Annotated in this window: 50 protein-coding genes (2 of these 50 only partly in view); 24 read left to right on the top strand and 26 right to left on the bottom strand. The window is 63.4% G+C overall.

Translation table 11 applies throughout. The features are described from left to right. A protein-coding gene (locus tag E1B25_RS01015; protein ID WP_132826821.1) for a sarcosine oxidase subunit alpha family protein crosses the window boundary here: on the top strand, positions 1-1855 show its 3' portion. 1157 nt of this gene lie to the left of the window's left edge; 1855 of the gene's 3012 nt are visible here — the last part of the coding sequence; the start codon falls outside the window, past its left edge; it ends in the stop codon at positions 1853-1855. Positions 1856-1871: 16 nt separating this feature from the next. Next, complete coding sequence (locus E1B25_RS01010; protein ID WP_132827230.1) at positions 1872-2438, top strand: sarcosine oxidase subunit gamma; 567 nt, start codon at positions 1872-1874, stop codon at positions 2436-2438. Between the two features lie 36 nt (positions 2439-2474). On the opposite strand, the gene E1B25_RS01005 is transcribed toward E1B25_RS01010, so the two are convergent. Then, on the bottom strand, positions 2475-3239 hold the full coding sequence (locus E1B25_RS01005) for an FkbM family methyltransferase (RefSeq protein ID WP_132826820.1): 765 nt from the start codon (positions 3237-3239) through the stop codon (positions 2475-2477). 125 nt (positions 3240-3364) lie between these two features. On the opposite strand from E1B25_RS01005, the gene E1B25_RS01000 reads away from it, so the two are divergent. Both E1B25_RS01000 and rarD read left to right on the top strand, forming a co-directional pair. Further along, positions 3365-3967, top strand: a complete 603-nt coding sequence (locus E1B25_RS01000; RefSeq protein WP_132826819.1) for a superoxide dismutase — start codon at positions 3365-3367, stop codon at positions 3965-3967. 234 nt (positions 3968-4201) lie between these two features. Continuing rightward, entirely contained in the window at positions 4202-5152 is a 951-nt protein-coding gene (gene rarD, locus E1B25_RS00995) for an EamA family transporter RarD (protein ID WP_132826818.1), read from the top strand. On the opposite strand, the gene E1B25_RS00990 is transcribed toward rarD, so the two are convergent. Continuing rightward, the gene (locus E1B25_RS00990) at positions 5059-5610 is read right to left on the bottom strand and encodes an LOG family protein (RefSeq protein WP_132826817.1); all 552 of its coding nucleotides are present in this window, start codon (positions 5608-5610) and stop codon (positions 5059-5061) included. The genes rarD and E1B25_RS00990 overlap by 94 nt on opposite strands. A gap of 120 nt (positions 5611-5730) precedes the next feature. Here E1B25_RS00990 and E1B25_RS00985 point away from each other — a divergent pair, with 120 nt between their 5' ends. The 3 genes from E1B25_RS00985 to xrtE all read left to right on the top strand — a co-directional run bounded on the left by E1B25_RS00985 (position 5731) and on the right by xrtE (position 11173). Then, positions 5731-7395 carry a LysM peptidoglycan-binding domain-containing protein gene (locus E1B25_RS00985; RefSeq protein ID WP_132826816.1) on the top strand — a complete coding sequence of 555 codons (1665 nt, stop codon included), beginning with the start codon at positions 5731-5733 and terminating at the stop codon, positions 7393-7395. 151 nt (positions 7396-7546) lie between these two features. Then, positions 7547-9355 (top strand): ABCB family ABC transporter ATP-binding protein/permease, encoded by a 1809-nt coding sequence (locus E1B25_RS00980; protein ID WP_132826815.1) that lies wholly within the window; start codon positions 7547-7549, stop codon positions 9353-9355. A gap of 201 nt (positions 9356-9556) precedes the next feature. Beyond that, positions 9557-11173 carry an exosortase E/protease, VPEID-CTERM system gene (gene xrtE, locus E1B25_RS00975; protein WP_132826814.1) on the top strand — a complete coding sequence of 539 codons (1617 nt, stop codon included), beginning with the start codon at positions 9557-9559 and terminating at the stop codon, positions 11171-11173. Positions 11174-11207: 34 nt separating this feature from the next. Here xrtE and E1B25_RS00970 read toward each other — a convergent pair whose 3' ends face one another. The 3 genes from E1B25_RS00970 to E1B25_RS00960 form a co-directional block, all read right to left on the bottom strand. Further along, positions 11208-11441, bottom strand: a complete 234-nt coding sequence (locus E1B25_RS00970; protein WP_245510575.1) for a VPEID-CTERM sorting domain-containing protein — start codon at positions 11439-11441, stop codon at positions 11208-11210. 266 nt (positions 11442-11707) lie between these two features. Next, positions 11708-15532 (bottom strand): efflux RND transporter permease subunit, encoded by a 3825-nt coding sequence (locus E1B25_RS00965; protein WP_132826812.1) that lies wholly within the window; start codon positions 15530-15532, stop codon positions 11708-11710. Next, positions 15529-16821 (bottom strand): efflux RND transporter periplasmic adaptor subunit, encoded by a 1293-nt coding sequence (locus tag E1B25_RS00960; protein ID WP_132826811.1) that lies wholly within the window; start codon positions 16819-16821, stop codon positions 15529-15531. The genes E1B25_RS00965 and E1B25_RS00960 overlap by 4 nt, the downstream gene beginning before the upstream one ends. A gap of 369 nt (positions 16822-17190) precedes the next feature. Between E1B25_RS00960 and E1B25_RS00955 the strand changes: the two genes are divergently transcribed. From E1B25_RS00955 to E1B25_RS00935, 5 genes are all read left to right on the top strand, one after another. Then, complete coding sequence (locus E1B25_RS00955; protein ID WP_132826810.1) at positions 17191-17865, top strand: tetratricopeptide repeat protein; 675 nt, start codon at positions 17191-17193, stop codon at positions 17863-17865. Positions 17866-18008: 143 nt separating this feature from the next. Beyond that, positions 18009-19343 (top strand): PQQ-like beta-propeller repeat protein, encoded by a 1335-nt coding sequence (locus E1B25_RS00950; protein WP_132826809.1) that lies wholly within the window; start codon positions 18009-18011, stop codon positions 19341-19343. 49 nt (positions 19344-19392) lie between these two features. Continuing rightward, positions 19393-20856: a ribosome biogenesis GTPase Der gene (gene der / locus E1B25_RS00945; RefSeq protein ID WP_132826808.1), complete on the top strand. Its 1464-nt coding sequence runs from the start codon at positions 19393-19395 to the stop codon at positions 20854-20856. A gap of 201 nt (positions 20857-21057) precedes the next feature. Further along, the gene (locus E1B25_RS00940) at positions 21058-22149 is read left to right on the top strand and encodes a carboxynorspermidine decarboxylase (RefSeq protein ID WP_132826807.1); all 1092 of its coding nucleotides are present in this window, start codon (positions 21058-21060) and stop codon (positions 22147-22149) included. Between the two features lie 56 nt (positions 22150-22205). After that, complete coding sequence (locus E1B25_RS00935; protein WP_132826806.1) at positions 22206-23441, top strand: saccharopine dehydrogenase family protein; 1236 nt, start codon at positions 22206-22208, stop codon at positions 23439-23441. A 218-nt stretch (positions 23442-23659) separates the two neighbouring features. Here E1B25_RS00935 and E1B25_RS00930 read toward each other — a convergent pair whose 3' ends face one another. Next, entirely contained in the window at positions 23660-24547 is an 888-nt protein-coding gene (locus E1B25_RS00930) for a DUF3800 domain-containing protein (protein ID WP_132826805.1), read from the bottom strand. Positions 24548-24946: 399 nt separating this feature from the next. On the opposite strand from E1B25_RS00930, the gene E1B25_RS00925 reads away from it, so the two are divergent. Next, positions 24947-25939, top strand: coding sequence for a fatty acid desaturase (locus tag E1B25_RS00925; protein WP_132826804.1), 993 nt, complete (start codon positions 24947-24949; stop codon positions 25937-25939). 186 nt (positions 25940-26125) lie between these two features. Further along, a complete protein-coding gene (locus tag E1B25_RS22720) occupies positions 26126-26719 on the top strand; it encodes a helix-hairpin-helix domain-containing protein (protein ID WP_132826803.1) in 594 nt (197 codons plus the stop codon). A gap of 133 nt (positions 26720-26852) precedes the next feature. Here the strand turns inward: E1B25_RS22720 and serS are convergent, their stop codons facing one another. Beyond that, positions 26853-28145, bottom strand: coding sequence for a serine--tRNA ligase (serS, locus tag E1B25_RS00915; protein ID WP_132826802.1), 1293 nt, complete (start codon positions 28143-28145; stop codon positions 26853-26855). A 516-nt stretch (positions 28146-28661) separates the two neighbouring features. Here serS and yajC point away from each other — a divergent pair. From yajC to E1B25_RS00895, 4 genes are read left to right on the top strand one after another with little or no spacing between them, the layout of a single operon-like run. Continuing rightward, positions 28662-28946, top strand: coding sequence for a preprotein translocase subunit YajC (yajC, locus tag E1B25_RS00910; RefSeq protein ID WP_132826801.1), 285 nt, complete (start codon positions 28662-28664; stop codon positions 28944-28946). 34 nt (positions 28947-28980) lie between these two features. Beyond that, a complete protein-coding gene (secD, locus tag E1B25_RS00905; RefSeq protein WP_132826800.1) occupies positions 28981-30642 on the top strand; it encodes a protein translocase subunit SecD in 1662 nt (553 codons plus the stop codon). 1 nt (position 30643) lies between these two features. Continuing rightward, on the top strand, positions 30644-31612 hold the full coding sequence (gene secF / locus E1B25_RS00900) for a protein translocase subunit SecF (protein WP_132826799.1): 969 nt from the start codon (positions 30644-30646) through the stop codon (positions 31610-31612). Positions 31613-31664: 52 nt separating this feature from the next. After that, positions 31665-32018 (top strand): Mth938-like domain-containing protein, encoded by a 354-nt coding sequence (locus tag E1B25_RS00895; RefSeq protein ID WP_132826798.1) that lies wholly within the window; start codon positions 31665-31667, stop codon positions 32016-32018. Between the two features lie 45 nt (positions 32019-32063). Here the strand turns inward: E1B25_RS00895 and E1B25_RS00890 are convergent, their stop codons facing one another. The 19 genes from E1B25_RS00890 to E1B25_RS00800 form a co-directional block, all read right to left on the bottom strand. Beyond that, positions 32064-32336 carry a hypothetical protein gene (locus E1B25_RS00890; RefSeq protein ID WP_132826797.1) on the bottom strand — a complete coding sequence of 91 codons (273 nt, stop codon included), beginning with the start codon at positions 32334-32336 and terminating at the stop codon, positions 32064-32066. A gap of 140 nt (positions 32337-32476) precedes the next feature. Next, positions 32477-33934: an amidophosphoribosyltransferase gene (purF, locus tag E1B25_RS00885; protein ID WP_132827229.1), complete on the bottom strand. Its 1458-nt coding sequence runs from the start codon at positions 33932-33934 to the stop codon at positions 32477-32479. 155 nt (positions 33935-34089) lie between these two features. Beyond that, positions 34090-34677, bottom strand: a complete 588-nt coding sequence (locus tag E1B25_RS00880) for a Hint domain-containing protein (RefSeq protein WP_132826796.1) — start codon at positions 34675-34677, stop codon at positions 34090-34092. Positions 34678-34907: 230 nt separating this feature from the next. Then, a complete protein-coding gene (locus E1B25_RS00875; protein WP_132826795.1) occupies positions 34908-35474 on the bottom strand; it encodes a CvpA family protein in 567 nt (188 codons plus the stop codon). A 26-nt stretch (positions 35475-35500) separates the two neighbouring features. Further along, complete coding sequence (radA, locus tag E1B25_RS00870) at positions 35501-36865, bottom strand: DNA repair protein RadA (RefSeq protein WP_132826794.1); 1365 nt, start codon at positions 36863-36865, stop codon at positions 35501-35503. A gap of 6 nt (positions 36866-36871) precedes the next feature. Then, positions 36872-37336, bottom strand: a complete 465-nt coding sequence (locus E1B25_RS00865; RefSeq protein WP_132826793.1) for a paraquat-inducible protein A — start codon at positions 37334-37336, stop codon at positions 36872-36874. 114 nt (positions 37337-37450) lie between these two features. After that, positions 37451-38197: an ABC transporter ATP-binding protein gene (locus tag E1B25_RS00860; RefSeq protein WP_132826792.1), complete on the bottom strand. Its 747-nt coding sequence runs from the start codon at positions 38195-38197 to the stop codon at positions 37451-37453. After that, the gene (locus E1B25_RS00855; protein ID WP_425358917.1) at positions 38194-38904 is read right to left on the bottom strand and encodes an MlaE family ABC transporter permease; all 711 of its coding nucleotides are present in this window, start codon (positions 38902-38904) and stop codon (positions 38194-38196) included. Before E1B25_RS00855 ends, E1B25_RS00860 begins: the two co-directional genes overlap by 4 nt. Before the next feature lie 71 nt (positions 38905-38975). Next, positions 38976-40013, bottom strand: coding sequence for an alanine racemase (gene alr / locus E1B25_RS00850; protein WP_132826791.1), 1038 nt, complete (start codon positions 40011-40013; stop codon positions 38976-38978). A 129-nt stretch (positions 40014-40142) separates the two neighbouring features. Next, on the bottom strand, positions 40143-40574 hold the full coding sequence (locus E1B25_RS00845) for a nuclear transport factor 2 family protein (protein WP_132826790.1): 432 nt from the start codon (positions 40572-40574) through the stop codon (positions 40143-40145). 3 nt (positions 40575-40577) lie between these two features. Beyond that, positions 40578-42065: a replicative DNA helicase gene (locus E1B25_RS00840; RefSeq protein ID WP_132826789.1), complete on the bottom strand. Its 1488-nt coding sequence runs from the start codon at positions 42063-42065 to the stop codon at positions 40578-40580. 271 nt (positions 42066-42336) lie between these two features. Further along, positions 42337-43014, bottom strand: coding sequence for an orotate phosphoribosyltransferase (locus E1B25_RS00835; protein ID WP_132826788.1), 678 nt, complete (start codon positions 43012-43014; stop codon positions 42337-42339). A 115-nt stretch (positions 43015-43129) separates the two neighbouring features. Further along, positions 43130-44611, bottom strand: a complete 1482-nt coding sequence (locus E1B25_RS00830) for a calcium-binding protein (RefSeq protein ID WP_132826787.1) — start codon at positions 44609-44611, stop codon at positions 43130-43132. 190 nt (positions 44612-44801) lie between these two features. Then, on the bottom strand, positions 44802-45842 hold the full coding sequence (gene pyrC / locus E1B25_RS00825) for a dihydroorotase (RefSeq protein WP_132826786.1): 1041 nt from the start codon (positions 45840-45842) through the stop codon (positions 44802-44804). A gap of 48 nt (positions 45843-45890) precedes the next feature. After that, positions 45891-46880, bottom strand: a complete 990-nt coding sequence (locus E1B25_RS00820) for a phosphoadenosine phosphosulfate reductase (protein ID WP_132826785.1) — start codon at positions 46878-46880, stop codon at positions 45891-45893. Between the two features lie 155 nt (positions 46881-47035). After that, the gene (locus E1B25_RS00815; RefSeq protein WP_132826784.1) at positions 47036-47425 is read right to left on the bottom strand and encodes an MAPEG family protein; all 390 of its coding nucleotides are present in this window, start codon (positions 47423-47425) and stop codon (positions 47036-47038) included. Between the two features lie 144 nt (positions 47426-47569). Beyond that, complete coding sequence (locus E1B25_RS00810) at positions 47570-48631, bottom strand: glycosyltransferase family 2 protein (RefSeq protein ID WP_132826783.1); 1062 nt, start codon at positions 48629-48631, stop codon at positions 47570-47572. A 23-nt stretch (positions 48632-48654) separates the two neighbouring features. Further along, positions 48655-51012 carry a glycosyltransferase family 2 protein gene (locus E1B25_RS00805; protein WP_132826782.1) on the bottom strand — a complete coding sequence of 786 codons (2358 nt, stop codon included), beginning with the start codon at positions 51010-51012 and terminating at the stop codon, positions 48655-48657. Then, positions 51012-52040 carry a glycosyltransferase family 2 protein gene (locus E1B25_RS00800; protein WP_132826781.1) on the bottom strand — a complete coding sequence of 343 codons (1029 nt, stop codon included), beginning with the start codon at positions 52038-52040 and terminating at the stop codon, positions 51012-51014. Before E1B25_RS00800 ends, E1B25_RS00805 begins: the two co-directional genes overlap by 1 nt. A 204-nt stretch (positions 52041-52244) precedes the next feature. Here E1B25_RS00800 and E1B25_RS00795 point away from each other — a divergent pair, with 204 nt between their 5' ends. From E1B25_RS00795 to E1B25_RS00770, 6 genes are all read left to right on the top strand, one after another. Continuing rightward, complete coding sequence (locus E1B25_RS00795) at positions 52245-53153, top strand: AAA family ATPase (protein WP_132826780.1); 909 nt, start codon at positions 52245-52247, stop codon at positions 53151-53153. 87 nt (positions 53154-53240) lie between these two features. Then, positions 53241-54503 carry a vWA domain-containing protein gene (locus E1B25_RS00790; protein WP_132826779.1) on the top strand — a complete coding sequence of 421 codons (1263 nt, stop codon included), beginning with the start codon at positions 53241-53243 and terminating at the stop codon, positions 54501-54503. Positions 54504-54615: 112 nt separating this feature from the next. Then, positions 54616-55167 (top strand): YeeE/YedE thiosulfate transporter family protein, encoded by a 552-nt coding sequence (locus tag E1B25_RS00785; protein ID WP_132826778.1) that lies wholly within the window; start codon positions 54616-54618, stop codon positions 55165-55167. Positions 55168-55170: 3 nt separating this feature from the next. After that, on the top strand, positions 55171-55767 hold the full coding sequence (locus E1B25_RS00780; RefSeq protein ID WP_132826777.1) for a DUF6691 family protein: 597 nt from the start codon (positions 55171-55173) through the stop codon (positions 55765-55767). Positions 55768-55991: 224 nt separating this feature from the next. Continuing rightward, the gene (locus tag E1B25_RS00775) at positions 55992-56966 is read left to right on the top strand and encodes an XdhC family protein (protein WP_132826776.1); all 975 of its coding nucleotides are present in this window, start codon (positions 55992-55994) and stop codon (positions 56964-56966) included. Continuing rightward, on the top strand, positions 56963-57671 hold the 5' portion of the coding sequence (locus E1B25_RS00770; RefSeq protein ID WP_132826775.1) for a molybdopterin-binding protein. It continues 299 nt past the right edge of the window; 709 of the gene's 1008 nt are visible here — the first part of the coding sequence; it begins with the start codon at positions 56963-56965; the stop codon falls past the right edge of the window. The genes E1B25_RS00775 and E1B25_RS00770 overlap by 4 nt, the downstream gene beginning before the upstream one ends.

Here is a 57671-nt window from a genome sequence, read left to right as displayed (position 1 = left end):
GACCAAGGTCGCGATCTGCGCGCAAGAGGGGCAGGGCAACGCACTGGAAGAGATCGCCTGCGACGCACTCGCCATGTCGGGCGGCTGGTCTCCCGTGGTGCATCTGTGGTCCCATTGCGGCGGCAAGCTGACATGGGACGAGGCCGGGGCGATGTTCCGCCCGGACGCGGCGCGCGCGCCCACCGGGGCCGACGGGCAGCCCTTTGTCCTTGCCGCGGGCGCGGCCAATGGCGCGTTGGCGCTGGATGCGGCGCTTGTCGATGCCGATGCCTCGGGCAAATCCGCCGCCAAGGCGGTCGGGTTCAAGGTGAAACGCAGCACGGCACCGCAGGGCAGCACGGCTGAGGAATCGCCGCTTGCCCCGGTCTGGCTGATGCCGCGCAATGCCGGGATCGAGCTGCGGATGAAGGCTTGGCTGGATTACCAGAACGACGTGAAGGTCTCTGACGTGCAACTCGCCGCGCGCGAGGGGTATGAAAGCGTCGAACATACCAAGCGCTATACCACGTTGGGCATGGCGACGGATCAGGGCAAGCTGAGCAATATCAACGGGCTCGCCACCCTTGCCGGGGCTTTGGATGCGGCGATTCCGACGGTTGGCACCACCACCTTCCGCCCGCCCTATACGCCGATCTCCTTCGGGGCGATGGCGGGCGATGCCCGCGACGCGCTGTTTCAGCCGCTGCGCCGCACCCCGATGCAGGACTGGCACGAAACCCATGGCGCTGAGTGGGAGCCGGTCGGCCAGTGGCGTCGCCCCTATGCCTATCCGCAGCCGGGCGAAACCACCCATGACGCGGTGATGCGCGAGGTGACCAACACCCGGCAAGCCGTTGGGCTGCTTGATGCCTCCACGTTGGGCAAGATCATCGTCAAGGGGCCGGACGCGGGCCGTTTCCTCGACATGCTTTACACCAATATGATGAGCACGCTGAAACCGGGCAAATGCCGCTATGGGCTGATGTGTTCGGAAAACGGCTTTCTGATCGACGATGGCGTGGTGGCGCGGATCGACGAGCAGACCTTCCTGTGCCACACCACCACCGGCGGGGCCGAGCATATCCATGCCCATATGGAAGAATGGCTGCAAACCGAATGGTGGGACTGGAAGGTCTATACCGCCAATGTGACCGAGCAGTTCGCGCAGATCGCCGTGGTCGGCCCCAAGGCGCGGCAGGTGCTGGAAGCGCTGGGCGGCATGGACGTGAGCAAAGAGGCGCTGCCGTTCATGACCTGGGCCGATGGTACGCTGGGCGGCATTGCGGCGCGGATCTATCGGATCTCGTTCTCGGGCGAACTCAGCTATGAAATCGCCGTGCGCGCGGGTGAGGGCCGCGCGCTTTGGGACCGGTTGATGCAGGCGGGCGCGGCGTTCGGGGTGATGCCCTATGGCACCGAGGCGCTGCACATCATGCGCGCCGAAAAAGGGTTCATCATGATCGGGGACGAGACCGACGGCACCGTGATCCCGCAGGATCTGGGGCTGAACTGGGCGATCTCGAAGAAGAAAGAGGATTACCTTGGCAAACGGGCGCAGGCGCGCAGCCACATGAGTGACCCGACCCGCTGGAAGCTGGTGGGGCTGGAAACCGAGGACGGCGGCGTGCTGCCCGATGGGGCCTATGCGGTGGCCGAAGGGGTGAATGCCAATGGCCAGCGCAACACCCAAGGCCGGGTCACCTCGACCTATCATTCGCCGACGCTGGGCCGGGGCATCGCCATGGGGCTGGTGCTGCACGGGCCGGACCGCATGGGCGAGATGCTGGAGTTTCCCGGCACCGACGGCAAGATCCACAAGGCCAAGATCGTCGATCCGGTCTTTTACGACAAGGACGGGGAGAAGCAGAATGCCTGAACCCATGAACGCGCCCATCAGCGCCCCCATCAGCGCACTGCCCGGTGCCCGCTTTGACGGGCTGGCCCACATCGAAGAGGCCGGGCTGCAGGGCATGATCACCCTGCGCGGCGATCTCGCCTCCAAGCCGGTCAAGGCCGCCGTCACCGCCGCCACCGGCGCGAAACTGCCCGCTTTGCGTCAGGGAACGCAGGGCAAAAGTGGCATGGCGCTTTGGATGTCGCCGGACGAGCTGTTGTTGCTCTGCCCTTACGGCGAGGTCGGGGCGGTGTTGGACAAGGTGAACGCCGCGCTGGGCGATGCCCCTGCGTTGGCGGTCAACGTCTCGGACGCCCGCGCGCTGTTTTCCGTGTCCGGCCTCGGTGCGCGCGAGGTATTGGGAAAGCTGTGCCCGGTGGATCTTTCGCCCGAGGCCTTTACCCCGGGCATGATCCGGCGCACCCGCATGGCCCAGATCGCCGCCGCGTTCTGGATGGAGCCGGACCAGAGCTTTCGCGTAATCTGTTTCCGCTCGGTCGCCGCCTATGCCTTTGACCTGCTGAAAGACGCAGCAAGGCCGGGGGCATCGGTTGGCGTCTATTGACGCCTTGGCGGGCAGGGCTCGGCGTTTCCTGACGCCTTAACCGGTGAACAGAAAGGTCCGGAACCGCTCTTGCGCGGATTGCGTGGTGAACTCCGCCGCCGTCACAGGCGCGCCGCTTTCGTCTTGGCAATTGGCATAGAAGGACAGCCCCTCGGCCAGATCAGCCATCCGTGCTGCCCGCTCCTCTGCTGCCAGATAGGGAGCATGGGTCGAGAGGTAGAGCGCCGGGCGCTGCGCCTTGAGCCACGGCAGCAGGGCGGGCAACAGGGCGAACTCCGCCCCCTCCACATCCATCTTGACCAGCGAAACGGCGGACAGATCCGCGCTTGCGACAAAGGCGGCCCAATCCAGCGTCACCACGTCACTGCCGCCGGCTGCCTCGGCGTTCAGCAGGCTGGTCATGCTGTCGCCCGGCTCGCCGCCGAAACTGGCCATCCGGGCGATGCCGGTGTGATCTGACAGGGCGACGGGCAGGGCGCTGATATTGCGCAGACCGTTCAGTTCGATGTTCCAGGCCAGATGACGGAACGCGGTGGCGTCGGGCTCGAACGCCCAGACGTGACGCGCCCTTGTCGCGGCATAAAGCACCGTGGGCCCGATCCAGGCCCCGATGTCGATATAATCCTGCTCTGGCCCCAGATAGCTGTCGAGCGTGGCAAAGGTTTCCGGCTCCCATGCGCCCGCCCCGGCGCGGCGCCAGAACTTGCTGTGATAGGGGTCGAGCCGGAACGCCACACCGCCCAGCGACCCGGCATAGTGCCCGCGCGCCCGATAGATCGCCTTGCGTAGTCGCGTCAGCATTTGCCTGTTTTCCTTTTGTTTGCCCGCGTCCCCGGCGGGGGCTTTTGCCCTCATGGCCCTTGACCTGCCTGCGACAGGGACGCATGTACAATGGGGAAACGTAACTCAATCAGCAGGGGTCCAAAATGGCTTTTGAACTACCCGATCTTCCTTATGCACATGACGCGCTGGCATCCAAGGGCATGTCGGCGGAAACGCTGGAATATCACCACGACTTGCACCACAAGGCCTATGTCGACAACGGCAACAAGCTGATTGCCGGGACCGAGTGGGAAAGCAAGTCGCTGGAAGATGTCATCAAGGGCACCTATCAGTCCGGCGCGGTTGCCCAGAACGGCATCTTCAACAACGCCTCGCAGCACTGGAACCACAGCCAGTTCTGGGAAATGATGGGCCCGGGCGGCATCGCCATGCCGGGTGCATTGGAAAAGGCCCTGACCGAATCCTTCGGGTCGGTCGATGAGTTCAAGTCGCAGTTTGCCGCCGCCGGTGCCGGTCAGTTCGGCTCGGGCTGGGCTTGGCTGGTGCAGAACGCCGATGGCGCGCTTGCCGTGACCAAGACCGAGAACGGCGTCAACCCGCTGTGCTTTGGCCAGACCGCGCTGCTGGGCTGCGATGTGTGGGAACATTCCTATTACATCGACTTCCGCAACAAGCGTCCGGCCTACCTCGACAACTTCCTGAACAACCTTGTGAACTGGGAAAACGTCGCCTCGCGCATGAAGTGAGCAGACCGGGAGGCAGGGCTTTAGCCGCCCCGCCTCCGCCCAAGCATCGCGCCCGGCCAATTGGTCGGGCGTTTCTTTTTCATCCGCTCTGATCATGGGTCTGTTCTTGCGTGTCGCCCGTCCGTCCGCCAGTTTACCCGGGCCGATCAAAGGGGCAGTCGCTGGGCTGACTTGCCCGCAGTCAAAGCCTCCGTGCAGAGACGATCCGGCGCGATCTGAACAAAGGCGGGCAGCATGAGCGAGATGCAAAAGGGTATTCTGGCGATGATCGGGGCCTGTACGGTCTGGGGATTGTCGCCGCTGTTTTACAAGCTGCTCTCCCATGTTCCGCCGCTGGAGGTGCTGGCGCATCGCACCCTGTGGTCCTTCGTGTTGTTCGCCGTCATTCTGGCGCTGCGTGGCCGTCTGGGGGATCTGCGCGCGGCGCTGGGCGACGGACGCCGGGTCGCGCTGTTTGCGCTGGCCTCTGCGATGATCTCGATCAACTGGTTCTTTTATATCCTGTCGGTGCAGATCGGGCATACGACCGAGGCATCGCTGGGCTATTACATCTTTCCGCTGGTAGCGGTGCTGGTCGGTCGGTTCGGCTTTGGCGAGCGGCTGGCGCGGGCGCAATGGCTGGCGGTCGGGCTGGCGGCGCTGGCGGTGATGGGGTTGACCTGGGGGCTGGGCGTGGCGCCGTGGATATCGCTGCTGTTGGCCACGACCTTTGGATTATATGGCGCGGTCAAGAAATATCTGCCGGTGGGGCCGATGGTCTCGGTCACGATCGAGATCCTGTTCTTTCTGCCGATTGGTATCACCATGCTGGTGATTCAGCATGGCAGCGGGCAGGGGGCCTTCGGGCGCGAACTCTGGGACAGCGCGTTATTGATCCTGTCGGGCCCGCTGACCGCCCTGCCGTTGATCCTGTTCAGCTTTGCGGCGCGGCGGGTACCGATGGCGACGGTGGGGGTGCTGCAATACCTGAACCCGACGTTGCAGTTTCTATGCGCCGTGCTGGTGTTTGGCGAGCCGTTCACCTTCTGGCACCAGATCGCCTTTGGCATGATCTGGTGCGCGCTGGCGCTGTTCTCGGTCTCGTCGTTGCGTCAGGACAGGGCCTCGCGCAGGGCGTCCATGGCGGCCACCGGCGTGTCGACCCATGTCAGGTACTCGGCCAGCGAGGCATCGGCAAAGCCCTGATCGATCACGTGCTCGATCAGCGCGCGCAGCGGCGTCCAGTAGCCTTCGGCGTTGAGGATCACGATCGGCATGTCATGCAGGCCAAGCTGGCGCCATGTCAGCACCTCGAACAGCTCGTCAAGCGATCCCGCCCCGCCCGGCAGCACCACCACCGCATCGGCGTTCATGAACATCACCTTTTTGCGCTCATGCATGGTCTGGGTCACGATATAGCGCGTCAGGTCGACCTTGCCCACTTCCCAGGCCACCAGATGCTCGGGGATCACGCCGAAGGTGTCGGCGCCCCCGGCCTGTGCGGCGCGCGCGACCTCGCCCATCAGGCCAATATCGCCGGCGCCATAAACCAGCCGCCAGCCCTGATCGGCCAGCGCGGTGCCCAGATCGCGGGCGGCTGTGGCATAGGCGGGCAGGGCGCCCGCGCGTGAGCCACAATAGACACAAACGGATTTGGTGGACATTGGTGCGCCTCTCATACTCTTGTAAATGGGGTAAGTTACGTGTTTTGACCCCTGATAGCCGGATTGATAGGTTGGCTCAACTGCGTGAACGACAGGTTCGCGGATGGGGGAAAGACAGCGATGGCAACTGCATCGGGAAGTGACGGGTTTTCTGGCTGGGTCTGGGGGGGCTTGGCCGGGGCCGTGGTGGCGGTGATCGGCGGTTGGATTTATTTCTCCGGACAGGTTGGCCCGACGGTGAGCCCCACGCCGGATCCCGCGCCACAGCCTGAAATCGCGATCGCTCCTGCCCCTGTGCCAGAGTCGACCCCCGAGGTCGCAAAGCCGAGTACTGAGCCGAGCGCCGAGCCGAGTGCCGAACAGTTGGCCGACAAGGCCGCTTCCGAGACGGCCGATGCCTCTGACCCCGCGTCCACCACGGTGCCGCTTGCCGCGCCCAGCTTTGATCTGGTGCGGGTCGAACCGGACGGCACCACCGTGATCGCTGGCAAGGCCGCACCGGAAAGCACCGTCATCGTGCTGCTCGACGAGGGCGAACTCGACAGGTTCACCGTTGCAGGCGATGGTGCATTCGTCAGTTTCCTGACGCTCCCGCCCAGCGACTCGCCGCGTGTGATGATGCTGCGCGCCGAGTTTGATGGGCAAAGCGTTCTGTCGCAGGATCAGATCATCCTTGCGCCGATGCCGCGTGCCGAATTGACCGCCGGGGCGGAACCCCCCGCGTCAGATACAGGGGCAGTAACAGCGTCAGAAACAAGGTCCTCAACGGAACCGAAATCCGCACCAGCGCCGGAACCGCAGGTCGCTCAAGCGGCTGAAACTGCCGCGACCGCGCGTCAGGTCGAGACCCCTGTCGTGCAAACCGGTGCCGACGTCGCAGGCGCTGCCGCGAACGCGGTTGCCGAGCCTGAACCTGAACAGGCGACCCGTGCCGGAGAGGCAAAGATCCCCACCGCCGAACAGACGGCTGCGGCGACAGCGCCCGCCGAGTCGGGGGCCGCCGGGGCTGACCCGATGGCCGGGGAAACCAGCGAAACCACAGCGGCACCGCAACCAATGGTCACGGCAACCGCCACGGTCCCGACCACTACTACGACCACATCCACGGTTCAGGCTCCGGCAACGGGCGCGGGGTCTGACCCCGCCGCGCCAACCGCCCCCGCAGCGCAGGCGGCGATTTCGGCTACCAGCACCCCCGCCGCCGTATCCCCGGTGCCCGCGCCACAAGCGACCCAGGTCACGGTGTTGCGCGCCGGGGCCGACGGGGTCGAATTGATCCAGTCCGCCACCGCGCCGGAGCCCGAGGTGATGGACCAGATCGCGCTCGACACCATCAGCTATACCGAAGCGGGCGATGTGCTGCTGTCGGGGCGTGCCGGGGTGCTTTCGGTGGTGCGGGTCTATCTCGACAACGAGGTGGTCGCGGATCTTGCCGCCGGGGATGACGGGCGCTGGAAAGGTCAGCTCAAAGATGTTGAACCCGGCGTCTATATCCTGCGCCTTGACGAGGTGAATGCGGCGGGCGAGGTGGTCAGCCGGTTGGAAACCCCGTTCAAGCGCGAACCGCCCGAGGCGCTGCGCCTGCCCGCGCCAGATACGAGCGCCACCAACGGGGCCCCCGCGATCCGGGCCGTGACGGTGCAAAAGGGCGATACGCTTTGGGCGATCTCGCGTGATCGCTATGGCGAGGGGCTGTTGTATGTGCGGGTGTTCGAGGCCAACCGAGACCGCATCCGTGACCCCGACCTGATCTATCCCGGACAGGTGTTCAACATTCCCCGATAGGCGCCCCCCAAGCGGCGCAGGCTTGGCACGCCAAGCGCCGCTTGGGGTGGAGCAGAGGACGTGAACGCGGCGTCCGGGGCGCTTCGCGCCGGACCCCCTCTGGCCATTTCCCTCGGCGCGCCATATGTGGAACGCAGGCAAGGAAAACCCGATGACCCATACCCCCGATACCCCCGTCCGCAGTTCGCGCGCCTCGGGCTGGCGTACCATTCGCAAGGTGGCCCCCTATCTGTGGCCGAGTGAGACCCCTTGGGTCAAACGCCGGGTTGTGCTGGCCATGACCATGTTGGTGCTGTCCAAGCTGATCGCGGTCTATACGCCGGTCCTGTACAAGGGCGCGGTCGACGCGCTGGCCGCCGAGGGCGTGCCGATGCTGGCCTTGGGGGCCGTGGGTCTGACCGTGGCCTATGGCATGGCCCGCTTGATGTCGGTGGGTTTCCAACAGCTGCGCGATGCGCTGTTTGCCCCGGTGGCACAACGGGCGTTGCGGCGGCTGGCGCTTGAGACCTTTGCCCATATCCACCGCCTGTCGCTGCGCTATCACATCTCGCGCAAGACCGGCGGCCTGTCGCGCATCATCGAGCGTGGGGTCAAGGGCGTGGAATTCCTGCTGCGCTTCATGCTGTTCAGCGTCGGGCCGCTGATCCTTGAGCTGTCGCTGGTGGCCATCATCCTGACCGTGCTGTTCGATGCCCGCTATCTGCTGATCGTGGCGGTGACGATCGGGCTGTATGTCTGGTTCACCTTCACCGTCACCGAATGGCGGGTGCAGCTGCGCCGCGAGATGAACCAATCCGACACCGACGCCAACCAAAAGGCGATCGACAGCCTGCTGAACTATGAAACCGTCAAGTATTTCGGCGCGGAAGAGCGCGAGGCGGCCCGCTATGACGTGTCGATGCGCGACTATGAACAGGCGGCGCTCAAGACCGCCTATTCACTGTCGTTCCTGAATTTCGGCCAGTCCCTGCTGATCACGGCGGGGCTGATCGGGGTGATGGTGCTGGCCGCGCTCGGGGTGCAGAACGGCACGCTGACGGTGGGCGATTTCGTCATGGTCAACGCCTATATGATCCAGATCACCATTCCGCTGAACTTTCTCGGCACCGTCTATCGTGAAATCCGCCAGTCGCTGGTCGATATGGGAGAGATGTTCGATCTGCTGGAACAGCCGCAAGAGGTTTGCGACAAGCCCGGTGCGGCCGATCTCAAGATCACCGGCGGGCGGATCGAACTGGACGATGTGCGCTTTGCCTATGATCCCAACCGCCAGATCCTCAAGGGCGTCAGCCTTGAGGTGCCCGCCGGTCAGACCGTGGCCATCGTCGGGGCGACCGGATCGGGTAAATCCACCATCGGGCGGCTGTTGTTCCGGTTCTATGATGTGACCGGCGGCGCGCTGAAGATCGACGGGCAGGATCTGCGCGACGTCACCCAGACCAGCCTGCACAATGCCATCGGCGTGGTGCCTCAGGACACGGTGCTGTTCAACGACACCATCCGCTATAACATCGCCTATGGCCGCGACGGCGCCACCCAGGACGAGATCGAGGAGGCCGCGCGTGCCGCGCAGATCCACGACTTTATCGTCACCCTTCCCGAAGGGTACGAGACCAAGGTGGGCGAGCGCGGGCTAAAGCTGTCGGGCGGCGAGAAACAGCGCGTCGGCATTGCCCGCACCCTGTTGAAGAACCCGCCGATCCTGTTGCTGGACGAGGCGACAAGCGCGCTCGACACCCAGACCGAACAGGAGATCCAGGACGCCTTGGCGCGGGCCGGACAGGGGCGCACGGTGATCACCATCGCGCACCGGCTCTCGACCATTTCCGAGGCCGACCGCATCGTGGTGCTCGACAAGGGGGAGATCGTCGAGCAGGGCACCCATGACGATCTGCTGGCCCGGCACGGTCGCTATGCCACCCTTTGGCGGCGACAGCAGTCGGACACCGATGCCGCCTGACCCGAGCTTCGGCGGCCCCGCGGTTTGGGGCCGCCCGGATGCCCCCCCGTCGATGTGGTGCGCAATCAGGGCGGTTGCCCGAAATCACCAGAGTGTCGCCATGTTTCGGTCCGCTTGGCATGGTGAAACCCAGTGTTAGATTTCGTGTGAGACTCCGTGTGAGATTTCGGGCGGAGCATCAGAAACCGGGCAGGCAGAACCATGAAGAACAGGATGATCTGGGCGTTGGTGCTCGTCGCGGTGGAGGTGATCGCGGTCATCGTCGTGTTTCAGGTCATGGCCGATTTCGAATGCCGCCAGACCGGGCTGGAAGTCGCCTGCCGCGGCCTGCGCAACATGGCGTTGCGCGGGGTCTGCGTGATCGCGGGGCTGGCCCTTGTTCTGGGGCTGCGCGCCGATCTGCGCCGGGCACTGATGGCGCGGGTGACGGACCGCGGGGGCGGGGCGCCGTGGGCGCTTCTGCATGGGCTGGGTCTGGCACTGATCTTTCTGCCCTGGCTCGGCTCTGACGCTGCGGCGCATCGCGAAGGATTCTCCGGTTTTCTGTGGCTGCTGGGCGGCGGTGCCGCGCTGGCGGTGTTGGGCGGGCTGTTCTGGCTGATGGGGCCGCGCGCCTGGGCCAGTTGGCTGCGGCAGGGCGGTTTCACCGTGTTGGCGATGTTGGTGGTGGCCAGCCTGATCCCCGATCTGGCCGAGGCGCTGGGCTTTGCCTGGGCGTTCAGCGCGCTGCAGCTGTCCACCTTTTACGGGGTCGCCATCTTGCTGACGCTGACGGGACAGGACGTGGTGCTGGGCTTTGCCCCGCCCACCATCGGCACCGGACCCTTTCAGGTCGAGGTGGCGGGATCCTGTTCTGGCATCGAAGGCTTCGCGCTGATCGGCGGTTTCATGGTGATCTATGCGCTGTTGATGCGCGGCACGCTGCGCACCGGGCGCTATTGGCTGATCGTGCTGCCGGCGGCGCTGCTGGTGAGTTGGCTGTTCAACCTGTTGCGCATCACCGTGCTGATCCTGATCGGGGCGCATGGCGCGCCGGAACTGGCGGTCAACGGGTTTCACAGCTTTGCCGGTTGGCTGTTCTTCACCCTGCTGGCCTTGGGGGTGTTGGCGGTGGTGCAGGGGCTGCCGGCGTTGCAGCGCACCGATATTGGTACCAAAACCACGGGGTCAGGAAACAGGGCAGGGGCGGCGACCGGCGACGGCACCAGCGCCCCGCCGAGCGAAATTTGGGCGGCGGCGCGGATCGTCCCCTTCATCGTGTTCATGTTCTCGGGATTGGTGGTCAATGCCTTCTGGCAGACCCCGGCGCTGGGGTTTCCAGTGCAGGCGGCGCTGATGGCCGGGGTGCTCTGGCTGTTCCGTGCGCCGCTGCTGGCGCTGACATGGCGGCTTGATCCGGTGGCGCTTGTGGCGGGGCTTTTGGTGGGGATAGGGTGGATCGCCTTCGCGCAGGGGGAAACGGCGCCGCTGGCGGGGCTGGAAACACTGGCGCCGGGTGCCTTTCTGGCATGGGCGGTGATCCGTGTGCTTGGCACCTCGCTCCTGGTGCCTGTGGTCGAGGAGGCGTTCTTTCGTGGCTATCTTCTGGCCCGGCTCGATACCGGCGGGCCGGCGATGCGACTGGCCGCGATCCTTATCTCAAGCCTCGGCTTCGCGCTGTTGCATGGCCGCATTCTCGAAGCGGGTCTGGCCGGGGGTGTCTTTGCCCTGGTGATGCTGCGGCGCGGGCGACTGGCGGACGCCATTCTGGCCCATGCAACAGCAAACGCCGCGGTTGCGGCCGCGGCGTTGCTGACAGGCGACTGGTCGCTGATCTAAGCGTGGCACAGCCCCTTGGAGGGCAGCCGCCGGATCAGCCCCGCTTGTTGCGGATGCGCTTGATTTCCCAGACGAGCGCCAGCGCGGCGCAGACGGCGGCAAGCGCCAGAAGGCCGGTCGACGCGTCGATTTCGGGAACACGTGAGCCGCCACCGCTGCCACCACAGCTCCAGCCCAGCCGGTTTCCCAGCCAACTGCAACTGCGGCTCTGGGCCGACGCCGATACGGCAGGAATTACGAACGCGGCCGCCGATGCGGCAATGGTCATAGCGCGACGAAACATGGTTCAATACCTCCAAGGTGTTAACTGGGGCCACAATCGCATATCGGCGCGTTTATCGCAAAAGTTGAGTTAAAATTGTCTGAAATATGGCGATTTTATGGCGACAGTTGCGGTGAAATTTCGGGATTGTTGCGCGATCTCGAAATGATCCCGCTCCGATTCGCCCAGAACCGGCCCGATTCGCTCCGGTCCGCTCCCCCAAAGCTGCACCGCAACTGTGCTGATTCGGCGCACCCCGGCCAATGCGACCGCTACTCCGCTGCCTTCAGCCGTGCCGCCTTCAGACGGGCCGCCGAGTCCGGCGTGCCGTTGGGTGCGCTGTCGGGGCTGCCGTCATCCCACTGGATCTCGCGCGTTTTGAGCTTGCGAGCAGATCGGTTCAGCCGCATGTCGCGGGCAATCCGGCTCGATCGCCCGGACGTCAGCCGCGCCAGCATCCGACCCGACCAATTCGAATAGGTGGTAATCCAGACCCGCAACGCCAGAAACGAGGGCGTGACCACCAGCGTCAGCACGGTGGCGATGCCCAGACCGAACACCACAGCCGTGGCCAGCTGTTTCCACCACAGCGCGGTGGGGCTGTCGATCGAATAGCCGCCGCCGATGAAATCAAGGCTCAGCCCGAACATCATCGGTGTCAGCCCGGCCATGGTGGTGATGGTGGTCAGCAACACCGGGCGGATGCGCGATTCCGCCGTGCGCACAATCGCCTCGATCGGGGGCATATAGCGGGAATAATCCTGATATGTGTCGATCAACACGATGTTGTTGTTCACCACGATCCCGGCCAGGGCGACGATACCGGTGCCGGTCATGATGATCGAAAACGGCTGTTGCATCACCATCATGCCGATCAGCACGCCGGTGGTGGACAGCACCACCGCGAGCAGCACCAGAACCGAGTTGTAAAAGCTGTTGAACTGCGCCAGCAGGATGATGAACATCAGCCCCAGCGCGGCGAGAAAGGCCTTTGACAGGAACGCCTGGCTTTCCGCCTGTTCTTCCTGATCGCCGGTCCATTCCCAGGTGATATCGGCCGGGAACGGATCGGTCTCAAGCCAGGCGGTCAGGGTTTCAATGCGCTCGTTGGCGTTGATCGGGGCAAAGCGCGCGGTGCCGTCGGAAATCGCCTGTTTCAGCGCCGCAATGCTCTGCCCCTCACTTTGTGTCCCATTCAGCGCGGCCAGCATGAATCGCTCGCCCTTGGCGTTTTCGATGACCGTGCCGCCAATGTTGATGCGTCTTTCCAGACTGTACGCTGTCGCCAGCGTCTGTTCCGCCCCGGTCTCGGGATCGTCCTGGATGATCTTGGACAGGCCGGATTGCACATCGGCCTTCACGTCGAAATAGCGTTGCTGGTTCACCCGGCTGATCGAGGCCAGCTTCGCCACCGGTTCCCGGGTGACAAAGTTGGACAGCGGCACCAGCCCGTCGCCGGTGCGCACCTTGAGCGTGTCCAGCGTGCTCAGAACCCGGTCCTTGCGCGGCAGGCGCACCCGGATCTCGATCTCGTCATCGGAGCTGTCGACCCGCATGGTGTCGAGCAGAATGCCGCGCGTGACCAGTTGCACCATCGCGCCCACAGTGGCGACATCGGCGCCAAAGCGACCGGCCTTTTCCACATCGACGTCGATCTGCCAGTCGATGCCGGGCAGGGGCAGCGAATCTTCGATCTTGATCAGCCCGGGCGTCTGTTCAAACACCTTGCGCGCCTGCAGGACGGTGGCGGCCAGCCGGTCCTTGTCATCGCCCTTCAACCGCAGATGCACCGGCTTGGACGAGGCCGGGCCGCGCCCCAGCGGCACCACCTCGGTTGCGAACCCCGGCAACCTGTTCAGCGCGGCGGTCAGCTGCGCCAACACATAGTCGCCGTTAAAATCGGGCGCTGTCACATGCCGGGTAAAGCGGCCATCGCCCCAGCTTTCCGTGACGGTCGGGCGATCCTCCCACGGGATGATTTCGAACTGGATCTGTCCCACCGTATCGGGCGGAAGCTGCGCACCACCGGTGTTCTGATTCAACCCGCCGTCGCCAGCGAAAGAGAACACGTTGATCACCGCCGGATGGCGCATCACCACCTGTTCTGCCTGGCGCACCATCTCGTCGGTTTCGGTCAGCGAGACATTGCCGCGCGCGCGCACATAGACGGTAGCCTGCTCGGGCTCGGAGGCGACAAAGAATTCCACACCGCGTGAATTGGCCGGGAACAGGATGAACGAGACATAGAAAACGGCGCCGAACACGGCACCGATGGCCACGATGGGCATGATCGGGTTGCCGGCGATGGCATAGATCACCCAGCCGAACAGCGTATGCCTGTTCTGCGCCTTGACCCGTCGCGCCGGGCGTTCGATCCGCGCCGCGCTCAACGTGACCGAGGCGGCAAAGGCGGCCAACAGGAATAGCCCCGCTCCAAGCAGCGACCCGAACGTGGGCGGGATCCCCGTCGCCATCACATCCGGCAGCAAATAGGTGGGGTTCAGCACCTGCATCGCGCCAAGGAACATGGAATACAGCGCCAAAGGCACCAGCGCCGCGCGCAGCACCCAAGGCAGCCGCGCCCGCAACCGGTCAGAGATAGTCGAGAACAGCCGCGAAATCCGCCCCGTCACCCCGCCCATCACCGGCAGATAGACCAGTGCCACCACCAGCGAGGCCGACAGCACAAAGATCAGCGTCACCGGCAACATGCCCATGAACTCGCCCGACACACCGGGCCAGAACAGCATCGGTAGAAAGGCGCAAAGCGTGGTCGCGGTGGACGAAACGATGGGCCAGAACATCCGCTTGGAGGCCTCGACATAGGCATGCATCGGGCCGACCCCGTCACGGATCCGCTTGTCGGCATATTCCACCACCACGATGGCGCCATCCACCAGCATCCCCACCGCGAGGATCAGGCCGAACATCACGATGTTCGAGATGGTCACCTCCAGTGCGGCCAGCAGGGCAAAGCACAACAGGAACGAAGTCGGGATCGAAAAGCCGACCAAAAGCGCCGCGCGGCTCCCCAGCGAGGCCAGCACCACGATCATCACCAGCGCGATCGCGGTCAGCACCGAGCCTTCCAACTGGCTGACCATCGAGCCCACAACCCGGCTCTGATCGTTCGAGGTGCCAAGTTTGACCGCCGCCTGCAATTCCGGGGGCCATTTGGCGCGCGCGCGCGCCAGCGTCTGTTGCACCTGTTCCACCGTGTCGATCAGGTTATAGCCTTTGCGCTTGACCACCTGCAGCGCGACCGTGTTCTCGCCGTTGAACCGGGCGGTGCCCTTGCGGTCCTCGAAGGTATAGTTGATCTGCGCCAACTCCCCCAGCGTGACCACCCGGTCGCCATTGGTCTTGACCGGCAGGGCATAGACATCCTGCGGGCTGTCAAACGAGGCCGGGATCTTGACCGAGAAGGTGCCCTGATCGGTCTCGACCTCGCCCGCCGCGATCAACTGGTTGTTGTTGCGCACCACGTTGATCAGCTCGGCGGCTGTGACGTTATAGGATTCCAGCCGCAGTGGATCGATGATCACCTCCAGCATCTCGTCGCGGTTGCCGGCGATCCCGGCCTCCAGCACCGGGTCCAGCGCCTCAAGATCGTCCTGCAACTGTTTGGCGACGCGGGCCATTGTCCGTTCCGGAACGGCCCCGGTCAGGTTGACGATGACGATGGGGAATTCGGAAAAGTTGATCTCGGTGAGGGTATATTGTTCGGCCCCGTCGGGGAAATTGGCCTGCGCCGCGTTCATCGCGTCGCGCACATCCGCCGTGATCGCGGTCTTGTCCCAGCCGAATTCGAACTCCAGCGCCACCCCGGCATAGCCCTCGGCGGCGGTGGCCGTCATCTTGTCCAGCCCGTCCAGATCGGCCAGCTCGGTTTCCATCGGCTTGACCAGCAGCGTCTCGGAATCCTCGGCCGAGATGCCGGGGAACTGCACCGCGACGAACAGCGCCGGGATCTCGATATCCGGCTCGCCCTCCTTGGGCAGGGTGGTATAGGCATAGCCGCCCACAAGGATGGAAATCACGATAAAGGCCATCACCATCCGCGCCCGGGCGGCGGCCCAATCGACGATGCCGGTCATGGGGTCGGCTCCCGATAGCTTGGTGCCACATGTACGCCCTCGGTGACGAAATCCTGTCCCACGACGATGATGTCGGCGTGTGCGGGCAGCCCGCCCAGCCAGACGCCGTCGATATCGTCGCGCAGCAGCTTGACGGGCAGGAACCGGACGATATCGCCATCACCCACGATCCGCACACCCAGCCGGCCCTCGTTGTTCAGCGTCAGCGCCGATTGCGGCACCTTATGCGCCTGTGCCCCCTCGGCCGAGATCGCGATATCCGCGGTCTGGCCGTCTCGGATGCTCAGCGCGGGATTGGGCACGGTGATTTCCACCTCGAAGGTGCGGGTGGTCGGATCGGCCGAGCGGCTCAGAAAGCTCACGCGCCCGCTCACCTGTTCGCCGGTGGCCAGCCGCGCCCCGGCCGGCGCATCAAGCCGGGCGCGGGCGACCTCGGTTTCGGGGATATAGCCGACCACTTTCAACGGATCGAGCTGGATCACCTCGGCACACAGGTCTCCGGGGCGCAGCAGGCTGCCCAATTCGGCGGCGTCGGTTTCCAGCAGCCCCTTGAACGGCACGGTGATGGTCAGCAACTCAATCTCGCGCTCGGCCCCGGCCACCGTCGCCTGCGCCGCCTCAACCCCTGATCGGGTGGCCTCCAGACCGGCCTGTGTCGAGGCAATGGCAGCCTCGGCGCCACGCACCCCTGCCGCGCGCGCCAACAGCGTGGTTTCCGAGGTATAGCCGCCCTCGTTCAGCTTTTCGGCGGCATTGTAGTTGATCTGCGCCTCCTCCAGTACGGCCTTGGCCTCTTCCAGCCGCGCCTCGGCCTCGGGGCCGCGCGCGCGGGCCTCGGCCAGCGCCGCCTTCGCCTGTGCCAGCAGGGCCGCGCGGGTGCCGGGATCAAGCTTGCATAGCACATCGCCCGGCTCCACAAAGGCGCCTTTGCGCAGCGGTTCGGAAATCACCGCGCCGCTGGTTTCGGCGCGCACCTGCACCTTGCGCATCGCTCGGGTCTGGCCGCGCAGCTTGATCGCGCTGTCGATGGTCTGCGCCTGCGAGCGCAGCACAACGACCCCGATCAGATCGCCCTGCGCCGCGTCTTTCGCTGAAGTGTCCTGCGCCGTGTCCGTCGCATTATCTGGCACGGTTGTGTCGGTTGCGCCCCCCGTTGCCCCCGCCGTCGCATCCGCGCTTTCTCCAGCGGGCGCGCCACGGGAAAAGTCTAGCAGCCTGTCGCGCTCAAACACGGCCAGATATAGCACGGCGGACACCACGACGGCGGTCAGAAAGGGGATAAGGCGCATGTGGGGCTCTCTTTAAAAACAGGTCCGTTCTGTCGTGGGTCTGTAAAGCGCGAACAATTGCGGGCTCCAACGGGCTGAGTCTAGGCTAAACCAAATAGGTCAGTTCGGATTTTTGCCAAACCGTCGCGGATCGGACGCTATTGCCGCTGATCCGGCCCTTGGCTTGTCGCCACATGCGGGGTAATAGGGGGCAAATCGCCCGATTGGGCAGGGTTCCGGTTGCGCCCCGCCGGATCGCGGTGGACAGATCAGGGGCGTGAGACCGGGCACGCCGGACACGCCGGGGCCTACAGAACCGGGCTTATAAAACTGGGCCCACAGAACGGGACCCAACAAACAGGGCCCACAAACAGGGCCGGGGGGCAAGGCATGAGCGACGCCGATAGTTTCATCGATGAAGTCACCGAAGAGGTCCGCCGCGACCGGCTGTTTGCCATATTCCGGCGCTATGGCTGGATCGCGGTTGTGGTGATCCTCGCCGTCGTCGGTGGCGCGGCCTATAACGAATACAGCAAGGCGCAGGAAACCGCGGCGGCCCAGACGCTGGGCGATGAGATGCTGGCGGCGCTGGACCATGACGCCCCCGCCGATCGGGCCGAGGCGCTGGCCGGGATCGAGGTTGACAGCCCCGGCCGCGAAGCGCTGCTGGCTTTCATGACCGCAGCCGCCCGCGCCGATGCCGGCGAGACCGAGGCCGCCGTCGCCGATCTGCAAGACATCACCCGCAACGGCGATCTGCCCGAGATTTACCGTCAGATTGCCGGTTTCAAGGCGCTTGTGCTGCAATCTGACACCCTGTCCGCCGACGACCGCCGGATGCAGTTCGAGGCGCTGGCCCAGCCCGGCGCGCCGCTGCGGCTTCTGGCCGAAGAGCAGATCGCGCTGATTGACGTCGCCGAAGGCGATACCGGTGCCGCGATCGACCGGTTGCAGGCGATCCTTCAAGATGCGGAAACCGATGCCGTCTTGCGACAGCGCGTCAGACAAGTCATCGTGGCGCTTGGCGGAACCCCCGCAGCCACATTGGGCCGCCAGCAGGGCTAGACACCGGGGCAGGGGCCGCGCCCGGGATTTCAGGGGCGGAACCGGCACTGAACGGGTGGGGAACTGCCCGGAATAAACACCGGAACTGAACGGGCGGGGAACCGCCCGGAATAAACACGGACAGGACGACAGGCAGCATTACGATGAACGCAGCGTTTTCCCTTTCGCGCACAGGTCTCGCCCTTCTTGGCGGTGCGGTGCTGTTCTTGGCCGGCTGTTCCGAGCCGGAGATTATCCTCCCCGGCGAGCGTGAGAACATCCGTCCGATCAGTGGTGAGCGCGCAGTCGAGGATTTTTCCGGCAATGTCAGCCGGGCCATCCGGCTGCCACAGCAAACCAGCAATGCCAGTTGGGCGCAGGGGCAGGGCACGCCCAGCACCCGCGTCTCTCACCCGGCGCTCAGCGCCGCGCCGCATCTGGCCTGGTCCACCGCCATCGGCGCGGGCGACAGCCTGCGGCAACGCATCACCGCCGATCCGGTGGTGGCGAATGGGCTGATCTATACGTTGGATGCCGGGGCCCGCGTTTCCGCCGTTTCCCGCACCGGCGCTGTCGTCTGGAGCGCCGATCTTACCCCGCCCGAGGATGACGACACGCAGGCCACGGGCGGCGGCTTGGCCTATAGTGACGGCACGCTTTATATTTCGTCGGGCTATGGGTTGCTGACCGCGCTTGACGCCTCCAGCGGCAAGCAGCGCTGGCAACAACAGCTCGACGCCACCGGCTCGGGCCAGCCCACGGTCTATCAGGGCCTGATCTATCTGGTGGCCGGGGATGATACCGGTTGGGCGGTGCATACCAAGGACGGGCGCATCGCCTGGCAAGCCTCTGCCACCCCCAGCATCACCAATGTTCTGGGCGCACCGGCACCTGCCATTACCCCGGATCTGGCGATTTTCGCCTTCGGCTCGGGCGACCTGATGGCCAGCTTCCGTCGTGGCGGGCTGCGGCGCTGGTACGCCTCGGTCGCAGGACGGCGCAAGGGCCGCGCACAGGCGCTGATCATGGATGTCACCGGAAGCCCGGTTGTGGTTGGCAACCGGGTCTATGCCGGCAACCACGCTGGCCGTACCGTGGCCTATGAGCTGGATACCGGCGACCGAATCTGGACCGCGCAGGAAGGCGCGTTGGGGCCGGTGCAACCGGCGGGCGACAGCGTCTTTGCGGTCACCGATCGCAACCAGCTGGTGCGGCTCGACAGCCGGGACGGCAGCACCGTCTGGGCGGTCAACCTGTCCGATTACCTGAAAGACAGCTCAAAGAAACGTGGTGCGGTCTATGCCAACTATGGCCCGATTCTGGCCGGCGGGCGGATCGTGGTGGCCTCCAACGATGGCTACCTGCGGTTCTTTGATCCCACGGATGGCAGCCTTGCTGCCTCGGCCCAAGTGCCCGGCGGGGCCACCACCGCGCCGGTTGTGGCGGGCAATACCCTTTACGTTGTCAGCGCCACCGGTGAACTGCACGCTTTCCGTTGACGCATAGATAGGGTAAAGGGCTCTTCTGAGTTTTCGAAAGTCCTGACGCATGTCCTTTACCTTCGCTATCGTGGGCCGCCCCAATGTCGGCAAGTCCACCCTGTTCAACCGCCTCGTCGGCAAGCGTCTTGCGCTGGTCGACGACCAACCGGGCGTGACGCGTGACTTGCGCGAAGGCGAGGCGCGGCTGGGCGATCTGCGCTTTACCGTGATCGACACCGCCGGGCTTGAAGATGCCACCGACGACAGCCTTCAGGGCCGGATGCGGCGGCTGACCGAACGCGCGGTGGATATGGCCGATGTCTGCCTGTTCATGATCGACGCCCGTACCGGCGTCACCCCAATCGACCAGATGTTCGCCGAAATCCTGCGCAAGCGGAACGCGCATGTGCTGCTGGCCGCCAACAAATCCGAAGGCTCCGCCGCCGATGCCGGCGTGATCGAGGCCTATGGCCTTGGCTTGGGCGAACCGATCCGCATGTCCGCCGAACATGGCGAGGGGCTGAACGATCTCTATTCTCAACTGATGCCGCTGGCCGATGAATTCGCCAAACGCGGGCAGGACGATACCCCCGAAACCGAAGTCGATCTCGACGAGGACGAAGATTTCGACGACGAGGACGGGGCCTCCCGCACCCCGGTTCCCACACTCGCCAAACCGCTGCAGATCGCCGTTGTGGGCCGCCCCAACGCTGGCAAGTCGACCCTCATCAACAAGATCCTGGGCGAAGAGCGACTGCTCACCGGGCCCGAGGCGGGTATCACCCGCGATGCCATCTCGCTGCGGATGGAGTGGGACGGCACCCCGATTCGCATCTTTGACACCGCCGGCATGCGCAAAAAGGCCAAGGTGCAGGAAAAGCTGGAAAAGCTGTCGGTCTCTGACGGGCTGCGCGCGGTCAAATTCGCCGAGGTGGTCGTCGTGCTGCTGGACGCCGCGATTCCCTTTGAACAGCAGGATCTGCGCATCGCCGATCTGGCCGAGCGTGAAGGCCGCGCCGTGGTCATTGCCGTCAACAAATGGGACGTGGAAGAGTTCAAGCAAGACAAGCTGCGCGATCTCAAGGAAGCGTTTGAACGCCTTCTGCCGCAGCTGCGCGGCGCGCCGCTGATCACCGTCTCCGCCAAGTCGGGCCGCGGGCTTGATCGGCTGCATGACGCCATCCTGCGCGCCTATGACATGTGGAACCGCCGTGTTTCCACTGCCCGGCTCAACCGCTGGCTCACCGGCATGTTGGAACAGCACCCGCCCCCCGCGCCGCAGGGCAAGCGGATCAAGCTGCGCTACATGACCCAGGTCAAGACCCGGCCGCCGGGCTTCGTGGTGATGTGCTCGCACCCTGACAAGATGCCCGAAAGCTATTCGCGCTATCTGGTCAACGGGTTGCGCGAAGGGTTCGACATGCCGGGAACGCCGATCCGCCTGACCCTGCGCGGGCAGGGCGACAAGAACCCCTATAAGGGCCGCAAGAAGGCGCAGCCCAGCAAGCTGAAAAAGCACCTGAAGAAATAACGCGGCGGGGGCGCTGCCTCCGTATCAGGCCCCGTCTCTGCCCCAATCGTTGCCACCGTTTTGGTCATCGCGCGCCCGACCGACAGGTCGGGCCGTCGCGCCGTCGTCTTTCTGCCACTTCCGGGGTTGTCTTGCTGCGCCAAGCTGCTAAGTCGCCGCTTTCTGCTATGATGTCCCCCAAGACCCGAGGCGCGACCCGCTATGCAAACGCCCTATTACCTGATCGACAAGGCGCGGCTGCTGCCGAACCTGGAAAAGATCGCCCGTCTGCGCGCCCTGTCCGGGGCCCGCACCCTTCTGGCGCTGAAATGTTTTGCCACATGGTCGGTGTTTGATTTGATGAGCGAGTATATGGACGGCACCACCTCGTCCTCGCTGTTCGAGGTCAAGCTGGGGCGCGAGAAGTTTCCGGGCGAAACCCATGCCTATTCCGTTGCTTGGGCCGATCACGAAATCGACGAGGTGCTGCGCCAGTCCGACAAGGTGATCTTTAACTCGATCGGTCAGTTGGCCCGGTTCGAAGAGGTCAGCCGCGATCATGTGCGGGGGCTGCGGGTCAATCCAGGCGTCTCGACCTCCGATTTCGACCTCGCCGATCCGGCGCGCCCGTTCTCGCGTCTTGGCGAACAGGACCCGGCCCGGATCGAACAGGTCGCGGACCAGATCAGCGGCTTCATGTTCCACAACAATTGCGAGAACGCGGATTTCGACCGTTTTGATGCTATGCTGACCCAGATCGAGGACCGGTTCGGCGCGCTGATCAAACGCATGCAATGGATCTCCCTTGGCGGCGGTATCCATTTCACCGGCGAGGGCTATCCGCTTGATCGCCTCGCCGAGCGCCTCAAACGCTTTGCTGGTGAAAACGGCGTGCAAGTCTATCTGGAGCCGGGCGAGGCCGCGATCACCAATTCCACCACGCTTGAAGTGACGGTTCTCGACACCTTCGACACCGGCAAGAACCTCGCCATCGTCGACAGTTCGATCGAGGCGCATATGCTCGATTTGCTGATCTACCGCGAATCCGCCAAACTGGAGGAAAGCGGCGATCAACACTGGATGATCTGCGGCAAATCCTGTCTCGCCGGCGATATCTTTGGCGAGTTCCGCTTTCCCACCGCCCTGAAACCCGGCGACAGGATCAGCATTCAGGACGCTGCCGGTTATACGATGGTCAAGAAAAACTGGTTCAACGGCGTCCAGATGCCGGCCATCGCGATCCGCGAACTCGACGGCACAACCCGTCTGGTGCGCGACTTCACCTATGCGGATTTCTCGGCCGCGCTGTCGTGAATCCGTGACACGGAAAGTTTATCCATCCCAAAGACTTACGAAGGAGGTTCCTTGCGTTGAAACGTGACGTTCTCATCATCGGCGCCGGCGGCGTCGCTCAGGTCGTGGCGCATAAATGCGCGCAGAACAACGATGTGCTTGGTGCCATCCATATCGCCAGTCGGACGCTGTCCAAATGCGAGTCGATCCTGGCCTCGGTCCGCGACAAGGGCGCGATGAAGCAAGACGGCACGCTCAAGGCGCATCAGGTCGATGCGATGGACACCGCCGCCGTCGCCCAGCTTATCCGCGACACCGGCGCGCAAATCGTGATCAACGTCGGCTCGGCCTTCGTCAATGCCTATGTGCTGGACGCCTGTATCGAGACCGGCGCCGCCTATATCGACACCGCGATTCACGAAGACCCGGACAAGATCTGCGAGACCCCGCCGTGGTATTCCAACTATGAATGGAAGAAACGCGATCTCTGCGCACAAAAAGGCGTGACCGCGATCCTTGGCGCCGGCTTTGATCCGGGCGTCGTCAACGCCTTTGCCCGCTTTGCCATCGACCAGATGGACAGCGTCAAAAGCATCGACATCGTCGACATCAACGCGGGCGATCACGGCAAGTATTTTGCCACCAATTTTGACCCGGAAATCAATTTCCGCGAATTCACCGGCACCGTCTACTACTGGGAGGACCAGCAGTGGAAGGAAAAGGCGATGTTCGAGAGCGGCCGCGACTGGGATCTGCCCGTTGTCGGCAAGCAGCGCGCCTATCAGTCCGGCCATGACGAGGTGCATTCGCTCGCCGTCAACTATCCGGACGCCGACGTGCGGTTCTGGATGGGCTTTGGCGATCACTACATCAACGTCTTTACCGTGCTGAAAAACCTTGGCCTGCTGTCGGAACAGCCGGTGAAAACCGCCGAGGGGCTCGAGGTGGTGCCGCTCAAACTGGTCAAGGCCGTGCTGCCCGACCCCGCGTCGCTGGCGCCGGGCTACACCGGCAAGACCTGCATCGGTGATCTGGTCAAGGGCGTGAAGGACGGCGAAGAAGTCGAGCTTTTTGTCTACAACGTGGCCGACCATGCCGAGGCTTACAAGGAAGTCGGCAGCCAGGGCATCTCCTACACCGCCGGCGTGCCCCCCGTCGCCGCCGCCCTGCTGGTGGCCTCGGGCGCGTGGGACGCGGGCACCATGAAGAACGTGGAAGAGTTGGACCCGAAGCCTTTCTTCACCCAGCTCGACCGCCTCGGCCTGCCCACACGGGTCAAGGACGCCCGCGGCGACCATCCCTGGAACGCCTGAGGCGGGGCAGGGGACGACATCGGAGAGCGCACCCCCACTGAAAAATAGGCGCACGCCCCCGCAGAGATCTGCGGGGGCGTTGTTGTTTGGGGGGCAATTGGGGGATTCACTTTTGCTGCAGCTATGTTAAGCTACTGCAGCAGGATCGCTTGGTAACCGCTGCCTCGAACAGCAGATGATAGGCGGACCAGCGGACGCTCGACCCATAGGATATTGAGCTATCGCTTCTGGTCAAACCGGCCCCGATCCTGCGCCGTTTCTCTTTTTGAAAAACCATAGTGCAAAAATATTTCTGCCTGTTCAGCTGTTAAAGTTAAGATCTGCGGGTTTGTGGGCTGAAGTACTAGGCCAAAATCTCTTATTTCGTTGAACTCGTCTCGTGCCATGATGGGAGCTAACTTGGTCGCAGCGTCTATACTTCTATTTTTGTTTTCAATATTTAGCGCTCGAAATACTGCACTTGCAATTATGTCAGAGCACTGTAATCCTGGATCTTGATAATGAGGAATGTAGTCTATCAGTTGAAAGCTTAAAAATCGAAAATCAATTTTTCTTTTTTTAAGAACCGGATCTCTCTGCAGTCGTAGCCACTCCAAATATGCCTTCGTTTGCCCATAAGAATGACCGCCGCGTTTGCTGAAGAGAATTTTGACCTTGTCTTCACTTCTTGGAGTACTTGCGCAATCGCGCAAGCAGAACTCTGTAACCCTCTCAAGAAGGACGCGAACTAGCCAGTTGTAGAACCATTGTTTTCCCCCGGCTTGAGCTGCTCTTTCGTTTCTGTACCCACGCATATTTTTCTTGTTAGAAGCAACAACGAACGCCCGTGCTGGATGACTCGCCAGCAATTCGGCCGCTCGGGTTCCTTTCATTGGGCTTAACTCGCGAAAATGAATTATTGGGGACTGGCATTGAATTTTGTCTGAGATACTATCAAGCCAATCGCGACAAGAATTTTCATGTTCCGCTCTAATTAGGTATCCAGACAGGATCAACCATTCACTTGCGCCATTTGCGTCAATTGGCCTGATCTTGGTTAGGCCGTCATCTCCGGCTTCATCAATGTAGAGTACATATTTGTAAGAACTCATGATTTCGTGATCCATCTAGCGCCAAACTACCTTGTCTGGATGAATGCGGTTTTGCAAGTTTAAGTGTTTAGTTCCAAGGTACGGTAGTCTTTACGATTGTGGAATCTCGCAAACCTCACGCCCTGCGCGGTCTTCCCGCTGGATGCCACCGCAGCATCCCTCACTATGGCCTCCGAACGGTCAACTGCTCCGCCAGTGTCCCCGGGGGGAGATCACCAACACATCTGGTAAGGTGCCTATACCTGACGGCGGCTCTGTTTGCGCTGTTTGCCGCCACCCCGCGCCTCTCGACCAAGATAGTGATTTCGTCATAAACTCGCGCTATCAATAGAGAACACCGCGCGCGGGCTTGTCTGCGCGCGCTGCGCACCTAACTGATGGATGCCATCCGACGCAGAACGCATGGGGACAGACATGGATCTCAGGGCTTATACGCGACACTATGCCAAGCAGGACAACCGCTTGGCCGCGCTCAGCTATTTCGGCACCTTTGCGGTCTATTTCACCTCGCTCTATCTGGCGATCGCCTATGCGGCGCAATGGTACGTGATGATCCCCGCCGGGATCGTCTATGCGTTTTCGGCGATACGGCTCTATGTGCTGCAGCACGATTGCGGCCACCATTCCCTGTTCGTGACGCGGGCGCAGAACGAATGGGCCGGTCATGGGTTGTCGCCCTTCACCTTTGCCCCGTTCGAGGTGATGAAGCAGAACCACAACCTGCACCATTCCGGCATCGGCAATCTGGAGCATCGCGAAACCGGCGAGATCCACACAATGACCCTGCGCGAATGGAACGCGGCGGGGTTCTGGCCACGGCTGCAATACCGGCTGTATCGCAACCCTTTTGTTCTGGTGCCTGCGGGCGCGCTGTTCACCTATTTCATCCGCTATCGCTGGCCCAAGAACACCACCCGTTTCGGCGTCAAAGGGGTGTTGCTGCACAATCTCGCGTTGCTGATCTGGGTCGGGCTGATCTTTGCGCTTTCGGGCTGGACCGGCGTGGGCGTCTATTTCGCCTTTTCGCTGCTGGGCGGCATGATCGGGGTATTCCTTGTCTATCTGCAGCATAATTTCGAGGACACCTATTGGGACCGCCGCCCCGATCTTGACCCGCAGATCGCCGCACTGCAGGGGTCTTCGGCGCTGGATTTCGGCTGGGCTTTTGATCTGGCGGTGGCCTGCATCACCCTGCATGACATCCACCATTTCAACGCGCGCATTCCCTCGTACCGGCTGCGCGCCTGCCATTATAACCTGCCGCCCGAATACGCCCCGCGCCGGATCAAATTCCCCGAGGCGGTGGCGGCGCTGAACCTCAAGCTTTGGGATGAAGAGGCCAAGCGTCTGGTACCCTTCCCGAAACGCGACCCCGACGGGTTGGGCGCGCAAGCGACGTCTGGCTAAGCGGCTCGACCTCTGGCTGACCCGATCACCGCAGATCGCCGTTGAATTCCCGCCACACCCTTGGCAGGATACTTCTCGTTGTACTTTTACGTGTACGATCAGGTGACGGCCCGCGCGCGGCTGCCAGCGCCCGCCCCGGCGGGGGGGGGCAGCCCTCACACCGCCCGGTAGACAGAAGGATAAAAAATGACCCAGCTCACCGACATCCGCGGTATCGGCCCCGCGCTTGCCCATGCTCTGAGCGAGCATGCCATCTCAACGCCCGAAGCCTTGGCCGCGGCCACACCGGCGGATTTGCTTGCGGTGCGCACCATTGGCCCGGCTCGGGCCAAGGCGCTGATCGCGGCGGCCAAGGCTGCGGTTTCCGGCGCCACACCCGCAGCGACGACCACTGCGACACCCGCGGCCAAACCTGTCGCCAAACCCGCCGCTTCGGTGCCCGCGAAGCCGGTCGGCACCGCGCTGGCGAAACCGATTCCACCGCGCAAATCATCAGCCAAGCGCGCCCCGCGCCGCCCCGCTGTCACCGCGCCTGTGGTCCTCTCCAAAGCTGGGCAGGCCAAACCGGCCGAGACCGAGGCCGATATCCGCGCCAGCAAAAAGGCCAAGGCCAAGGCCAAGGCGGAAAAGTCCAAGAAATTGGCCGCGCTTTTGACCGAGGAATTCGAGAAGGCCAAGAAAAAGGCCAAGGCCAAGGCGAAAAAGGTCAAGCTCAAGGCGAAAGAAGCCAAGCTGAAAGACAAAAAGCCCAAGAAGGGCAAGAAGAAGAAATCTGCCTGATCTCTGTCCCAACGCCCAATCTTCGCGCTTGGCATAAAAACCCGGCGCATAAAAAACCCGGCGCATAGGGAATACGCCGGGCAATACAGAAACAGGGCCAATCCCCGGCCGCGACAGCGCGCGGCCGATGGGGTCAGGTCAGCGTGCCGTCGGCGCCCAGCAACGTCTTGCCGCCCAGATAGGGCGCCAGCACCTCGGGCAGGGTGACCGAACCATCGGCGTTCTGCCCGTTTTCCAGCACCGCGATCAGGCAACGCCCCACCGCCAGCCCCGAGCCGTTCAGCGTATGCACGAACTCTGGCTTGCCACCGCCCTCGGGACGGAACCGCGCGTTCATCCGCCGGGCCTGAAACGCGCCGGTGGTCGAGACGCTGGAAATTTCGCGATAGGTGTCCTGCCCGGGCAACCAGGCCTCGATGTCAAAGGTGCGCCGGGCGCCAAACCCCATGTCGCCGGTGCACAGGATGATGGTGCGATAGGGCACCCCCAGTTTTTCCAGCAGCCCCTCGGCGCAGCGCAGCATGCGTTTTTGCTCCGCGTCGCTCTCATCAGGGTGGGTGATCGACACCATCTCGACCTTTTCGAACTGGTGCTGGCGCAACATCCCCGAGGTATCCTTGCCGGCGCTGCCCGCCTCGCTGCGGAAACAAACCGTATGCGCGGTCATGCGGATCGGCAGCGTCGCGGCGTCCAGAATCTCGCCCGCCACGGAATAGGTCAGCGGCACTTCCGATGTGGGAATCAGCCACCAGCCGTTTGTGGTCTGATAGCTGTCCTCGCCGAATTTCGGCAGCTTGTCGGTGCCATACATCGCTTCGTCACGCACCAGAACCGGGGTCTGGGTTTCGGTCAGCCCGTTTTCGTCCACATGGGTGTCGAGCATGAATTGCGCCAGCGCCCGGTGAATCCGCGCCACCGCGCCACGCAGCACCACGAAACGCGCGCCGCTGATCTTGACGCCGGTCTCGAAATCCATCCCCGGGATCACGCCTTCGATCTCGAAATGCTCTTTCGGCGCGAAATCCAGATCGCGCGGGGTGCCCCAGCGGCTCACCTCAACATTGTCGGCCTCGTCCGCACCATCGGGCACATCGTCGGCTGGCTGGTTCGGCAGGCGCGCCAGCTTGTCGGTCAGCTGTGCGTCCAACTCCTTGGCCTCGGTCTGCATCGCAGCGACCTCGGCCTTCTTCTCGGCCACGGCGGCGCGCAGCCGCTCGAACTCGGCCTCGTCGCCCTTGGCCTTGGCCGCCCCGATTGCCTTGGAGGCCTTGTTCTGCTCCGCCTGCGCGGTTTCGGCGGCAAGGATCTTGGCGCGCCGCGCCTCGTCCAGCGCCAACAGCTCGGAGGACACCGGCGCATCTCCCCGGCGGGCGAGGGCGGCGTCGAACGCCTGCGGGTTTTCGCGGATGGCGCGGATGTCATGCATGGGGTGGTCCCTCAAAAGGTGTGAATCGTTTGGTTCGCGTTATGCCGCAAAGCGCGGGCAGGGGAAACATCTCTGCGCAGCCCGGAGTAGGGGGCTTTCCAATCCGTCGTTCGACAGACCAGCGCGGCCATGCCGCGCAGCCCCCCATCCATCCCCCCAAGGGATGGGGGCATTCGCGAAGACCGAATGTTCGGGGGGAATCCAGATTGCCGCTTTCTCCTTGCGCCGCGCGAGCTTCTTGCCAACGTCGTCGGCGCCCTTATGGGGGAGAGGGGCGTGTTGCCGCACCTTGGGGCGTTGCGCATCGCGTCAGATCAGCGCAAATCCAACCAAACCGCACAAAACGCCGCTGCAACTCCCCAAACTGGCGAATCCGGTGCCGTGAAGCCCGGTCTGGGCTGTACAAAACAGCCCGGAAACTCCCCAATTCGTTACCTTGCAAAGCCCCCGGTCTGCGCATAGGTTCCCGGCAATCCGCGGGGTCGCCCCGCCTTATTCAGACCAAAGGATACCCCCATGGACATAGGCGCAATCGGCCAGTTTCTTCCGCTCATCCTGATCTTCGCGATCATGTATTTCCTGCTGATCCGTCCGCAGCAGAAAAAGGTCAAGGACCATCAGGCCATGGTCAGCGCGCTGCGCCGTGGCGATCAGGTGGTGACGCAAGGTGGGCTGATTGGCAAGGTCAGCAAGGTCAAGGACGACAACGAGATCGAAGTCGAACTTGCCGAGGGCGTCAAGGTGCGCGTGGTTCAATCGACCATCGCCCAGATCATCAGCAAAACCGAACCGGCGAAATAAGTCTGGCCCTTTAACCTACTGAAAAGGCTGGAAGATGCTTCATTTCGATCTTTGGAAGCGGGTGCTGATCTGGGCGCTCTGCGGTGTTGGCCTGTTGCTGGCGTTGCCGAATACCTTCTACACCCGTGTCGAGCAGTCCAACGATGCCCGCAGCGTGATCGAATCCGGGATGACGACCCCGGAGCTTGAGGCGCAGGCGGCCAAATGGCCGGGCTTCCTGCCCTCGTCGCTGGTCAATCTGGGGCTTGACCTGCGCGGCGGTGCGCATCTTCTGGCCGAGGTTCAGGTCGCAGACGTCTATGAAAGCCGGATGCAGGCCATGTGGCCTGAAATCCGCGACGTCCTGCGCCCCGAACGCGCCACCATCGGCACCATCCGTCTGCAGCCGTCCGCCCCGAACGCGCTGCGTATCCGCATCAGCAAGCCCGAGAATATGGATCGCGCGCTGGAATTGGTGCGCGGATTGTCCCGGCCTATTCAATCTCTTAGCGGCACAGGCTCATCCGATATCACGGTTCGCGGTGACAGCAGTGACATTATCGTGACGCTGTCGGATGCCGAAAAGCTTGCCTCTGATGATCGCACCGTGAAGCAGGCACTCGAAATCGTGCGCCGCCGCATCGACGAGGTTGGCACCCGTGAGCCCACGATCCAACGTCAAGGCACCGACCGTATCCTGATTCAGGTGCCCGGCATCGGCAGCGCCGCCGAACTCAAGGCGATCATCGGCACCACCGCGCAGCTGACCTTCCGTCCGGTCGTGGGGCGCGGCTCCAGCGCGGATGACAATCCCGGGTTGGGCAACGAAATCCTGCCCTCGCTGGATCAGGAGGGGGTGTTTTATACGGTTGAAACCGCCCCTGTTGTCACCGGCGATGAACTGGTCGACGCCCAGCCCAGTTTCGATCAGAACGGTCGCCCTGCTGTCAGCTTCCGCTTTGACACCACCGGCGCGCGCAAGTTCGGCGATTACACCCGCGACAATATCGGCTCGCCCTTCGCCATCGTGCTGGATGACGAGGTGATCAGCGCCCCGGTGATCCAAAGCTATATCCCCGGCGGCTCCGGCATTATCACCGGCAACTTCTCGGTCGAGGAAAGCACCAATCTGGCGGTTCTGCTGCGCGCTGGTGCGCTGCCGGCGGGGCTCGAATTTCTTGAAGAACGGACCATCGGCCCGGAATTGGGCGCCGACAGCATCGAGGCTGGCAAGGTGGCCACCGGGGTGGCTTTTGCCGGCGTACTGGTCTTCATGTTTCTGAGCTATGGTCTGTTTGGGCTGTTCGCCAATATCGCGCTGATCCTGAACATCGCGATGATCTTCGGGATGCTGTCGCTGATCGGAGCCACGCTGACCCTGCCGGGGATCGCCGGGATCGTGTTGACCGTCGGTATGGCGGTGGACGCCAACGTGCTGATTTTTGAGCGGATCCGCGAAGAACTGAAGACCGCCAAGGGCCCCGCGCGGGCCATTGATCTTGGCTATGAAAAGGCGTTGAGCGCGATTCTTGACGCCAATATCACCACCTTCATCACCGCCGTGATCCTGTTCGCGATCGGTTCCGGCCCCGTGCGCGGTTTCGCGATCACGCTGGGTCTGGGTCTGCTCACGTCGGTCTTTACGGCGATTTACGTGACCCGGCTGCTGATCGTGATGTGGTTCGAACGCCGCCGCCCTAAAACGATCGAGGTATAACATGCGATTGCGACTGGTTCCCGAGCAGACCTCGTTCGATTTCTTCAGCCGGTGGAAGCTCTGGCTGGGTCTGTCCGCCGTGCTGATGCTGGTGGCCTTCGGCTCCTTCATGGTGCGCGGGCTGAGCTATGGTATCGACTTTCGCGGTGGCACCACCATCCGCACCGAAAGCACGACCGCGGTTGATATCGGGGTCTATCGGGACGCTATCACGCCGCTGGGCTTGGGCGATGTGGTCATTTCCGAAGTGTTCGACCCCGGCTTTCGCGACGATCAGCATGTGGCGATGGTCCGTATTCAGGCACAGGACGAGCAGGAATCGATCAACGCCGATACCATCCAGTCCGTCGAGGTGGCGCTGCAATCCGTGCTGCCCGACATCAAGTTCGTCTCGGTCGAATCGGTGGGCCCCAAGGTCTCGGGCGAGCTGGTGCAGACTGCTGTTCTCGCGGTGGTCCTGGCCATCGGCGCGGTGCTGATCTATATCTGGCTGCGGTTTGAATGGCAGTTCGCACTGGGCGCTGTGGTGGCCTTGGTCCATGATGTGTTGCTAACCATCGGCATCTTTTCCGAACTTCAGATCAAATTTGATCTGGCGATCATCGCGGCGCTGTTGACCATTGTCGGCTATTCTCTGAACGACACGGTTGTGGTGTTCGACCGGGTCCGCGAGAATCTTCGCAAGTACAAGAAAATGCCGCTGAAGGATATTTTGAACCTGTCCATCAACGAGACGCTGAGCCGGACCTTGATGACCTCGGTCACCACGCTTCTGGCGCTGATCGCGCTTTTTGTTCTGGGCGGGGACGTGATCCGCGGCTTTGTCTTTGCTATGATCTGGGGTGTGATCGTTGGGACCTATTCCTCGATCTTCGTGGCCTCAGCGATCCTGTTGTATCTCGGGGTCAAACGCGACTGGTCCAAACCCGACAATACCACCGGAAACCAGTTCGCCAACGTCGACGCCTGATATATTGGTGCTGTCCCCGGTCCTGCCGGGGCGGCCACCTTGGGAGTGAGAGATGCGCCTGAACGAAGTGGTTTTCAACAACGCGGTTCCGATCGCGGGCTATGGCCCCGGGTTCTTTCGCATCGGGAACGAGGTTCATGAGGGCGCGGTTCTGACCGGGCCCACGGGAACAACGCCTTGGGCGGGCTATGACGATAGCGCCGCGCTGCTGGCGCTCGCAGGGACGGTGGACGTTGTTTTCATCGGAACCGGGGCAGAGATTGCCCATATCCCAGCCCCCCTGCGCAGGGCGCTGGAGGCGGCCTGTATGGGGGTCGAGGTGATGGCCTCTCCTGCCGCGTGTCGGACCTATAACGTACTGCTGTCCGAGGGGCGGCGCATCGCGCTGGCGATGCTGCCGGTCTGATGACGGGGACGGACGAAGTCGCTGCGCCTGCTAAACCGCCGCGCCCTAGCTACCCGGCAGGGTGATCCGGCGGGTTTCGCCGTTGCGCTGGAACAGGATCCCTTTTTCATCGATCGCCACGACCCGGCCCCAGGCGATCTGCGTGCCGGGGGTGACCTGCTTGATCCGCCCGCCGCGCAGGCGGACCAAGGCGCGAAAGCCCTGATCCCCGCCGACAAGGCCGATCAGCGTCATCTCGTGGTCGTCCAATACCTGCGGGGTCGTGGCCAGATCGGCCACGGTCGCGGGCGTCTGCCCCGCGTCGGGTTCGTTTGTCATGTGGTGTGTCCTTGCGGCGCGCCGGGAGCGGGCATGTCCGTCTTGTTGAAAAGCTCGGAGGCCGGTCTAGCCGGTTGCCAAGGGCGGCGAAAGCCCCCCAAGGGGCGGCTCGGCAGGAACCTGCCGGGCCGCGGGGCCGTCTATTCGGCGGCGGGCTTCATCTCGAAACCCTTGTCGATCATGTCCGTCGGTTTCACCGGGTACTCGCCCGAGAAGCAGGCATCGCAATATTGCGGGCAGGCGGCGTTGCGCCCCTCTGCCTCGCCCACAGCCCGATAGAGCCCATCAAGCGAGATGAACTTGAGACTGTCCACGGAGAGGTGCTCGCGCATCTCGTCCTCGGTCATCGTCGCGGCGAGCAGTTTTTCTCGCTGCGGCGTGTCGACACCATAGAAACAGGGCCAAGCAGTCGGCGGGCTGGCGATGCGAAAGTGCACTTCCTTGGCGCCGGCATCCAGGATCATTTCCTTGATCTTGCGGCTGGTGGTGCCGCGCACGACGGAATCATCCACCAAGATCACCCGCTTGCCGCGGATCAGGGCCCGGTTGACGTTCAGTTTCAGCCGTACGCCCATGTTGCGGATCTGCTCGGTCGGCTCGATAAAGGTCCGGCCCATATACTGGTTGCGGATGATCCCCATCGCATAGGGGATGCCGGATTCCTGGCTAAAGCCGATTGCCGCCGGGGTGCCGCTGTCGGGCACCGGACAGACCAGATCGGCATCAACCGGGCTTTCCTTGGCCAGTTCACGACCGATGGCAGCGCGGGTCTCATAGACGCTGCGCCCGCCCAGAATACTGTCGGGGCGCGAGAAGTAGACATGTTCAAAGATGCAGAACCGTGGCTTTTGCCGGCGGAAGGGGAACAGGCTTTCGACCCCGCCCTCGGTCGAGATGACGACCATTTCGCCCGGCTCGATCTCGCGCACGAAATCGGCGCCGATGATGTCGAGCGCGCAGGTCTCGGAGCTGATCACCCAGCCATCACCGATCTGTCCCAGCACCAGAGGACGCACGCCCAGCGGATCGCGCACGCCAATAAGCTGGCTGCGGGTCATCGCGACGATCGAGAACGCCCCCTCGACCCGGCGCAGCGCATCCTCCATCCGTTCGGGGATGTCGCGTTGCAGGGAGCGGGCCATCAGGTGGATGATGCATTCGCTGTCCGAACTCGACTGAAAGATCGAGCCGCGCTCGATCAATTCGCGGCGCAGCGCGTCGGCATTGGTGATGTTGCCGTTATGGGCGATGGCCGCGCCGCCCATGGCGAATTCACCAAAGAACGGTTGCACGTCGCGGATCGCGGCGCCTTTTGATCCGGCGGTGGAATAGCGCACATGCCCGATGGCCAGCGGCCCGGGCAGGGTTTCCATGATGTCGGTCGAGGTGAAGTTGTCGCGCACATAGCCAAAGCGGCGGGCCGAGTTGAACCCTTGCTCTGGATCGTGGGACACGATTCCTCCAGCTTCTTGCCCGCGATGCTGTAACGCATGCAGGCCGAGAGCGACGAAATTGGCGGCGTCCTGTACGCCGATAACGCCAAATACGCCGCATTCTTCATGCAGCTTGTCGTCATCGAACGGGTGGGCGAGGGGCATTTGCAGCGTCGACACGGGAGGGTAGCTCCATATCCGTTGGCGATATCCGCCCCACATACTGGGATGTGGGGCGAGTGTCACGAAAGGATCACAGATTCTGGCCAATCTCGGCCGGTGCGCAGTGCCGCAGCACAGGATGTGGGGCGCGATCCCCCTTAGTCGGGGCCAGAGTTTGGAGGTCGCACCGCCACGGGATCGCGGAATTTGCCACCACAAAGCCGGGTCAGGAGCTGGCGGCTTTCGCGGTAGCTCAGGATACGGTGGCAGGTTTCCGGGGTCGGACCGGGCACATGAAGCAACACGCCGGTCTGGGCAAAGACGATCTCTTCGGTATCGAAATGCAGGGCGACACCGCCACGCAGGGCAAAACCGGACACCGTACGCATGCCGCAGAAGCCGGTGGCGGCGGGCACCGGGACCAGCACCAGAGGCGCGTCGAACAGGGTCTTGCAGGCCGGGTCCATCAGCGCGAAGTGCTGGCCGGTGGTCAGCCGCAGGTCAGAGCAATTGCCCATCGTTCCCGCCGGCACCTGCCAGTGCAGGGGGCTGCGGTCGGGGGGCTGTCGGCAAAGGTCCACGATCGGGGTCATGCCCCGTAGGGTGCGCACATGATCGCCGCAGCGCAGGGATGCGGCAGGGCGCCATCCGCGCGCGGTGTCGAGAAGGGTTCCGGGGGCAAAGGTCCGCTCAAAGGCCCGGTCCGGCCGCGCACGCGCGGAGAGGATCGAGGACGGGGGGCGCATCGCCGCATCCCCCGGGGGGATTTCGTAAAACACTGGTAAACCCACTCGGTACTGGTTCCATGGCAACAGGGCCTGGGGGTACTTGGGGCGCGAAGTCGGTCGCTCAGGCGGCGCGAATGCGGCGGAACTGTGGCGACTGTTTCAAGTCGGAGCGATCCGGGTCACGGCACCTTGGTGCGGTGAAGGCCGAATCGCTTAACGGGCGGGGCAGCGGATGCCGCCGGGCCTGCTCAGTTGCCCTCTGGTGCGCCGCAGCTTCCGACCAAGCCTTCGTACTGGCGGGTGATCCAGCCAAGCGCCTGTTCGGGGTCGCGCTGTGCGATGGTGTCGCTCAGACGCGAGAACACCTGCGCCGAGCGGCTCTCATCGACGATGGAGAAGTCCTGCCCGGTCATCACCGTATCATAGACGAAAAAGGCGACCGCCACGAGCAGGATGCCGCGCGCTACGCCAAACAGGAAACCAGCCCCCTGATCGAGCCCTCCCAGCGCCGAGCGTTGCACCAGTGAGGAAAACAACGGCGTGAAGAACGAGGCCAGGATCAGCGCCAAGGCAAAAACGGCGGCAAAGGCGGCGATGATGCTCAACTCGCAGCTTTCGCCGATATACTCGCCCAGCACCGGGATTTCCCGGATCAGCGGTTCGGCATGTGGGGCGAAAATGAAGCCGAGCACAGCGGCCACGACCCAGCCCGCGATGGCCATTGCCTCGCGCATGAAACCGCGGGAATAGGCCAAGAGTGCCGAAACCACGATGATCAGGGCCACAACCCCGTCGATGATGGTGAAACCGTCCATATTCCTCGCCCGATTTGCCCTGTACGTCAGCCCGCGCCGAAAATGTCGCCGACAAAGCCGGTCAGGTCAGCAGGCCGCGTGAGCGAAAGCCCGCCGCCCGACCCGATCTTGCCGCCGGCCGGAGCGATTGCTGCGGTGAAACCAAGTTTTTGCGCTTCTTTCAACCTGTTTTCGGTCTGCGGTGCCGGTCGCAGGGCCCCAGACAGGCTTATTTCCCCGAAAACAACGGTTTCAGCAGGCAATGGCGCATCCTCGCGCGCACTTAAAAGCGCGGCGGCCACGGCCAGATCGGCGGCGGGTTCGCCAATCTTCATACCGCCCGCGACATTGAGATAGACATCAAGCCCGGTAAACGGGATGCCGCAGCGGGACTCCAGCACCGCTAGAATCATCGCCAGCCGCCCGCCATCCCAGCCGACCACGGTGCGGCGCGGTTGCGACAGCGACGAGGGGGCGACGAGGGCCTGAAATTCAACCAGAACGGGCCGGGTGCCCTCGATACCTGCAAACACCACGGATCCGGCGCTTGGCTCGCCACGCTCAGACAGGAACAGCGCCGAGGGGTTGGTGACCTCGGCCAGCCCGGCGCCGGTCATCTCGAACACGCCAATCTCATCCGCGGGGCCAAAGCGGTTCTTGACCGCGCGCAGGATACGGAACTGATGGCCGCGCTCGCCCTCGAAATACAGCACGGTATCGACCATGTGTTCGACCACGCGCGGGCCCGCGATTTGCCCGTCCTTGGTGACATGGCCGACCATGATCACGCTGACGCCGTGGCGCTTGGCGAATGTGGTCAGCTCATGCGCGGTGGCGCGCACCTGCGACACGCTGCCCGGTGCGCTCTCGACATTGTCGGCCCACATGGTCTGGATCGAATCGATGATGACAAGCTGTGGCCGTTCCTCTTCCAGCATGGTGAGGATGTTGCGCAGGTTGGTTTCGGCGGCCAGTCGCACCGGCGCATCGGCAAGGTCAAGGCGACGGGCGCGCATGCGGACCTGCGCGCTGGCCTCTTCGCCCGAGACATAGATGGTCTTGAGCCCCTTGCGGGCAAAGGCGGCGGCGGCCTGCAGCAACAGCGTCGATTTGCCGATGCCCGGATCGCCTCCCACCAGAACGGCCGAGGCGGGAACCAGCCCGCCGCCAAGCACGCGATCCAGCTCGCCCAGACCAGAGGCGGCGCGGGGCGGGGGGGCCTCTTCGACCGACAGATCGGTGAGCGGCACCGCGCTGCCACGCCGCGCGCCGAGCGATTTCGAGGCCGGGCCGGATGACAGCGGCACCGCCTCGGATATGGTGTTCCATTCGCCGCAGCCTTCGCAACGGCCGGACCATTTGTTGCTGCTGGCTCCGCAGGCCGAGCAGACGAAGGTTTTTGATTTCGCCATATGCCGTTATTGCCCGTCCGTGTGCGGCTTCTCAAGCCCTCGCATGTGGCGATCGGTCAGAAGGCCGAGAACCAGCGAGGCGAGGATGCAGAAGGTAAAGAGATAGAGGCCCCAAGCGACCTCGATCCGGGCATAGGAAATGCCCTTGGCCAGCGTAATGTACAAGGCAATAAGGAAAATGTCCGCCATCGCCAACTTGCCCAGCACCGTCAGCACCGGCAGGGCGCGGCGATCCAGCAAATGCCATTGCACCAGCGCCAGCCCGATGGTTTTCAGATAGGGCGCAAAAATGGCAAAGACGGTGGCGACCAGCGCCAGCACGACATCGGTTCCCCACAGCGATTGCAGCCCGGTGAGGACCGAGATTTCCGACAGCCCGAACAGCGGCAGGAACCCGGCGCGCAGCAGCGGTGCGAACCAAGCGACGGGGTAGAGCACAAGCAGGGCGAGATTGGCGAGGCGGAGGGTCATCACAGCGGCCTATCCGATTTCACCGGGTTTGGGAACGCGGATGCATCCGCGCAGCAGTGCACTTTTCTTCGAAGAAAAGTGACGAGAAAATTCGAATTTTCCCGTCGCGAGGGATCACCGCACCGCTTCGATCGGCCCCTCGGCGCGACCGTGGATGAACTGGTCCAGATAGGGATCGCCGGAGTTGTCCAACTTGGCCACCGGGCCGGTCCATTTGATCACCCCGTCATGCAGCATGGCCACATTGTCGGCAATCGCGCGGACACTGGTCATGTCGTGGGTGATGGTCATGGCCGTCGCGCCCATTTCGACCACGATCTCGCGGATCAGCTCATTGATGACGCCCGCCATGATCGGGTCGAGCCCGGTGGTGGGCTCGTCGAAAAAGATGATCTCGGGGTCGGCGGCGATGGCGCGGGCAAGGCCGACGCGTTTCTGCATACCGCCAGACAGTTCGGCGGGAAACTGATCGGCGGTCTCGGGTTTCAGACCAACGCGGCGCAGCTTTTCGATGGCGATCTCGCGCGCCTCGGCCTGCGGGCGCTTGAGCGCGCCGCGCAACAGGCGGAACGCCACGTTTTGCCATACGGGGAGCGAATCGAACAGCGCGCCGCCCTGAAACAACATGCCAAAGCGGGCGAGAAAGGCATCGCGGTCGCCGCTGGTGGTGTCCTTGCCGTCGACCAGAATGCGGCCCTTGTCCGGCGTGACCAGCCCCAGAACGGATTTGATCGCCACGGATTTCCCGGTGCCCGAGCCGCCGATGATCACCATCGATGTTCCCTTGGGCACCTCAAGCGTCAAGCCGCGCAGGACGCGATTGCTGCCAAAGGCTTTATGAACGTCCTCAAACCGGATCATACCGAGAAAAATGCCCCTGTGATCAAGAAGTTGGCCGCAAGGATCAGCACGGCGGCGGCTTCGACGCTGCTTTTGGTGGCTTGTCCCACGCCCTGGGCGCCGCGCCCCGATTGCATGCCGTAATAGCAGCCCATCACCGTGGCGATGCCGCCAAAGACGCAGCCCTTGACCAGCGAGGAGACGACATCAAGCGTCTCAAGGAAATCGACCGTGTTCTTGAGATAGGCCGCCGGGTTGAACCCAAGGCTTTGGGTGGCCACGAAATAGCCGCCAGCGACACCGATCACGTCGCCCACACCCACCAGAATCGGCACCGTGATCAGGCCAGCCAGCAGGCGCGGCGCGGTGAGGTACTTCATCGGGTGGGTCGACAGGGTGACCAGCGCATCGATCTGTTCGGTCACCTTCATGGTGGCGATCTCGGCGGCGATCGACGAGGTGACGCGCGCCGCGATCATCAGCCCGGCCATCACCGGCCCCAGTTCACGCACCATGCCGATGGCGACGATCTGGGGCACGACTGCCTCGGCGTTGAAGCGCGCGCCACCGGAATAAATCTGAAGCGCCAGCGCGCCACCGGTGAACAGGGCGGTCAGCCCGACCACCGGCAAGGACAGCCAGCCGATTTGCACAAAGGCGTTGAACACTTCGCGCGGGTAATAGGGCGGGCGAAAGATATGGCTCAGGGCGGTGACGGCATAGATCATCACCCGCCCGATCGAGGTCAGCGCCGCCAGCACGGCCCGGCCCAGATGGGCCAGCGGGGACAGCAGCGCGGTCACGACTGATAGCTGCGCGAATAGCGTGCGCCCAGCGAGGTCAGGATTTCATAGCCGATGGTTCCGGCGGCATCGCCAAGATCGTCCACCCCCTGATGGGCGCCAAGCATGGTCAGGTAGTCCGGCGCCTCGTCGCCCAATGCGGTGATATCGACCGAAATCAGGTCCATCGAGATGCGTCCGGCGATCGGACAGCGGGTGTCACCATGCCAGAGGCCCAGAGTGCTGGCGAGAGCGCGGAACAGCCCGTCGGCATAGCCCGCCGAGACGGTGGCGATACGCGCGGGGCGCTGCGCCGTCCAAGTGTTGCCATAGCCAACGGTTTCGCCGGGCTGCACCTCGCGGGTCTGAATCACCGGCAGCTCCAGCGTGACCGCCGGACGCCCCGCTTCATAGGGGCGCGCGCCATAGAGGCCGATACCGGGGCGCACGACGTCGAAATGATAATCGGAGCCCAGCAGAATGCCCCCCGTGGCCGAGAGCGAACAGGGGATGTCCAGCCCTTCGGTCATCTCACGGAAACTGCGCAGTTGCTTTGCGTTCATGAAATGGTCGGGCTCATCGGCGCAGGCCAGATGCGACATGATCATTGCTGGCATCTGTTGCAGCACCGGCTCGCGCAGGGCGGCCCATTCGGCGGGCTCCATGCCCAGACGGTTCATCCCGGTGTCAAGCTGGAGGCCAAAAGACTGCTGCGGCAGCGATTCGAAATGGCGCAGCACCTGATCGACCGAGTTGAGCATCGGCGTCAGATCGTTATTGCGGATCAGGGTGGAATCGCCCGCCATATGGCCGGAAAACACGCCGATCATCGGCCCCGGCCCCAGCGCGGCGCGCACGGCGGCACCTTCTTCCGCTGCGGCGACGAAAAAGCGGCGAGCGCCGGCACGGGCCAGCGCGCGCGTGATGGGCTCGACCCCCAGTCCATAGCAGTCTGCCTTGACCACGGCGGCGGTGTCCGCGGCGGTCATTGCATCAAGGGTACGCCAGTTTTCGGCAATGGCGTTCAGGTCGATTGTAAGATGTCCGGTGCTCATGGGCTTGTTCTTGACTTGGGGGCGCGGGGCGTCAAGGGAAAAACCGCCCAGCGGCGGCCTGCCGCACACGCTTGGATGAAAATCAGGTGATGGGCTGCGTGAAAATCAGGATCGGGGCCTGCGTGCTAATCAGGGGCCGGTGCGGGGGAGGGAGTGCCACCAGATGCGCACGTCGCGCGCCAGACCCGAGGCGGTGAAGTCGGCCACCAACATACCGTCAAGCTCCATCCGGGGCAGGGGATCGCCGGGTTGACGCTCGGGCAGGCCGGTGCCGGTGGATTTTGCCCAGATCGCGAACAGCTCTTCCGAGGCGACCTGATAGGTGACGTTCCAATGGGCAATCCCACCTGCCGGGGTTTCGCCCAGCACCTCGTAGCGCAACGAAATGTCCTGTTGCAGCTTGATCCGGTTCCAGTAGGCGGCCAGTTCACCCGGCCCCTGCTGCACCTGAAAGGGGGTGTTGTGATAGAGACCGTCCGGGGTGAACAGGGCCGCGAAGCCCTGTGAATCCTGCGCCTCCCAGACCCGTTTATAGTCGGCCATGAACTTGTGGATCGGCATTGCTCAGAACTCCTGCTCGCGGTCTTGTTGCCAGGCCTTGGCAAGGTTGCCGAAGCGGGTGAATTGCGCCTCGAAGGACAGCTCGACCATGCCGATGGGGCCGTGACGCTGTTTGCCGATGATGACCTCGGCCTTGGCGTGCAGGCGCTCCATCTCTTCGATCCAGGTTGCCATGGCCTCGATATTTTCTTCGCCCGGTTTTTCCCGTTCTTTGTAATATTCACCGCGATAGACGAACATCACCACGTCGGCGTCCTGCTCGATCGAGCCGGATTCACGCAGATCCGAGAGCTGTGGCCGCTTGTCATCGCGGCTTTCCACCTGACGCGACAGCTGCGACAGCGCGACGACGGGGATGTCCAATTCCTTGGCGATGGCCTTGAGCCCCATGGAAATCTCGCCGATTTCCTGCACCCGGTTTTCCGAGGTGCCGCGGACAAGTTGCAGATAGTCGACGATCAGCAGGTCCAGCCCGTGCGTACGCTTCAGCCGCCGCGCGCGGGCGGCAAGCTGGGCGATCGGGATGGCGGCGGTGTCGTCGATATAAAGCGGGCAGGCCTCCAGCGCCTTGGCCGCCTCGACGAAGCGGCGGAATTCGCCTTCGGTCATGTCGCCTTGGCGGATCTTGTGGCTGGAGATTTCCGAGGCTTCGGCCAGGATCCGCCCGGCGAGCTGTTCGGCACTCATCTCCAGCGAAAAGAATCCGACCACACCGCCTTCAACCGCGCCCTCGTTGCCGTCGGGCAGGGCGCCGCGCTTATAGGCCTTGGCGACGTTGAAGGCGATGTTCGTTGCCAGCGAGGTTTTCCCCATCGACGGGCGCCCGGCAAGGATCAGAAGGTCGGATTTGTGCAAACCGCCCAGCTTGTGATCCAGATCGTCAAGCCCGGTGGAAATCCCCGCCAGCCCACCTTCGCGCTGATAGGCGGCGTTGGCGACGTTGACCGCATCGGTGACGGCGCGCAGAAAGCTTTGAAAGCCGCTCTCGGACTGGCCCTGTTCGGCGAGGCTGTAGAGATGCTGTTCGGCCTCGACGATCTGCTGCTTGGGGTCGCTGGCGACATCGACGCGCGCCGCCTTGTCCGAGATCGTCTTGCCCAGCCCGATCAATTCGCGCCGGATTGCCAGATCATAGATCATCTCGGCATAATCGCGCACCGCGAAGGCGCTGATCGCGGCCCCGGCCAGACGGGCCAGATAGGCCGGGCCGCCCAATTCCTTGAGCCCTTCGTCATGTTCCAGAAACGCCTTGAGCGTCACCGGAGAAGCCAGCGCGTTCTTTGAGATGCGCGCGGAGGCAACCTCGTAGATGCGGGCGTGGACTGGGTCATAGAAATGCTGCGATCCGATAATGCTGGCCACCCGATCAAAGACATCGTTGTTGGTCAGGATCGCGCCCAAAAGCTGCTGTTCGGCTTCGATCGAGTGGGGGATGGTTTCGGAGGCCCGAAGCTCCGTCCCGCCCGAATTGACTGCGGTGATTTCGTTCATCTCTGTCCCGTTCCGCCTGTTCAGCGCCTTGTTCTGCGCCCCGTCCCGGCGCCGGCTGTTCCCGGTCTTGCGCCGGTTCGGCCTTTGTAACCAATCTTGCCGCGTTTCGATATGTGCGTAAGTCGGTGGGTAACTGGAGGATACCCCCCTGTTTCACCGCCGACTCGCGATATGCATCGCAGATATGGTAGCACAAAGGGTGGTGACCGCAAAATCTGCGATGGCTTAGTGATTCCATTCGGCGGTTTTCATCGCATCAGGGGGTAAGTTTTTATTTCTTGTTTTCTTCCTGCCACTTGCGCGGATCGTTGAGGAAATCCTCGACCCCGCGCAGGGTCTCGCGGCTGAAGCTGTTGGCCTGTTTCGCCTCGGCCAGCACATCCCACCAGGTGCACAGGTGATGCAGGCTGACACCATGGTCCCCCAGCGTCTTTTCGGTCTCGGGGAAGATGCCATAATAGAAAATGACGGCCGTGTGGGCGCAGGTGGCGCCGGTTTCGCGGATGGCATCGACAAAGGACAGCTTGGAGCCGCCGTCGGTGGTCAGATCCTCGACCAGCAGCACGCGCTGGCCCTCGCTCATCGCGCCTTCGATCCGGGCGTTGCGGCCGTACCCTTTGGCTTTCTTGCGCACATAGGTCATCGGCAGCACCATGCGCTCGGCCACCAGCGCGGCAAAGGGGATGCCAGCGGTTTCTCCGCCCGCGATATTGTCGAACGCCTCATACCCCGCGTTGCGCATGACCGTGACGGTAAGGAAATCCATCAGCGTGCTGCGGATACGCGGATAGGAGATCAGCTTGCGGCAATCGATATAGGTGGGCGAGGGCAGGCCAGAGGCCAGCGTGAACGGATCTTCCGCGTTCAGGTGCACGGCCTGAATTTCCAGCAGCATCCGGGCGGTCAGGCGGGCCATCTCTTGGGGCGAGGGATAGGAGGAGGGGATCATCGGCAAATCCTTTCGGGCGGCGGGGTTCCCGCGGGATTACTGGAGCAGGGCGCAAAAGAAAAGCCCGCCGCGGCACGGGGCCGGGGCGGGCGATTGGTTTTTGTCGGTGGGCAGATCAGAACAGGAAGTCGTTGAACGCCAGGTCTGCGCTTGAGACCCCGAGGAGCGTGATCGTGTTGCCGTTATTGTCGTCGATCACCGCGTTGCCGCCGATGTCGGACAGGTGGTTGTTCGACAGATCCCTGAAGTTCTTGATCGTCGAGACGTCGGACAGGTCGATCTTTTCGCCTTTGCCTGCGGTCGTGAAGTCGTGGATCGTGTCATCGCCGAACTTGCCGCTAAAGATGAAGACGTCGTTCTTGCCGCCGCCGTAAAGGTCGTCGTTGCCCTTGCCGCCGTCCAGCGTGTCTTTGCCGTTGCCGCCGTGCAGAACGTCCTTGCCGATGCCGCCAAACAGGGTGTCGTTGCCGTTGCCGCCGTCCAACACGTCTTTGCCGCCCAGCCCCTTGATCACGTCGGCACCGCCTTCGCCTCGCATATCGTTCGCGCCCCCCGTACCGGTGAGCGTGTCCTTCGAGTCGGAGCCGCGCACATTCTCGAAGTTTTTCAGCGCATCTAGACCGCCGAACCCGTCGACGGCATAGCCTTTCTTGAGGTTGACGGTGACGCCATCGGTGCCACCAAAGCTCGCATCCTTATCATAGCGCACAGTATCCGTGCCCTTGCCGCCTTTCAGTACATCGTCGCCAGCAAGGCCACGGATATGGTTGTCGCCCTTGTCGCCGGTGAGGGTATCGTCGAACAGGCTGCCGCGCAGCACTTCGATGCTTTTGAGCTTATCGGTGTCGCCCCAGCCGTCGGTCGCCTTGCCGGTGGCAAGATTGGCGACGACGCCGGCGGGATCATCCTCGTAGCTGACCTGGTCGAACGTGCCCACGCCGCCCTTGTAGGTGTCGTTGCCTTCGGATGAGATGAAATAATCGTCGCCATAGCCACCCGAGAGCACATCTTTGCCGGGGGTTCCGGTAATGTCCTCGTCAGCGCCCAGAATGGTGGCGCTTTCGATATCGCCCCATTCGATCAGCTTGCCTTCTCCAAAGGCGCCGGTCACCTTGTAGACGCCGGTGATGTAAGTGTCGCTGTTCGCGAAGTTCTCGAACTCGGAGAGGGAGCTGAAATCCGGCAGGGGATCGCCGTCCAGTACGAAATGATAGCGGGTGCCGTATTCGTAGCCCCCCGTCACGTTCTCACCTTTCACCACTTCGAACTCCATTAGAACGGTGGAATGCGACACGCCGCCCATGGTCCAGTTCACGCCGATGATGTTGGAATCGATATCCGTGGTATAGGCGTCCATACCATCGAGCGAGAGCTCGTAAGTGTCGATGATGGTGTTGATATCGACCCAGACGTTGCCGTCAGCGAGGTCGACTTCCTGGATTTCGTAAATGAACCCGGCGCCGGGATCAGCAGTGACGTTCATCGAGACGCTGGCATCGAAGCTGGTGGAGGTCTCGTCCTCGCTGTCCCAGAAATAGCGGTAGTCGTAGGAAAAACCGGCAATCGAATAATAGGTGGTGTACGCAACTGAAGCCATTTGTCCGCCTTTTTACAAATCAACATATGACCGTCGACCAGAGGCCGACGGTCTTGTTCGAGGCGAAGCTAGAAAAAATCCTGACAATTCGTCAAGTGCGGTTTTCCTGCAAAATCGCGTGGTACGTGACGAGTATCCCCCCTGCAACTGGCTGTGTTGTCGGTTTGGGGGGAGCAGAAAAGCGTGCTGGTCAGGCCCCGACCACCCGCCAGTGCAGCGGAAAGCCGGGGTCGAACACGGTGACCGGGCCTTCGCCGGTTTCGATATGAGACGGGTAAGAAACCGGGCCGCCCTTTTCCAGCGTGATCCGTTCCTCGTTCGCCGGTAGCCGGTAAAACGCCGGGCCATGCAGCGAGGTGAACCCCTCCAACCGGTCCAGCGCGCCTTGGCGGTCGAACAACTCGGCCAGCACCGACAGGGTGTTGGTGGCGGTGAAACAGCCGGCGCAGCCGCAGCCGCTTTCCTTGTTGGGATCGGTATGCGGCGCGCTGTCGGTGCCAAGAAAGAACCGCGCGTCGCCCCCGGTCGCGGCGGCGACCAAGGCCTGACGATGTTCTTCCCGCTTGGCCACTGGCAGGCAGTAGTAATGCGGATGGATGCCACCGACCAGAAGATGGTTGCGGTTGATCACAAGGTGATGCGTGGTGATCGTGCCGCCCATGTCGTCTTGCGATGCCACATAGTCGACGCCGTTCGCTGTGGTGATATGTTCCATCACCACCCGCAGCCCCGGCGTGGCCCGGCGCACCGGGTCCAGAACCCGCTCGATGAACACCGCCTCGCGGTCAAAGATATCGATCGCCGGATCTGTCACCTCGCCATGTACGCAAAGCGGCAGCCCGATCTCGGCCATCGTCTCCAGCACGCCGCGGACCTTGTCGAAATCCTGCACGCCGCTGGCCGAATTGGTGGTGGCCCCGGCGGGATAAAGTTTGACCGCCGTGATCAAGCCGCTTTGCGCCGCCGCAGCGACATCCTCGGGATCGGTCTGCTCGGTCAGGTACAGCGTCATCAGCGGCGTGAACGTCATGCCCTCGGGCAGGGCGGAAAGGATGCGATCACGATAGGCGCTGGCCTGCGCCCCGGTCACCACCGGCGGCACCAGATTGGGCATGATGATGGCGCGGGCGAAATCGCGCGCGGTTTCGGGCAAAACGGCCTTAAGCATCTCGCCATCGCGCAGATGCAGGTGCCAGTCGTCGGGACGGCGGAGCGTGAGGGTCTGGGTCATGGCCGTTTCGCTAGCACAGCGATGCGGTCGCGACCAGAGGGCGGGCGCCTATTCCGCCGCGGGCGGCGGCGGTGTAAAGTCCCCGTCTGCGGCCATCTGTTCCAACTGGTCGAGCCGGCGACGGAACCGCCGTGCCCGCACGCGCGAGGTCACATTGCGACACAAAAGCGTGGTCATATAGGGCCGCTCGTTCTGGTCCAGATGCGTCATCAGGTTGCGCAGATAGGGCATGTGATCGCGCCGCGCGCGGTACAGCTTGTAGAATTTCTGCTCGTTCAGCTTGGCCGCCCCGGCCAGCGACAACAATCGATAGAGGATCTTCATCTCGATCAACTGGGTTTGCAGCGCGCCGCCCATGAAGGGCATCCGCAGCCGCGAAACATTGGCCCGCTCGAACAGGGTGGCATGCATCGCGTCCAGCGTTTCGCGCGGGTCATAGATCACAAAGGCGCGCTCGGCCGCATCCAGCATGTCGGGGGCATAGCCATAGCGATCGGTGAAATCGGTGCGGCGCATCTCGACAAAGCGATCATCCCATTCCGTCATCCGCGCCGACAGCGTCGCCTGCGGCTGCACCGCGATCACCGTCGCGCCCGGGGAGGCCACCGAATAGCTGGCGGCGGCATAGCCACAAGGCCCGGCGCCATAAAACACCACGCGGTCGAAATCCTCGAAAAAGCCGTCGTCGATCAGCTGGTCGAAAAAGGCGTAAACCTCTTGCGCCCGAAACCAGGTGTCGCCGTCCGAGAGCAGGCACAGATGCGACCAGCCCTGCGCCTTGACCATGTCAAAGCCAAAGGGTTGGGCGGTCTCGGACAGGGCGCGCACGCCCTGAATGGTCTCGAAGGTGACCAGAAGCGTGGGTTTCTTGTCGATGAACGTGGCGAAATGGCGCGCGCCCAGATCCTGCGCCATGCCATGTGCCTCGGCCTGCGCGATCAGCGCGGCCTTCCACTCGGCCTTGCCCAGATCAGCGAGCGAGCTCTCGATCCCGTTCTCTTCGTCCGCTGAATCTGGGTCTTGATTCTGGTCCTGCATGATGCCGTCCTCATCTGTTCCGACCACTTACCGGGCCGGTTTGGCGCAAGATCAAGCTAGAGCGAGACTGTGGCCAAATTGGGAAATTCTCAGGCCGGTTTCCGGGTGGTTCTGTGGTGCGGTGCCCGCGTCGTGGCGCGCGGGCCAGCCCGCGTTTAGAACAAGACGTGGCCGATATTGGCCAGCGCCGCGATCAGCAGCACAAGGAACGTCAGCACGGCACCGCCGCCGCGCAGGGCCGAGGTATGGGGCATTCGGCCCATGCCAAAGGCGTGCATCAAGCGGGCCAGAAGCAGCGCCGCGCCAAGCGCATGCGCGGCAAGGGCCGGCATGCCCTGCGCCTCGCCCAGCCCGATCAGGATCAGGCCCATCGGCACATATTCGGCAAAGTTGGCATGGGTGCGCATGGCGTTCTGCATCACCGGGTTGCCGTTGTCGCCGCTGGCGATTTTCTGTGCTGCGCGGATCTTGATGACCCAAAGGCTGAGCCCGACATAGAAAACGCCCAGAAGCCCGGCGTAAAAAGCGGTAACGGTAAGCGGCATATCTCGTGTCCTGATGTGAATGGCTTTGGTTTCCGCCCTATCGCGGACGGGCCGGAAAGTTAATATGTGATATCGGCCCTGTTTCGGAAACTGCCAAGCCGCGCGGGGGTGGGGGCCAGAACCGAGGGCCCGAACCGGGGCGCCTCAGCTGTGCTTGATCTGTCCCAGGTTGGCGAACCCCGCCAGCGTGCGCGCAGAGGTCAGCGAGATCGGGCGCGAGGGCGGTGTCATCAGCAGCCGGGCGAACAGCGCGCGGAACGGTTCAAGCTCCATCAGGTGCAGGAACCGCGCCTTGCGCCAGGCGACAGCCGCGTCGTGCAGCTGCGCCAGTTCGGCATCGGCACGCAGCTCTTCGCGCAGCGGCGCGCTTCTGGGCGCGATTTGGCGGATCGTGGTGTCGGTCTCGGTGTTGAAATTGCGTTCGACCCAGTAATCCATGTCCAGCATGTGATCGGAGTGGACCGCGCGCCCGCGATCCGCCTTGAGAACAAAGCTTTCCATCGCTCCCAGCGCATAGTGGTTGAGCTGCGCCAGCTTGTAGTTCGAGCGCCCATAGGTGTTGAACACACGGGTCAGCTTGAATTGATCCTCTAGCGCGCGGCCCTCGCCATCGTACCAATGCACCGCGTCCAGCCGGTCCTTGTCGGCGCTGCGCGGGCGGTGCACGCCAAGTTTCCGATAAATGCCATCATTGCGGTACAGCGTCTTGAACATCGCCGCCCGCCACGGCCAGTACATCACCGTCGGGGCGCAGCGGGTAAAGGTCTCACTCACCGGCTGGTCGTGATAGCGCATTTTGCCCGCATTGCCGAACAGCCGCCAGGTCAGGGTAATGGCGGTGGCCTGCGGCAGCGCCTCCAGCAGCGCCGACAACGTGTTGTCGCCGACGTGGATATTGACGTATTCGTCGATATCCAGCGCCATGATCCAGTCGGCCTTTTTCACCAGCTTGTGCCGATCGGCCAGCTTCAGCCCGGTGAACTGGATGCCGCCCTTGTCATAGGGGCCATCGTTGCGCAGATGGGTGAGCCAGCCCAGTTGCTCCAGCCGGTCCAGCATCGCGTCGGTGCCGTCCTGACAGTCATTCGACAGCACCAGAAAATCGGTAAAGCCGACGGCGCGGTGATGGGCCAGCCAATCCAGCAGAAAGGCCGCCTCGTTGCGCAGGCTCAGCACCGCAAGGATGCGTTTGGGCTGCCGGTTCACCGTTCCGTGTCCTCCGTTTCCGTTCAGCTTTCCAGATCAAGCGCCAGCGCATAGGCCGCCCGCTCGGTCCCGGTGAGGCGGATCTCCAACGCCTGACGATAGAGATCTTGAAACTCCTGCATGGCATGTAACTCGGCCGCCTTGGCGCGGTGCCACGCCAGCCCCTTGTCGTGCAGGCTGCGCAGCCGGTCATCCGCCATCAGTTTGTCGTATTCGACCTTTAGGCGCGGCAGATTGCGCTGGATCGTCACGTCGCGCGCATCGTCCCAGTCCATCCGGATCCAGTAGTTCAGCCCGATCGAGCGATCTACATGCAGCGCGCGGCCGCGCTGGCGCTTGATCAGGAAACTTTCGGCCGAGCGCAGGGCATAATGGTTGAGCTGCAGCAGGTCATAGCCGACCGAGCTTTTGGAGCTGCGCCAGCCATTGTCCACCGTTTCCTTGGTGATGTCCTGCCCCGAGCCGTTGACCCAGAGCACCTGATCGCGCTTGGCGTCCTCCAGCTTGTTGGGGCGGTGGCAGCTCAGCTTCTGATAGGCGCCGATATTGCGAAACAGCGTCTTGAAGCCCCAGACCGTATGCGGCTTGGGGCAATAGGTCGGGGCGCAGCGGTCGAATTGCCCGACGACAAAGCGATCCTCCAGCTGGGTCACACCGCTATGGCCGAACAGACGCCAGGTCATCGCCACATTGGTGGCCTCCGGCGCGGCGTCAAAGAAATCCTGCAAGGTGCCGTTGCCGCAGCGCACGTTGACGAATTCGTCCACGTCGATGTGCATCAGCCACTCGGCGTTGCGCAGCACCGGCTCTTTCAGCGACATGTTCAGGGCGTGTTGCTGGGGGGATTTGCCGCGCCATTCGTCGTTGTTGCGATGTTCGAGCACGCCCATGTCCTGCAACCGGCCCAATATCTCGTCGGTGCCGTCGGTGCAGTCATTGGTATAGATCAGGAAATTGTCGACGCCGATGGCGCGGTGATAGGCCACCCATTCGATGATATAGGGGGCCTCGTTCTTCATGCAGCCGACGATCACATTGCCGCTGGAGCCTTCGGCCAGCGTGCGGCGCGGTGCCGGTGCATAGGGGGCGGCCGGGGTTTCCTCGTCCACCGTGCCAAGCCGATTGTGCGGCGCATAGGGGGTGGTTTTCAGGTGATGAAACTTTTCCACCGCCAGCGGCGGCATCACGCGGCGCCCGGTGTCGCTTAACCCGTCTGGTTCGGCGGTGGGGGATTGCCCGTCCACCTGTGCCAGATCGGCATGTTTCGTCGCATGCTCGTCCTTTGAGACGGCATCGATCTGTTCCATGAAGCTCGCCAGATATTGCGAGGCGCGATAGCCGCGCTCGGGGTCGGGCTCTTGCCAGTCGGGCAGCGGGGCGTCGGGGTGCAAGACCATAGGCGTCAGCGCCGGATGGGCCGCGCCCAGTGTCTCCAGATCGGCGGCGAACCGGGCCGAGATCGGGGCCAGCGCGCCCGGTGCGATCGGGGGCCCGTCGATGGCGATTTCGTCCAGAAACCCGCGCCACAGGGGCCGGGGCAGGATACGCTTGTGATGCTCCAGCACCCGGAGCAGCAGCGCATTGAGTTGGCGCGCGCGGGTTAGCCATGGGGCCGAGGGCGCGACGGGCATAGGCACCGGGTCGACCTTGCCAAGGTCTGGCGCGATATCAAAGGCGGCGCGCAATTCTTCCGTGGCGTCGGGGCCATAAAATAACCCCGGATCATAGGGGCGCAACGTGACCGAGCCCGCCCCGAACACGCTTTCCCAGAACCGCACCAGCGCGCCGTAGTCCAGCCAGAACGACGGCGCCTGGGTTTCCAGAAACTGCCCGCCAGCGGGATCGGGGGCGGGCGCGGCCTCAAGGCTGGCCGCCCACCAGTCGCGCCCGGACGCGGCCAGATCCAAGTCGCGCGACAGCGGTGCGGCGCGCCCCTCCAGCATCTGCCCGCCATAGGCGCGGGTCAGCGCGCGGGCGGGCTCGTCCACATGGGCGATGATGCGGATGTCCTGCGACAGCGGCGTCAGCAGCGCCCGCAGCCGCTCCAACTCGGAGCGGCGATGCAGCGAACTGCCCAATTGTTCGGCCGACAGGATCAACGTCTCGGGGCTGGCTTTCTCCACATCCTGCGCCAAGGTCCGGCCCAGCATGTGATACAGCGTTTCCTGCTTCTCCGGCGCGATGAAGCCGCGGTTGAACCGCAGCGGGTCGATATGATCGGGATCGCTCACCGCCATGTAAAGGCGGGTGTGGTTCTTCGCCCCCGGCGACTTGGGGAACAGCACCCCCTGGTCCTTGAGCTGGGCGCGCTTGGCGTCAAGCACCTGATGCAGGCGGGCGGCGCCCATGTGCTGCGGGCCGATATGAAGATAAATCCGCATTAGTTTAGCCCCAGCCGTGCCAGCATCGCTTCTTCCTGCGGCGGCAGGGTGGGGGCGGCGCGCAGTTGATCGCGCATCTGGCGATAGCCGGGCTGGCGCAGCAGTTCGTCGCGCTTGGCCCGGTGCAATGCCACCGCCTCGTCATGCAATGCGCCGATCTCGGGGTCGGATTTCAACGCCTCCAACGCCTTGCGCAGGGCGGGCAGGTAACGGTGGATGCTGGTATCCTCCCAAGCCGGATCGTTGCGTTCGCGCCAATAGCTGTCGTCAAAGGCGCGGTGTTCGCGGTTCACGTCGCCGCGGTCGTTCTTGACCAGATAGCTGTCGAGCGAGCGCAGCGCATAATGGTTCAGCGTCGCGAAATCGCGCGCGCCCCGGGCGGGAAACTTGCGGATGCGGCTGGGATTGGCGGCGATCAGGAACTTGTAGGGCACCGGTCGCCCCGACCCGTCGGTCCAGCGCGGGCGCTTGTCCTTGCCCAGACTGCGTTTAAAGAACGGACGATGCGCGCCGAAATACTGCAGCGGAAAATCCTGCCGTACCAGTGACTTGACCTCGATCGCGGTTTCGTCGCACCAAATGTCCGGGTTGTGGCTGTGGGTGAACTGGGAAATGACCGGGGCATCCTCAAACGTCTCGATGCCGCCATTGGCAAAGAACTGGAAGCTGACGGAAATCGCCTGCGGATCGCCGCAGGCCTCGACCAGCGCGGGCAGGGTGTGATCGCCCACATGGATGTTCAAAAACTCGTCCACATCTGCAATCCAGAGCCAGTCTGCCTGTTTCACCACCGCCTGATGCGCGGCGTGTTTCAGCGCCTCCATCTGATAGTTGCGCCCCTTGGCCGGATTGGGCAGGTGCCGTACGATCCCACGCGCCGCCAGCGCATCCAGCAGCCGGTCGGTCCCGTCCGAGCAATCGTTGGAATAGAACAGGTGATCGCGCACCCCGATCAGCCGGTTGAAGGCGATCCACTCCAACAGGAATGGTCCCTCGTTTTTCACGCAGGTCACCGCGGTGATCCGCATGTTGCCTCCTTTGCTGGCCGCTGCCGCCAAGCGGTGCCGCCTCTGCTCACTGTGTACCATACCGGGCGGGGTTTGCCCCCGTCGTCGTTGCGCAAACAATCGCAGCTTGCACAGAGGGCGTCAACGGGGGCGTCAACGCAGCGGTCCCACGCCCGGCTTGACCCGCGCGCCGTCTCGTGGCCTGTTCAGGGCAGGGAGAATAGAATGCAGATACCCGATTCAATCGATGCGGTTCAGGCGCAACTGGCGGCGCAGGATTATGTCTGTGGCCGGGCCTTGGGCACGGTTACCTTTCTGGCGCTGAAACTTGGCAGGCCGCTGTTTCTGGAGGGCGAGGCCGGCACCGGCAAGACCGAAATCGCCAAGGCGCTGGCGGCGGCGCTGGGCCGTCGGCTGATCCGGTTGCAATGTTATGAAGGGCTGGATGCGGCAAGCGCCGTTTATGAATGGAACTTCCCGGCGCAGATGATCGCCATCCGTACGGCCGAGGCCGAAGGTAACGCCGACCGTGACCTGTTGCAGCGCGAGCTGTTTGGCCCCGACTACCTGATCGAACGGCCGCTGTTGCAGGCGATGCGACCTGACCAGCATGGCGCGCCGGTGCTGCTGATCGACGAGATCGACCGCACGGACGAGCCGTTCGAGGCCTTTCTGCTTGAGGCGCTGTCCGAGTATCAGGTCACCATCCCCGAGCTTGGCCCGATCGTCGCGCCCGAGCCGCCCATCGTCATCCTGACCTCGAACCGCACGCGAGAGGTGCACGACGCCCTGAAACGGCGCTGTCTGTACCATTGGGTCGATTACCCCGATTTCGACCGTGAGATCGAAATCCTGCACGCCCGCGCCCCCGAGGCCGCAGCGACGCTCAGCCGCGAGGTGGTGGCCTTTGTGCAAAAGCTGCGCACCGAGGATCTGTTCAAGAAACCCGGCGTGGCCGAAACCATCGACTGGGCCAAATGCCTGCTGGCGCTCGATGTGGTGTCGCTTAGCCCGCAGGTGATCGCCGACACGCTGGGCGCAATCCTGAAATACCAGGATGATATCCAGCGCATTCAGGGCGGCGAGGCCAAACGCATCCTTGATGAGGTGCGCGCCGAACTGGCCCCGGCGTGACGCCGATGGTGGGTTTTCTGGCCGGGAAATACTCTGCGGGGGGCGGGGGTGCAAAACCCCCGCTGCTGCGGTCACGGCGGGGGCGCCATGACTGAATACCCCGCCCTCGATATCCCGGAAAATGGCAAGCTGACCGACAACATCACTTGGTTCGCCCGCGCCCTGCGCAAGGCCGGGCTGCCGATCGGGACGGGGCGGGTGATCGACGCGATCCGCGCGGTCGAGGCGGCGGGGTTCACCTCGAAAACCGATTTCTTCTATACCCTGCGCGCCTGTTTCGTCTCGCGCCCGGAACATGCGCAGGTGTTTGCCCAGGTGTTCCGCCTGTATTGGCGAGACCCTCGCTTTATGGAGCACATGATGGCGATGATGCTGCCCGCCGTGCGTGGCGTGCAGCAGGAGCGCACGGCGCAGGCGGCCGAGAAACGCGCCGCCGAGGCGTTGCTGGATGGTGCACAGGGCGATCTGCCCGAGTTTGAGGACCCCAAGCGCGAGGAGGAGGTCCAGATCGAGATCGACGCCTCGCGCACCATGTCGGGCGAGGAACGTCTGCGCAGTCTCGATTTCGAACAGATGGGCACCGAAGAGATCGCCCGCGCCAAGCGGATGCTCGCACGGCTGACCCTGCCGGTGAAACCGATCGCCTCGCGCCGGGCACAGGCCAGCTCTACCGGCCAGCGCTATGATCTGCGCCGCTCCCTGCGCGAGGCGATGCGGCGCGGCGGCGAAATGGGTGCGTTGCGCCGGGCCGAACCGCGTCCGCGTTGGCCCAATCTGGTGGTGCTTTGCGATATCTCGGGCTCGATGAGCCAATACAGCCGCATGGTGCTGCATTTCCTGCATGCGGTCTCCAACGCCAAGGGGCAGGGCTGGGCAAAGGTGCATGCCTTCACCTTTGGCACGCGGCTGACCAATATCACCCGCCATCTGCGCCAACGCGATGTTGATGCTGCGCTCGCCGCCGCCGGGGCCGAGGCGCAGGACTGGGAGGGCGGCACCCGCATCGGGGCTTGCCTGCACACATTCAACCGCGACTGGTCGCGCCGGGTGATGGGGCAGGGCGCGGTGGTTCTGTTGATCACAGACGGGCTGGACCGCGACTCCCCCGACCAGCTCGCGCGCGAGATGGAGCGTTTGCACCTGTCGGCGCGCAAGGTGATCTGGCTCAACCCGTTGTTGCGCTGGGAAGGGTTCGCACCAAAAGCGCGCGGCATCGCCGCCATGCTGCCGCATGTGGACAGCTTTCGCGCCGGTCATAACATCGCCGCGCTGGAGGATCTGGCCGAAGCGCTGTCACGCCGCGATGATCCGGGTGAAAAGGCCCGATTGATGGCGCAGCTTCGGGGGTGATTCCCTGCGCACGCGCACGTTTGCTCCATTTCGCATTTGATCTGAATCATTCCGTAAATGGAATATGATTAATATTCTCGCACAATGAAGCACGTGTGCGAAAGGAATGAACATGACGCTGAACTGGAAAATCGGCGGCTTGATGCTGGGGCTGGTGTTCTTCGCCGCTGTCCTGCTGGTCAAGCCGATCGGTGTCTCGACTCAATTCGTCATCCTTGACGGGATCGCCGCCGATCTGGTGTCTCCTGATCTGGTGACGCAAACGGACGAGGGCTATACCTCGAGCAACGCCTATCTGGCGAAATCCGGGGGTAAATACGCCAAATCGGTCGCGAACCCGCTGAACTACAGCCTTGTCTTCGTGATCGCGATGGTGCTGGGCGGTTTCGTGTCGGTGAAGATGCGCGGCGGGCTGGACAAGGCCGAACGCGCCATGCCGGCGCTGTGGCGCGCCAATTTCGGCGACAGCGTGGCCAAGCGCAACATCGCGGTCTTCGTTGGCGGCTTTATCGTGCTCTATGGCGCGCGGTTGGCGGGCGGGTGCACCTCGGGTCACATGATGTCGGGGATGATGCAGACCTCGATCTCGGGCTACCTCTTTACGGCGGGCGCCTTTGCGGCGGCGGTGCCGGTGGCCATGATGCTCTATAAGAAGGAGGCCTGAGCAATGACTTCGATCATTCTCGCAATCGTCATCGGGGGTCTTTTCGGCTTTGTGCTCGACCGGGTCGGGGCCACCAACCCGACGATCATCGGGCGGATGCTGAACCTGACCAATCTGAGCTTGGCCAAGACCATCCTGCTGGCCATCGGTGTCGGCTCTGTCCTGATGTTCGGCGGTCAGATGCTGGGGCTGGTGAATGTCGGCCATATGTCGGTCAAGGCTGCCTATGTCGGCGTCTTTATCGGCGGTCTGATGCTGGGCGCTGGCTGGGCATTGGCGGGCTTTTGCCCGGGCACCGGTGTCGTCGCCGCGGGGACGGGGCGCAAGGATGCGCTCTACTTCATTGCTGGCGGCCTGCTGGGCGCGGCGGCCTATATGGTCACCTACCCGTCGTGGAAGGCCAGCGGCCTGCTTGACTCCATCCTCGGGGGCAAGGTCACGCTGGGGCTGGTGCCGGGCTCGAAGTTCGAGGCTATCACGGCCCTACCGGGCGATATCATGGGGCTAGTGCTGGGGCTTGGCTTTATCGTGCTGGCCTTTGCCCTGCCGGATCGTCTTGCGGGGCAGCCCGGCGGCGCGGCACAACAGCCGGCCGAATAAGTCCAGAAGTCCCGGGGCCTTCGCGGGCCCCGGGGCGCGGCCGAGTCTTCCGGTCGCGCGCAACTGGCCCGGCGTCCCGTGTTCTTGCCGGGCCACTTTTGCCCCCTCATTCTCTGCTTACTCCCTCCCTGTGCGGCAAGCTTGCCGCTGGCCCCTTGCGTCGCCTATGCTGACCTGCGTTTGACCCGCATCATTTGTTTTCAGGTCCGCAGGACGGAGCGATCATGGCCCAGAATTTCGACACCATTCCCGAAACCGCCCTCGCATGGCATCGCGACGGGCGCGGCGCCGTTCTGGCCACCGTGGTCGAAACCTGGGGCAGTGCCCCGCGCCGGGTGGGGGCACAGCTTGCCATTTCGGGTGCGGGAGAGATTGCCGGTTCGGTCTCGGGTGGCTGCGTTGAGGGGGCGGTGATCGTCGAGGCGCAGGAGGCACTTGCGGATGGCGAGCACCGGATGCTGGAATTCGGGGTGAGCGACGGAGATGCCTTTGCCGTGGGTCTGGCCTGTGGCGGCACCATCCGGGTTCTGGTGGAGCCGGTGGGGGCCGCGATGCCCGAGGCGTTGCTGGCGGATCTGGTCGCGGCGCGCGCCGCGCGGCAGCCGGTGGCCTATGAGGTGAACTTGGACAGCGGGGTGCGCAGGCTGCTGCACGGGGCCTATCCGGAGCGTATGCGCATGGATAGATCCGGCTTTGAGGACGACGGGCAAACCTTTGTTTCCATTCATAATCCTCCGCTGCGTCTGATCGTAGTCGGGGCGGTTCATATCGCGCAGGCGCTGGTGCCGATGGCGCGCATCGCGGGCTATGACCCGGCGGTGATTGACCCGCGCGAGACCTTTGCCTCGCCCGAGCGATTTCCCGATGTCACCCTGCTGCATGACTGGCCGGATGACGCGGTGGCGCAGCTTGGGCTGGATGCGCGCACCGCGCTGGTGCTGTTGACCCATGATCCGAAACTGGACGATCCGGCGCTGGAGGCCGGGCTGCGGGCCGCGTGTTTCTATATTGGCGCGCTGGGCTCGACCCGGACCCATGGCAAGCGGGTGGAGCGGATGAAAGAGGCCGGGTTCAGCGACGGGGATATCGCCCGGATTCACGGGCCGGTCGGGCTTGATATCGGGGCGGCGGGGCCGGCAGAAATCGCGGTTTCGATTCTGGCGCAGATGACAGCGGTGCTGCGTGGGCGCGCCGAATGAGGTTTGGTCCGGTCCCGGTGTTCGAGGCTGAAGGCGCCTATCTCGCCCATTCCATTAAACTGGAAAAAGTGAGGCTGAGGAAAGGGTTGAAGCTGGAAGCTCAACATCTGGATCAGATCCGTTCCGGGGGCGTGGACGAGGTGATCGTGGCCCGGCTCGATCCCGGCGACCTGCACGAAAACACCGCCGCCGAACAGCTTGCCGCGGCGCTGGTGCCTGAGCCGGAGGCGGTTGGGCTGCGGGTGACTGCGCCGTTCACCGGGCGGGTGAATGTACTGGCCGATGGCGCGGGGGTGGTGCGGCTGGACGTGGCGGCGTTGGAGGCGTTCAACCGGGTGGAGCCGATGATCACCATCGCGACGGTGCCGGATTTCCAGCAGATGACGCCGGGCGGCATGGTGGCGACGATCAAGGTGATCTCATTTGCCGTTTCAGAACAACAGATTGCACGCGCATGTTCAGTGGCGCGCGGTGCGTTGAGGCTGGCGCGCCCGGTTTTTGAGACCGCCTCGCTCATCATCACGCAGGTGCCCGGCGGTCCGAGTGAGGACAAGGGCCGCAGGGTGATTGAAGCGCGTCTGAATGCGCTGGAAATTCAAATGCTTGACTGCACAAGCGTTGCGCATCGCGGGGCCGATCTGGTGCCGGCTTTGGCGGCGGCGCAGGGGCAGATGGTGCTGGTGTTGACCGGTTCGGCCACGATGG

Origin of the sequence: Antarcticimicrobium sediminis (assembly GCF_004348975.1) — a bacterium.
GTDB classification, from domain to species: Bacteria; Pseudomonadota; Alphaproteobacteria; order Rhodobacterales; family Rhodobacteraceae; genus Antarcticimicrobium; species Antarcticimicrobium sediminis.
This window is presented reverse-complemented; position numbering and strand designations above follow the sequence as displayed.

Coding starts and splice junctions, on each gene's coding strand:
- E1B25_RS00830 (WP_132826787.1), bottom strand. CDS start 44,611: ATGGCTTCAGTTGCGTACACCACCTATTATTCGATTGCCGGTTTTTCC.
- E1B25_RS00815 (WP_132826784.1), bottom strand. CDS start 47,425: ATGCCGCTTACCGTTACCGCTTTTTACGCCGGGCTTCTGGGCGTTTTC.
- E1B25_RS00865 (WP_132826793.1), bottom strand. CDS start 37,336: ATGACCCTCCGCCTCGCCAATCTCGCCCTGCTTGTGCTCTACCCCGTC.
- E1B25_RS00895 (WP_132826798.1), top strand. CDS start 31,665: ATGCGCCTGAACGAAGTGGTTTTCAACAACGCGGTTCCGATCGCGGGC.
- E1B25_RS00990 (WP_132826817.1), bottom strand. CDS start 5,610: ATGTCCACCAAATCCGTTTGTGTCTATTGTGGCTCACGCGCGGGCGCC.
- der (WP_132826808.1), top strand. CDS start 19,393: ATGTCCTTTACCTTCGCTATCGTGGGCCGCCCCAATGTCGGCAAGTCC.
- E1B25_RS00795 (WP_132826780.1), top strand. CDS start 52,245: ATGCAGATACCCGATTCAATCGATGCGGTTCAGGCGCAACTGGCGGCG.
- radA (WP_132826794.1), bottom strand. CDS start 36,865: ATGGCGAAATCAAAAACCTTCGTCTGCTCGGCCTGCGGAGCCAGCAGC.
- E1B25_RS22720 (WP_132826803.1), top strand. CDS start 26,126: ATGACCCAGCTCACCGACATCCGCGGTATCGGCCCCGCGCTTGCCCAT.
- yajC (WP_132826801.1), top strand. CDS start 28,662: ATGGACATAGGCGCAATCGGCCAGTTTCTTCCGCTCATCCTGATCTTC.
- secD (WP_132826800.1), top strand. CDS start 28,981: ATGCTTCATTTCGATCTTTGGAAGCGGGTGCTGATCTGGGCGCTCTGC.
- E1B25_RS00980 (WP_132826815.1), top strand. CDS start 7,547: ATGACCCATACCCCCGATACCCCCGTCCGCAGTTCGCGCGCCTCGGGC.
- E1B25_RS00790 (WP_132826779.1), top strand. CDS start 53,241: ATGACTGAATACCCCGCCCTCGATATCCCGGAAAATGGCAAGCTGACC.
- E1B25_RS01000 (WP_132826819.1), top strand. CDS start 3,365: ATGGCTTTTGAACTACCCGATCTTCCTTATGCACATGACGCGCTGGCA.
- alr (WP_132826791.1), bottom strand. CDS start 40,013: ATGAGCACCGGACATCTTACAATCGACCTGAACGCCATTGCCGAAAAC.
- E1B25_RS01005 (WP_132826820.1), bottom strand. CDS start 3,239: ATGCTGACGCGACTACGCAAGGCGATCTATCGGGCGCGCGGGCACTAT.
- pyrC (WP_132826786.1), bottom strand. CDS start 45,842: ATGACCCAGACCCTCACGCTCCGCCGTCCCGACGACTGGCACCTGCAT.
- E1B25_RS00820 (WP_132826785.1), bottom strand. CDS start 46,880: ATGCAGGACCAGAATCAAGACCCAGATTCAGCGGACGAAGAGAACGGG.
- E1B25_RS00845 (WP_132826790.1), bottom strand. CDS start 40,574: ATGCCGATCCACAAGTTCATGGCCGACTATAAACGGGTCTGGGAGGCG.
- E1B25_RS00880 (WP_132826796.1), bottom strand. CDS start 34,677: ATGCGCCCCCCGTCCTCGATCCTCTCCGCGCGTGCGCGGCCGGACCGG.
- E1B25_RS00950 (WP_132826809.1), top strand. CDS start 18,009: ATGAACGCAGCGTTTTCCCTTTCGCGCACAGGTCTCGCCCTTCTTGGC.
- secF (WP_132826799.1), top strand. CDS start 30,644: ATGCGATTGCGACTGGTTCCCGAGCAGACCTCGTTCGATTTCTTCAGC.
- E1B25_RS00890 (WP_132826797.1), bottom strand. CDS start 32,336: ATGACAAACGAACCCGACGCGGGGCAGACGCCCGCGACCGTGGCCGAT.
- serS (WP_132826802.1), bottom strand. CDS start 28,145: ATGCATGACATCCGCGCCATCCGCGAAAACCCGCAGGCGTTCGACGCC.
- E1B25_RS00930 (WP_132826805.1), bottom strand. CDS start 24,547: ATGGATCACGAAATCATGAGTTCTTACAAATATGTACTCTACATTGAT.
- E1B25_RS00970 (WP_245510575.1), bottom strand. CDS start 11,441: ATGACCATTGCCGCATCGGCGGCCGCGTTCGTAATTCCTGCCGTATCG.
- E1B25_RS00955 (WP_132826810.1), top strand. CDS start 17,191: ATGAGCGACGCCGATAGTTTCATCGATGAAGTCACCGAAGAGGTCCGC.
- E1B25_RS00855 (WP_425358917.1), bottom strand. CDS start 38,904: ATGATCTATGCCGTCACCGCCCTGAGCCATATCTTTCGCCCGCCCTAT.
- E1B25_RS00960 (WP_132826811.1), bottom strand. CDS start 16,821: ATGCGCCTTATCCCCTTTCTGACCGCCGTCGTGGTGTCCGCCGTGCTA.
- E1B25_RS00805 (WP_132826782.1), bottom strand. CDS start 51,012: ATGCGGATTTATCTTCATATCGGCCCGCAGCACATGGGCGCCGCCCGC.
- E1B25_RS00965 (WP_132826812.1), bottom strand. CDS start 15,532: ATGACCGGCATCGTCGATTGGGCCGCCGCCCGGGCGCGGATGGTGATG.
- E1B25_RS00860 (WP_132826792.1), bottom strand. CDS start 38,197: ATGATCCGGTTTGAGGACGTTCATAAAGCCTTTGGCAGCAATCGCGTC.
- E1B25_RS00840 (WP_132826789.1), bottom strand. CDS start 42,065: ATGAACGAAATCACCGCAGTCAATTCGGGCGGGACGGAGCTTCGGGCC.
- xrtE (WP_132826814.1), top strand. CDS start 9,557: ATGAAGAACAGGATGATCTGGGCGTTGGTGCTCGTCGCGGTGGAGGTG.
- E1B25_RS00780 (WP_132826777.1), top strand. CDS start 55,171: ATGACTTCGATCATTCTCGCAATCGTCATCGGGGGTCTTTTCGGCTTT.
- E1B25_RS00785 (WP_132826778.1), top strand. CDS start 54,616: ATGACGCTGAACTGGAAAATCGGCGGCTTGATGCTGGGGCTGGTGTTC.
- E1B25_RS00835 (WP_132826788.1), bottom strand. CDS start 43,014: ATGATCCCCTCCTCCTATCCCTCGCCCCAAGAGATGGCCCGCCTGACC.
- E1B25_RS00800 (WP_132826781.1), bottom strand. CDS start 52,040: ATGCGGATCACCGCGGTGACCTGCGTGAAAAACGAGGGACCATTCCTG.
- rarD (WP_132826818.1), top strand. CDS start 4,202: ATGAGCGAGATGCAAAAGGGTATTCTGGCGATGATCGGGGCCTGTACG.
- E1B25_RS00925 (WP_132826804.1), top strand. CDS start 24,947: ATGGATCTCAGGGCTTATACGCGACACTATGCCAAGCAGGACAACCGC.
- purF (WP_132827229.1), bottom strand. CDS start 33,934: ATGCCCCTCGCCCACCCGTTCGATGACGACAAGCTGCATGAAGAATGC.
- E1B25_RS00940 (WP_132826807.1), top strand. CDS start 21,058: ATGCAAACGCCCTATTACCTGATCGACAAGGCGCGGCTGCTGCCGAAC.
- E1B25_RS00775 (WP_132826776.1), top strand. CDS start 55,992: ATGGCCCAGAATTTCGACACCATTCCCGAAACCGCCCTCGCATGGCAT.
- E1B25_RS00985 (WP_132826816.1), top strand. CDS start 5,731: ATGGCAACTGCATCGGGAAGTGACGGGTTTTCTGGCTGGGTCTGGGGG.
- E1B25_RS00875 (WP_132826795.1), bottom strand. CDS start 35,474: ATGGACGGTTTCACCATCATCGACGGGGTTGTGGCCCTGATCATCGTG.